Source organism: Vicinamibacterales bacterium (assembly GCA_036496585.1).
Taxonomy (GTDB): Bacteria; Acidobacteriota; Vicinamibacteria; order Vicinamibacterales; family 2-12-FULL-66-21; genus JAICSD01.
This window is the reverse complement of the sequence record DASXLB010000018.1, coordinates 1-57671: the sequence shown is the minus strand read 5'-3', so window position 1 is coordinate 57671 and position 57671 is coordinate 1. Positions and strand designations below refer to the sequence as shown.

Sequence of the window (57671 nt, the reverse complement as noted above, 5' to 3'; positions counted from 1 at the left end):
AGGTCAAGGCCGAGCGCGAACGCGGCCAGACGGCGCTCGAAGCCGAGTCCCGCCGCGGTCAGGAGGCGCTCAGCCAGGCCCAGCACGTGCTCGATGGCGCGCAGCAGACGCTCGCCGAGCGCCAGGCGCGCGCCTCGGCCGAACTCGAAGCCGTCAAGCTGCTCCTCGAAGCCGAGATTGCGTCCGCGCAGGCGCACGCCGCCGCTGCGGTGACCGAAGCGGACGCCGCCAGGACCCAGGCGAGCGCCGCCGCGAACGATCTCGCCGCGGCGCGCGAACAGCACGCCTCGACCCAGGCCGACGCCGACAGCCTCCGTCGCCAGCTCGCCTCGGTGCACGACGACGCCGGTGGCCTGCGCAATCAGCTGGGTGCCGCGCAGGCGGAAACTGCCGACGTGCGCCAGCAGCACGCCTCCGCGCAAGCCGAGACCGCAGCCGCCCGGGAGCAACTCACCGCCGCGCAGTCGGACGCCGCCGGCGCGCGCCAGCAGCTCTCGGCCGCAGAGGCCGCCGCCGCAGCGGCCCGCGAGCAGCTGGCCTCGATGCAGGCCGAGATGACGGCCGCGCGCGAACAGCTGGCTTCGGCGCAGGCCGACGCGGCAGCGGCGCGCGAACAGTTCGGGACGGCGCACGCAGAGATCGTGGCGATCGGCGAGCGACTCGCTTCATCGCAGGCTGACGCCACCGCGATGCGGGATCAGCTCACCTCGGTCCACGCCGATGCCGCCGGGATACGCGATCAGCTCGCGACGGTCCACGCCGACGCCGCCGGCGTCCGCGACGAGCTCGCCGCGGCCCACGCGCACGGCGCCTCCGCCCGCGAGCAGCTCACGGCGGCCCAGGCCGAGGTCGCCGCGGCCCGCGAGCAGCTCGCGTCCGTCCACTCCGACGCCACGTCGGGGCGCGACCAGCTGGCGTCGGCGCAGGCCGAGGCCGTCGCGGTGCGCGACCGAATGACCGCGGCGGAGACCGCCGCCGCCGCCCTCCGCGATCAGCTCGCATCGGCGCAATCGGAGAACGCCGCCGTCCACGCGCAGCTCGCGTCGGCCCAGGCCGACGTCGCGGTCGCGCGCGACGCCGCCGCAAAGGCCGGAGCCGCGGCCGACGCCGCCTCGGCGATGGTGGCGGCAGAAGCCGCCAGGAGTGCGGCGGCGATGGAGGCGATGAAATCGGCTGCGCCCGCCCCGACGTTCGCGGGCGCGGCGCTGTCGCGGCTGCCCGAATCGGTGCGCGCGATCGACGGCAGCGCGTCGCTCAGCCAGGCACTCGAAACGCTCCTGCAATACTCCGCAGCGATCGCTGGCCGTGCAGCCCTGTTCATCGTCAATGGCGATCGCCTGAAGCCCTGGAAAGCCGTCGGCATCGCCGACGCCGAGACGCGCACGGTGGAGTCGTCCATCACCGGATCCGACCTGCTCGCGCACGCCGTTCAGACCGGACGGGCCGCTCCCGCGTCGGCAGAGCGGCCGGCGCCACCGTTCGCACGACTGAACGGCGGGCAGGCGACGGCGGTGCCGCTGATGATCAGCGGCCGCGCGGTGGCGGTGCTCTATGCCGACACCGGCGGCGGCGAGGGCAGCGCCGGGTGGGCTGAAGCGATCGATCTCGCCGTCCGGCATGCCGCGGCGGTGGCGGCACTGCGAGCCGCGATGCGTACGCTCGACGTGGTGCGCGGCGATACGCCCGACGGGACCGGCGCCCACGGCAACGGGGAGGAGGGCGCCCGGCGCTACGCGCGCCTGCTCGTGTCGGAAATCAAGCTGTACAACGAGGGCGCCGTGCGCGCCGGCCGTGAGCAGCGGGATCTTCGCCGCCGACTGCGCGCCGAAATCGACCGCGCGCTGCGGCTGTACCAGGAGCGGGTACCCACGGCCGTCGGGGCGCGCGACCAGTTCTTCCAGCAGGAGCTGGTTCAGACGCTGGCCGATGGCGACCCGGCGCTCCTCGGGACCTGATGCGGACCAGGGGCCCCGCCCGCCTGTTCGTTTGCGCGGCGGTGGCCGCGTCGCTGATCCAGGCGTCCCCGTCGGCGGCCCAGGCTCCATCATCGCCAGCCGCCCAGGCGCCTCCGGCCTCCCCGCAGCCCGCACCGGCGCCGGAGCAACAGGAAGCCGAGCCGCTCCGTCCCACGGTCCACGCGGCGCTCCCGCAGAACATCGACGACTACTGGTTCGCGCCGCGCGCTGTCGAGCGCGCGTCGGTCAAAGGGACGCCGCTCGCCGAGGCTGCCACCGCCTACGCGGCCGGCAACTATGCGCCGGCGGCGAGCTATGCCCGACAGGCTCTCGCGGCCGGCGGCCCGCTGCAGGACTATGCGCGCTTCTACCTTGGCGGCGCGCTCCTCCGTTCCGAACCGGCGGAAGCCGAGAAGCTCTTCACCGCGATCCTCGATCGCAAGCCGGACGGCTATCTCTGGCTCGTCGCGTCACTCGGCCAGGCGGAAGCCGTCGAGGCCCGGGGCGATCATGCCGCGGCCGCGGACCTCTACGAAAAGCTGTCGACCCACAAGGCTGCTGCGGTCGACGACATGCTGGCGCGGATGGCCCGCGCCGCCTCCGCGGCCGGCGACCGCACGCGGGCGGCGGTCGCCTGGCAGCGCGTGTATTACGAATTCCCTCTCAGCGATGCGGCGAGGAGCGCGGGGGACGCGCTCCCCACGTTGCAGGACGTGGCACCCAAGGTCGACGGCAAGCGTGACCTCGGGCGGGCGCTGATCCTGTTCGGCGCGAAACGGTATTCCGAGGCCCGAAGCGCCTTCGTCATCCTCCAACCGCAGGCGAGCGGTGACGAGCGCGAAGTGATCGACCTCCGCATCGCCGAGTGCGACTATTTCCTGAAACGCTATGACGCTGCGCGCGAAGGCGTCCGCCCGTACCTCGAGCAGGCGTCCCGCCGCGCCGAGGCGCAGTACTTCTATCTGAGCGCGCTGCGAGCGCTCGGCAATCATGACGAGGCCGACCGCCTCACGCGGGCCCTGGTCGACGCCTTTCCCGACAGCACCTGGACCGGCGAGGCGCTCAACAGCCTCGGCACGCACCTCATCGTCACCAACGACGACGACGTGGCGGCGCAGACGTTCAAGGAGCTGTACGAGAAGTTCCCGACCGGCCCGTATGCCGAGCGCTCGGCGTGGAAATACGGCTGGCGCGCCTATACGACCGGACACTTCGCCGACACGGTTCGGGTGTTCGAGAGCGCCGCGGCGGCGTTTCCGCGATCCGACTACCGGCCGCCGTTCCTGTACTGGGCCGGCCGGGCGCGCGAGAAGCTTGGCCAGGCGGAATCGGCGCAGGCGCGGCTGCGGCTCGTCTATACCGACTACATGAATTCCTACTATGGACGGCTCGCCGGCCGACATCTGCCGGCAGTGAAGGCGGCGGTCGAACCGACGCAGGCCGTGCGGGTCGGCTACCAGGATGCCGGCGTCGCGCCTCCGGCGCCGGCCAGCCCGCCTCCCAACGCGGCGATCATCCGTCATCTGCTGGCCGCCGGTCTGTACGACACCGGGCTCGCCGAACTGCAGTTCGCGCAGAAGGCGTGGGGGACGTCGCCCGCGATCGACGCGACGATCGCCTGGATCTACCATCAGAAAGGGGATCTCCGCCGCGCCATCACCGTGATGCGCCGCGCCTATCCGCAATTCCTGGCCGAGAGCGGCGTCGGGCTGCCCGCCGAGATCCTGCAGGTGATCTTTCCGCTCACCTACTGGGACGCGATCAAGAAAAACGCGGCGCTCTACGAACTCGATCCATATCTCGTTGCGTCTCTGATCCTGCAGGAGTCGACGTTCGATCCGACCGCGAAATCCGGCGCGAATGCCTACGGGTTGATGCAGATCGTGCCGGCGACCGGCCGCCGTCTGGCGACCGCGGTCGGCATCCGCCGGTTCAATACGGCGATGCTGACCAACGGGGATACGAACATCCGTCTCGGCACGCTCTATTTCAAGCGGCTGGTCTCGCAGTTCGGCGGCACCTACTACGCCCTCGCCAGCTACAACGCCGGCGAGAACCGCGTCGTCCGCTGGAAGTCCGAGCGCCCCTCGATGGACGAGGACGAGTTCATCGACGACATCCCGTTCCCCGAGACGCAGAACTACGTCAAGCGCATCCTCGGCATCGCCGAGGACTACCGCCGCCTCTACGGCGAAGGCGAAGGGCACCCGGCCCCGGTCACGAAAGCACCGGCAAAGAAGAAGTCGTCCGCCGCCAAGAAGCCGACCTCGAAAAAGACGTCGAAGAAAAAGAAGAGCGGTGGCGCGTAGCCGGATCGATCTTGTTCTTTGTCCGCAAGGGCGTTGAGGCGGACCTGAAGGTCCGCGCTACAGCTTCCATCCCGCTCCGCGCGACAGCTTCGATCCTCTATTCACGGGTACGCGATCACTTCGTAGATCGTCATCCGATCGTTCGACGACAGCTCGTTGAGATTGGCGCGGTAGGGCTCGAGGCGGCGGCGGATCTCTTCCTGCCGGTTCACGTACATGTCCCAGTGCACGGTGATATAGCGCACCCGGTGGCGGGCGAGCGCGGCAAACGCATCGGACGAAGGAAACGAATCGAGGATCGGCGCGTCCCTGCGGAAATCGGCCGGGATCACGTCGCTGTAGCCGTTGACGAGCGGCAGCCAGTGCGCGGTCGAAAACAGCATGTACTGCGCGTGCAGCGGGAACGCGACGCGGTCGCCGTAGAACGGAAACTCGGCCACCGGCGCGCGGGCGCGATGCGTCAGCGTGGCATAGCCGTCGGGGATGACGGGCGCGGCGAACCATCGGATCGGGAAGACCGCGACGTCGGCGATCGCGGCGAGGACGGCAAGCGCGCCGAACGCGCCGCGCAGCCGCGGCGGAAGGCGCGCCAGCAGGTCGGAGATCGCCAGACAGGCAAAGAGCGCCAGCACCATGATGACGACGAGCCCGAGGCGCGACGGGGCGCGCAGGAACGAGAACGTCGGCAGATCATAGAGGACCCGATATAGGCCGGCGCGCGGACCGAACGACGCCCACAGCGCCAGCAGGCCGAGCGTTCCATAGACGAGCGCCGTTTCCCGGTGCGCCGATCGCCGCCGCAAGGCGAACACGATGCCGGCCGCGCCGAGGAAGACGGCGATGTAGCCCGGGAACAGCACTTCGAGCCAGGGACCGGCGCGTCGCGCGTAGTCGAGCAGGGGCGCGTGCGCGTGCGCCGCCGACACGAGATAGTCGATCGGGCGCGCCGCCCAGCGTGCGGTGTCGTCGACGGTCCGCGCGAAGCCGGTGTCGCGCTGCACGCGCAGATACGGGATGAACACCGGCACCGTGACGGCCAGCGCGAGTATGCCGGCCGTGGCGATCGCCTGCCACCACGAGCGCGATCGCCAGAGACGGCGCGTCGACGCGAGCACCAGAGTCGCGTAGCCGACGATCAGGCCGGCGAACACGCCATAGTAGGCGCAGGCGAGCGCCTGCGCGGCGAGCGTGAGCCCGAGGGCGATGGGCACCGTCCAGCCGACTCCGGCCGCAGCATCACCCGGCTCGCCGGCCGCCGGCTCGCGCCGGCAGGCGTCCGCCAGGCGGTGCAGCCAGTAGAGCGACAGGGGAATCCCGCCCGTGAAGAGCAGCTGAATGTGGGACAGGTGCGACATCACATACGGGCAGAAGGCGTATAGCACGCCGGCGGCTGCGGCCGCGGGGCGGCTGCCGCTCACATAGAGGAAAAAAAGATACGCGCCAGCGAATGCGGACGCGAAGGCCAGCAGCATCGCGGTATTGAGCGTCAGCCACGGATTGCGCGTCAGCCACCAGGCTGGGATGCCGACCACGCCCGGCAGCAGGTTGGCTTCCGAGTACGCCAGCGTGGTCCTGTGCGGCGCGAAGATGTTCGCATCGAACACGTGCAGCGGGTCGGCGACGAGCGTGCGCGCCACCCACGACACGTTCCAGATGCTGAACTGGCCATCGGCGTCGGTCGGAGCCGTGCGGCCGAGCCGCGACAGACCGGTGGCGAGCGGCCAGGTCATGAGGATCGCGAGAGCGACGGCGGCAAACGCGAGAAGGAGCACCTCGCGCGGACGCGCGATGGTGCCGGGCCTGACCTGCATGTAGAATTGCCCGTCATTGTAGCGCCGGTTTCGACACCACGTGCGGCCGCGATCGCGGCGGCCGCGTTCACCGCGGCGGCGGCGCTGCTGTCGTTCGGCGCGATTGCGTTCGCCGGTCCGTCGCCTTCGATGCTGCCAGCCGGCGCGCGCGTCGGCATCCTGTCGCTGGATGCCTGGCGGCTCGCGCTGTCCGCGCTGGCCGGCGCGATCGTGCTGGCGATCGGCTGGCGCCGCCCGGCCGCCCAGGCCTCGCTCCTCGCCGCGGTATCGCCGCTCCTGCTCGTGTTCCTGCCGTGGCTGCCATTCACCGTTCCCAACGCGTTCCTGATCTGGACCGGCGGCCTGTTGTCGCTCGTGTGGGTCGTGACGGGGACGGCGCTGGTCGGCGTGTGGCAGCCGCGAGTCCCGTCGGTGACCGCGGCCAGCCCGCGTGCGCAGACCGTGCTCGCGGGATTGGTGTCTTTCGTCGTGTTCGCGTCGGCAGCCTGGTTCGCCTCACCGTCCATTCCCGGCGGTGACGAGCCGCACTACCTGATCATCACGCAGAGCCTGCTCTACGACCACGATCTGCAGATCGAGAACAATCACCGGCGCGGCGACTATCGCGCCTACTTCGCCGGCGATCTGAATCCCGATTCGATCCGGCGCGGCCGCAACGGCGCCGTCTACTCGATCCACGCGCCTGGCCTGCCGGCGTTGCTGGTACCGGCGTTCGCACTGGGCGGCTATCACGGCGTGGTCGTCTTCCTGCTGGCGGTGGCGTCGGCCGCCTGTGCGCTGGCGTGGTATCTCGCCTGGCGGGTCACCGGCAGCGCCGCCGCCGCGTGGTTCGGCTGGGCGGCCGTCGCCGGTGCGGCGCCATGGATCCTCGAAACCTTCACCGTCTATCCCGATGGTCCCGGCGCCGCGATCGTCCTGACCGGCTTCTGGGCGCTGTTACGCGCAGAAAGGGAAGGACGCGAAGGAGGCGAAGGAGGCGAAGGACGGTCTTCGGTTCGCTGGTTTATTCATGGCTTGGCGCTGGCGTTGCTGCCGTGGATGCACACGAGGTTTTCGGTGCTGGCGGCCACGCTCGGCGGCCTCATTCTCGTCCGCCTCGCGCACGTGCCGAAATCGCTCCAGAAGGCGATCGCGTTTCTGCTGCCGCCGGCGGTGAGCGCGATCGCGTGGCTGTTCTTCTTCACGGTCCTCTATGGCACGCCGGATCCGTCGGCCCCGTACGGCGGCCGCGTCGACAGCGCGTTCGCGTTCCTGCCCAACGGGCTCGGCGGTCTGCTCTTCGACCAGGGCTTCGGGCTGCTGGCGACCGCGCCCGTGCTGGTGGTGGCGTTCGCCGGCTTCGCGCGCGCGCGGCGACTCGCGCTCGAGTGGTGCGTGGTGGCGCTTCCGTACCTGCTGGCGGTGACGACGTTCGCCATGTGGTGGGCGGGGATGAGCGGACCGGCGCGGTTTCTCGTGCCGCTGATGCTGCCGCTGGCGATTCCGGCGGCCTGCGCGTGGGCCGCCGCGACCACGCGCGGTCCGCGGATGGTGATGCTCGCCGCGCTGCTCGTCTCGATATGGCTGTCGGCGGTGATGGCGGCGGCCGGCGGCGGTCGGCTCGGCTACCACACGCGCAACGAGGGCGGTGCCACCGCCGCTCCCTGGCTGGAATGGGGGACGCGCGTGGTCGATCTCCCCTCGGCGTTGCCGGCCTTCGTACCCCTGCCGATCGGGACCGGCCTGCAGGCGCGCGTCGCGGCGGCCCGAAACGGATTCGGGGGGACACTGCCCTGGATCGTCTGTCTCGGCGCGGCGGCGCTGGCCGCGGCGCGCTGGATCGATCGCCGGCGGCTGGCCGGGACGCGGGCGATCGCGGCGCTGACCGCTGCGGCCGCCGCTGCCGTGATGGTGGCGGCCACCGTCGTATGGAAGGTGGAGGCGGCACCTTACAGTGCCGTCGCGGCACAGATGGACGCGCTGCGACTGCTCGCCGTTTCGCGGACGGCCGCCTTCGATCTGACAGCCCCCCGTCGCATTCCGCAGGCCGCCGCCTGGAACCTGTCGCTCGAGGTGCCGGTCGCGGTCCGCGCCGGCCGCGGTGGGCCGCGGCCGCTGAACCGGCCGCTTGCGGTCTTCCCCGGCGTGCCGGCGGGGTCCTACCTGCTCCAGGTGCGCCGCCACCGCGGGCTACTGAACACCGAGGGGTGGGTGATGGCCGGGGTCGGCAATGATCAATTCGCGATCGTCACGCAGCCGATCGGCGCTTTCGACGCCGGCGTCCGGATCGATCTCCCGGTGGACGTGCGGGCGCTGACGGTGCGGGCCGACGAAGGCGCGCGCGATCAGCTCGACGCGATCGCGCTGCGGCCGGTGTCGATGGCGTCCGGCCAGGCCCCCCACGAGACGGCACGCCGCGCGGTCCGCTACGGCGCGAGCGTGGTCTATTTCCTCGACGATCGCGCGTTCCCCGAGCCGTCGGGCTTCTGGGTCGGAGGAGGCCGGGACACGACCGTCGCCGCCCACGCCGATCGTCCGTCTCCGGCGCTGGCGATCCTGCTGAGGAACGGCGCGGCCGACAACCGCGTGCTGCTGGAAACGGCGGGCTGGCGGGGTGACGTGGCGCTCAAGCCTGGAGAAGAGCGGCGGATCGAGGTCCCTCTCGTTGCGCCCGGCACAGTGTTCCTGCGCATCCGATCCGAAGCCGGTTTCCGGCCGTCCGACGTCGACGGGCGGAACACGGACACGCGGTTCCTCGGCGTGTTCGTGCGGCCGGAGTAGGCGGCGGGAACGTCAGGCGATCAGCCGGCCGATGAATCCCACCACCCTGACCGGCGTCTGAAACTGCGGCGCCCGCCGGCGACCCGTCAGAACCGGGCGACCGCGCCGAAGTAGGGTCCCTTCAGCGTCATCGATCCGGAGTCGTGCTTCACCTTGTAGTACATGTCCCAGGCGCGGTAGCCGAGCTGGGCGCCGAAATGATCGGTGAAGTTCACCGTGCCATAGAGGTTGAAATCGTAGTACTTGCCCGAGTACTGGTCGGTGTTGAGCGCGCGGTCTGGCAGCTTGAACGCGCTGAATTCGCCGGAGATCGAGATGTTGGGCACGATGTAGCCGCGTCCGGCGATCCCGATGGCCGGAATCGGCGCGCGTGCGTGGGTGAACTGCGACGCGCCGACCGTCGACGCGGTCAGCGTCGCCTGGATGTCGGTGTACTTCAGGTCGAGGAGCAGGCCGACGAAGCCGCGGTCGCGGTAGACGAAATCCCATTCGTAACCGAAGCGGTACGCCTTCCACTGCAGCTCGGTGGTGACCGGTACGCCGATGTCGTATCGCTGTCCGTTGAACACGAAGGATGCGGTGACGACCTTCTGCGCCTCGTAGTCGATCGGCGTGTATTCGAAGCGGAACTTGTGCTTGGTGGCGGGACGCAGTACCACGTCGAGCTGCCGGAACTTCGTGCGCGCGATGCCGAGCTGATTGACGAAGTCGATGTTCGACCCGATGATCCCCAACGACTCGCTCGAGATGACAACCGGGTCCGGCACCGGGTCCCAGAACTCGACTCCCAGTTCCACGTGGTAGGTCTCGCCGGTAGCACGATTGGAGCTGGCGTGGCTGGCGCCATACTGCGCCTCGGCTGGGGCGGCCATGGCAAGGCCGGTCAGGCAACAGAGGGTGAATGCAAACACACGCGTGCGCATAGGTCGTTCCCGCCCCGGAAATGTTGATGAAAAACCGCCTGGCACGCGCCCGCTGGGAGCAGGCGCGGTCAGAATAGCACGTATTGCCGCTGGTCGGACCCGCTAGGTATACTCCGCCGCATGGTGAAGGCCAGGCCGGTTCGACGCGTGAAGGCCGATGCGCCGCACGTCGAACGCGCGTACCGCAACCTGAAAGCCGCCATCGTCGAAGGGCAGTATCGTCCCGGCGCCGCGCTGTCGGAAGTCGGGCTGGCGAGCGAACACGGGATGAGCCGCACGCCGATTCGCGAGGGGCTTGCGCGGCTCTGGCAGGAAGGCTACCTCGAACGCGTCGTTGGCCATGGCTACTTCGTGGCTCGCGTCACCGTGCAGCAGATTCACGACACGTTCGACGTGCGGCGCCTGCTCGAAGGGGCGGCGGCCGCGCGCGCGGCGGAGCTCGCGACGGAGGCCGACATCGCCCGTCTGCGCGCGCTGGCCTGTGTGCCGATGGGCGGCGGCCAGGACTACCGCGTATCGGAAACGGCCAACGTCCAGTTTCACCTGGCGATCGCCGCCTGCGCGCGCAACACCCTGGCGCTCGAGCTCATCGAGCGCTGTCTGGCGCAGATCGATCGTTTCATGTCGCTCGGCGTCAACTTCGGGCGGTTCAGCGAGAACGCGGCCGAAGCCCACCAGCAGATCGCCGAGGCGATCTCGTGCCGGGACGCCGCCGGCGCGCGCACCCGCATGGAAGATCACCTCGACTGCGGCAGCCGCCTGATGAAGGATGCGCTGCTGGGTGGCGATCTCACCGGCGTCGGCCTCTAGCGCTGGCGGACCCTGCCGACGGCATCTCGCTTGCTGTATCGACCGCGTATCCGACCGGGATTCCTAAAAATCTGAAGCGCGTCAGCATGTTGGCCTGATACGCCGACTCGCGGATCCAATCAGACGGTACGGCCGGGTCCAAACTTTCGGATTGTCGTTGGGAGGAGCGGGGCGTCCGGCTTCTGCCGGGCGCTCTGTTTTCCATCACACCCGCCCGTCCGCCGGGCGCGCCGACGCGGCCCTTGCCGCGGCGCCGCCTGCTATCCTCTGAGAGAACGATGCCCTCCCCGGCCCGGAAGCTCCTTCCCTACGTCGATCGTCACCGCCGCGCGTTCCTGACCGGCCTCGCGTGCGTCGTGTCGACGACGGCGTTTCAGCTGCTTGCGCCCTGGGTGCTGAAGTACGCCATCGACGATCTGCATCGCGTGGTCACGCGCGAGAAGCTGGCGCTGTATGCCGGGCTGCTGCTCGGTGTCTCGCTGATGCGCGGCCTCTTCCTGTTCCTGATGCGCCGGATCCTCATCGGGGCGTCGCGCGACATCGAGTACGACATCCGCAACGACTTCTTCGCCCGGCTCGAGCAGCAGCCCCTCGGGTACTACCAGGCGCGCCGCACCGGCGATCTGATGTCGCGGGCGACCAACGACCTCAACGCCGTGCGGATGATGATTGGGCCAGCGGTGATGTACACCGCCAATACCGTGCTGGTGTTCGTGATCGCGATCGGCGTGATGCTGACCATCGATCGCCGGCTGACGCTGCTGGCGCTGCTGCCGCTGCCGTTCGTGACGATCGCGGTGCGCTATTTCGGGTCGGCCATTCACCGCCGCTTCGAGCAGATCCAGGCGCAGCTCTCGGACATCAGCGCCGTTGTCCAGGAATCGCTCTCGGGGGTGCGGGTGGTCCGCGCCTACCGGCAGGAGGCGCACGAGATCGAGCGGTTCCGGCGATCGAATGAGGAGTACCTGCGGCGCAATCGGGTGTTAATCCGGCTGCAGGGCGCGTTCTATCCCAGCATGACGCTGTTTCTCGGCCTCGGGTCGCTGATGGTGCTGTGGGTCGGAAGCCGGGACGTCATCCACGGCCACATCACGCTCGGGGAATTCGTCGCGTTCAACGGCTACCTGGTGATGCTCAGCTGGCCGATGATCGCGTTCGGCTGGGTGACGAACATCCTGCAGCGCGGCCTCGCCTCGTGGGGGCGTATGCTCGAGGTGCTCGACCACGAGCCCGCGATCACCGATGCCGCGGTGACCGATCGGGGCCGCACCGCCGCACTCGACGGCGCCATCGACATCCGCAACCTCACGTTCGAGTACCCGCAAAGCGGGCAGCCGGTGCTCCGGGACATCAGCCTGCGCATCGAAGGGGGCCAGACCGCGGCGTTCATCGGCGCGACCGGGGCAGGCAAGTCGACGTTGATCTCGCTGCTGCCGCGTCTGCACGAGCCGCCGCCTGGCACGATCTGCATCGGCGGCGTCGACATCCGCGAAATCCCTCTCGCGCGGCTGCGCGGCGAGATCGGGTTCGTGCCGCAGGAGCCCTTCCTGTTTTCCGCCTCGATCGCTGACAACATCGTGCTCGGGGGCACGAACGACACGAAGGACACGAAGGACACGAAGGAGCGGGAAAGTGCGGCGGTCGCACGGCTGGATAAGGATGTCGCGGGCTTTCCCAAGGGGTATGCGACGACGATCGGGGAGCGCGGCATCACGCTGTCGGGCGGGCAGAAGCAGCGCACGGCGCTGGCGCGGGCGCTGTACGTCGATCCGAAGATCCTGATTCTCGACGACGCGCTTTCAGCGGTCGATACGTATACGGAGGAGGAGATCCTGTCACGGCTGCGCTCGGTGATGCGCCAGCGGACGTCGATCATCGTGGCTCACCGTATCTCGACTGTGCGTGAAGCCGACTGCATCTTCGTGCTCGACGCCGGACGGGTTGCCGAGCGCGGTACGCATGCGGCGCTGGTGGCGGCGAACGGACTCTACGCGGCGATGTACCGCAAGCAGCTCCTGGAAGAGGAGCTGCAGGCGAGTTAGCGAGGGGCGAGGCGGAGGACACGGATCCGGTGACGATTCAAGACGACGAGATACTGGGCAAGGACTACGATGCGAGGCTGATGCGCCGGCTGCTGGCGTATCTGCGCCCCTACCGCGCCCACGCGCTGGCGGCGCTGGCGGCGATCATCGCCAATTCCATCCTTCAGCTCGCCCAGCCCTATCTGATGAAGCTGGCCATCGACCGCTTCATCCCCTCACGCGACCTCGACGGCGTCGACCGCATCGCGTTTGCCTACCTGCTGGTGATCGCCGGCGGCTTCTGCCTCGAGTTCACTCAGACGTGGCTGTTGCAGACGACCGGCCAGCGGATCATGTTCGATATGCGGATGGAGACCTATCGCCATCTGCAGCGGCTCGACCTGCGGTTCTACGACCGCAGCCCGGTGGGACGGCTGATGACTCGCGTCACGACCGACGTCGATGTGATCAACGACCTCTTCACCTCCGGCGTCGTCTCCATCTTCGGCGACGTCTTCACCCTTGCCGGCATCATGATCGTGATGCTGTCGATGAACTGGCGCGTCGCGCTGGTGGCGTTCGCGGTGCTGCCGCTCATCGTCGTGGTCACGCAGTGGTTCCGTCGCAACGTCCGCGAATCGTACCGGACCGTACGGCGGCTGATCGCCCGGATCAACGCGTTCCTGCAGGAACACATCACCGGCATGGCGACGGTCCAGCTCTTCCGCCGCGAGAGCCGCGCCTTCAGCGAATTCGACGCGATCAACCAGAAACACCGGACCGCCAACATCGAATCGATCTTCTACTACGCCGCGTTCTACCCTGCGGTCGAGGTGATCGGCGCGCTGGCGGCGGCGCTGACCATCTGGTTCGGCGGGCGCTGGGTGCTGCAGGGTTCGCTGACACTCGGGTCGCTCGTCGCCTTTCTGCTCTATTCGCAGCGCTTCTTCCGCCCCATCTCCGACATGTCGGAGAAGTTCAACATCCTGCAGGCGGCGATGGCGTCCTCCGAGCGCATCTTCACGCTGCTCGACGAACCGGTGGCCATCCAGTCGCCGCCGGCCGGACCGCTGACGCCGGACATCCAATCCAAGACGTCCGGGCATATCGTCTTCGACCACGTCTGGTTCGCCTATGGCAAGACCGCCGAGGGAGAGCCGGACTACGTGCTGCGCGACGTGTCGTTCGAGGTCCTTCCGGGCGAGCGCGTCGGCATCGTCGGGGCGACCGGCGCCGGGAAGTCGACGATCATCAATCTCCTCCTGCGCTTCTACGACACGACCCGCGGCCGCGTCGTGGTCGACGGGACCGATGTGCGCGAGACGGATCTGGAACGGCTGCGCGCGCTGTTCAGCCTGGTGCTGCAGGACGTGCAACTGTTCTCGGGCACGGTTGCCGACAACATCCGCCTGGGCGCTGACATCTCCGACGCCGCGGTTCGCCACGCCGCCGCCGCGGTGCACGCGGATTCGTTCGTGTCGCGTCTGCCGCACGGCTATGCGTCGGCGGTCGCGGAGCGTGGAGCGACGCTCTCGGTCGGTCAGAAACAGCTGCTCTCGTTCGCGCGCGCGCTCGCTTTCGACCCGCGCGTCCTGGTGCTCGACGAAGCGACGTCGAGCGTCGACACCGAAACCGAGATTCTGATCCGCGACGCGCTGCACGTGCTGATGTCCGGACGGACGACGATCGCGATCGCGCACCGGCTATCGACGATCCAGGACATGGACAAGATCCTGGTGCTGCACAAAGGGCAGCTGCGGGAAGCCGGCACGCACCAGGAACTGCTCGCGATGCGGGGGATCTACTACAAGCTGTATCAACTGCAGTACAGAAATCAGGAGCGCCTGGGCGTCGCTCCCCACGAGCCGGAGACCAGTGCCCATTCTTCATCGATCGAGGCTCCAGCCTCTCAATAGAAGAATCGAAGCTGGTATTCGGCCGCGTGAAAAGTGGTCCCGTCTAGTGGATTTCGATGGGGCGCGAAGGTAACGGAGCCTGGGCCTCCAGACGGGCCGCCTCGCGCTGGCGGAAGAGGCGCTGGATCAGATTGGGCTTGCTCGCAGTCGGGTTCCAGCCGAGTCGCAGGACGTTGATGGCGATGTCGCGGCGTCCGAGCTGCAGCGCTTCGTTGCAGTTCCAGATGTAGATGTCGATGTGGCGCCCCTGAACGGAGGGACCCGTGTCCATGATCGTGTAGATGCCGTTATAGCGCTCGCCCAGGCGATACACCTGGATGACCGACCCGACCGGAAGCAGCCCGGGATCGGCGGCGGCGATGCCGGTCCGCACGTTCACGCCCGAGGCGGTCGTCGAACCCTTGCAGTAAGCGGTGGCGGCGAATTGCAGGTGCTGGATGCCCGACGCCGGGACCGCGTCGGCGAGCGACGCCGCATCAGTCGTTTCGAGCGGGAGCGAGATGTCGCTGAAGTCGATCACCTTCGACTCGTACATCAACGCCAGCCCCACCGCTACCGTGGTCGTTGCCGCAAGCTTGCGGGTGAACGATCGGGAAATCGACATCAGCATGGGGCTGGCGGCTGGCGGGCTTGGCCCGCCACCCAAGACACTATAGGGCGCCGGTGGCGTTCAGTCAAAAGCCCAAACACCGACCGTCGTGAATTGTAACTTCTTACAATTCAGTCGCTTACGATGTGCTCTGTCCGGCGGCGATGAGCCACGATCATCGTCAGGGAGACGCGATACGCGATGAGGCTGAGCAAAATGGCGCCCACGGTGGAGCCTAGAACGTAGGCCCACGCCAGCGGCGTGAGCGCGTGGGCCAGGAGACGAAAATCCGTCCAGGAACCGTCGGCCAGTGCCGCGGTCAGTTCCTTCAGCAGGCGCGGTTTGATGGGGACCCGGAGTACGGCTGCGCCGGCCGCCGTCGCGAGCGTGTAGTACGCCGGGAGGATCCAGGGCAGGTTGGAGTAGATCCCCAGCAGCACTGCGACGCGATTCAGGCTCAGGGCAAACGCGAAGACGAGTCCGAGGACAGTGTGAAACCCAAGCAGAGGCGAGAACCCGAAGAACACCCCCAGCGCGAACGCCGCGGCCGTTCGCTCCGGCGTGTCGTGCGTATGCAGCATCTGGTCGAGCCAATGACGCATCCGTGGGGACAGCAGCTGCATGGTCTAGAAATGCACGAAACCGGCGGGCAGCGGTTCCGATGCCTCGCCGCGAACCAGGAACACGCCGGGTTCGGCCGTGAGTGCGCCGATACGCGTGACAGACACGCCCCGCGCCTGCCTGACGACGGTCGCCAGGCGGCCGCGGCGACGGCGCGGCACCGTGAAGAGCAGTTCGTAGTCGTCGCCGCCCGCCGCTGCGGCGGCCGCGGCATCGAGGCCGCGGCGCGAAAACCACTCGCGGACCGCCGGATCGATCGGCAGCAGCGAGGCGTCGATCCGGGCACCGGTGCCAGACGCCTCGGCGACCTGGCGGACGGCGTCGGCCAGCCCGTCGCTGAGATCCATGCAGGCGCTCGCCGCGCGGTTGCGACCGAGCAGCGCGCCGAGCCTGGTGCGCGGCTGCGGCCGTCGATGTCGCTCGATACACTCCTGGAATCCGGCGAGCTCCTTCGCGTCCCCCGACTCCTTCCACCACGAAAGTCCGGCCGCGGCCGCTCCGATCGTGCCAGAGACGTAGACGTCGTCGCCGGAGCGTCCGCCGCTGCGGGTGAGCACGTTGCGGCGGCGGGCGAAGCCGGTGACGGTGACGTCGACGAAGAGGGGACCGGGCGATCGCGTCACGTTGCCGCCCGCCAGGACGACCCCGTTCTGAGAGGCCAGCTCGAGGAAGCCGTCGACCAGCTCGTTCACCTCTCGGCCGTCCATGTGTTCGGGCACGCCGAGCGAGAGCAGCGCCAGCCGCGGCGTGCCGCCCATCGCCGCCACGTCAGAGAGGTTCACCGCGAGGGCTTTCCAGCCGATGTCGGCAGGCGAGCTGAGGCGCCGATCGAAATGCACGGACTCGACGAGCGCGTCGGTGGTGAGGATCTCGAGCGCGCCGCGCGCCGGCTCTGCGACCGCCGCGTCGTCGCCGATGCCGATCGTGAGCCACGCCGCCGTCGGCGTTCGCGCACGAATCGCGGCGATCAGCTCGCGCTCGCCGAGACTATCGCGCGTATTCGACGGCCCGTGTTTCACGGATGACGGTGACCTTGATCTGGCCTGGATACTCGAGTTCGTTCTCGATCCGCTTGGCGATGTCCCTGGAGAGCCAGACGGTCTCTTCGTCGCTGATCTGATCGCTCTCGACGACGATGCGAATCTCCCGCCCGGCCTGGAGCGCGAAGGCCTTCGAGACGCCGTGGAACGAGTCGGCGATGCTCTCGAGTTTTTCGAGCCGCTTCACATACGACTCGAGGATGTCGCGCCGCGCGCCGGGCCGCGCGGCCGAGATCGCGTCGGCGGCCTGGACGATCATCGCTTCGAGCGAGGGCCAGTCGATGTCCATGTGGTGGGCCGCCACCGCCAGCAGCACCGGCTCGCTCTCGCCGTGCTTGCGAAGGAAGTCGAGGCCGAGCTCGAGATGGGTTCCCTGCAGATCGCGATCGATCGCCTTGCCGATGTCGTGCAGGAAGGCGGCACGCGCCGCGACGTGGCCGTTCAGCCCGAGCTCTTTCGCCATGATGCCGGCCAGGAACGCCACCTCGCGCGAGTGGTTGAGCACGTTCTGGCCGTAACTCGTGCGGAACTTCAGCCGGCCCATCAGCCGGAGCACTTCCGGGTGCAGGTCATAGAGGCCGAGCTCGAAGGCGGCGGCTTCTCCCTCGCGGCGGACGGAGTCCTCCATCTCGGCCTTGACCTTTTCGACGACCTCCTCGATGCGCGCCGGGTGGATCCGGCCATCGGCGATCAGCCGCGCGATGGCCTGGCGCGCGACCTCGCGCCGGAAGGGATCGAACGACGACAGGATGATCGCTCCGGGGGTGTCGTCGACGATGAGCTCGACGCCCGTCGCCTGCTCGAGCGCGCGGATGTTGCGCCCTTCGCGGCCGATGATCCTCCCCTTCATATCGTCGCTCGGCAGGTCGACGACCGAGACGGTGGTCTCGATGGCGTGGTCGGCGGCGCTCCGCTGGATCGCGTCGGCGATGATCTGCTGCGCGCGCTGGCCGGCGGTTTCGCGGGCCTCGGCCTCGAGGCGCTTGACCAGGTTGGCGGCATCGCGGCGGGCGTCGGCTTCGATCTGCTTGAGCAGGAACTCGCGCGCCTCCTCGCCGGTCATCCCCGCCACGCGCTGCAGCTCGCGCTGCCGGTCGGCGACGAGCTGGTCGGCGCGCGCGGCCGCCGTGTCGGCGCGGTGCTGCAGGTCGATGAGCCGGGTGTCGCGGGCGCGCAGCTCACGCTCGGTCCGCTCAGCGTCGGCGAGGCGCTCGGTGAGGGCGCGGGTGCGCTCGGCGAGCGCCTGGTCGAGGCCGGCGATTTCCAGCTGACGAGCGCGCGCCTGCTGTTCGGCGGCGGCGACGACGCCGTGTGATTTCTCGCGCGCTTCGAGCTGCGCTTCTTTTTTGAGGGACTCGGCGTCGCGCTCGGCGGCGCGGCGGATCTGCTGCGCTTCATCCTGCGCGCGGCCGACGGTGTCGCTGGCGATGCGCTTGCGGCTCGCCACCCACCAGATCGCGGCGCCCAGCGCGAGCAAATCGCACGCTGCTCCGAGCGCCAGGAGCACGACGGGGAGGCTCATCGGGCTCATCGGACCTTCTATCTATCTGCTAAACGGCGCGGCACGCCGCCGGGAAAAGGCCCCGCTTTGCCGTGTGGGGAGGTCGTTTGAACCTGGCAAAACCAGGTGGAACCGCCGTTCGTCACCGCGCGTCAGGCTTCCTCTTGCAGAGGCATGCACACGGCGCGGCGCCGCGATTCGCTTAGATGGAGCATTGGCTCAAAGCGAGCCTCCATGAACCATCACGCGCAAAGCAGGGAACTCGAACTCCTCAGGAGGATCTTAGTGTGAACCGGCTGCCCGGGCAAGCGGTTCGCTGCCCGCGAGCGCCAGGTCCAGCATCCGCTCCAGTTCTTGCGCGCGCTCGTTGATGCCCGTCCGCTGGGCGGTGCCCTCCTCACGGGCGCGGAAGCACTCGTCGGCGATATTGAGCGCGGCGAGGACCGCAATCTTCAGCGTGTCGCCGGCCGGCGACTCCTTCGCCGCAAGCACCATCTTCTGCTCGACATACGCGGCGAGATCCGCGATGTAGGCGGCATCGAGATGACTGCGGATCGGATACCGGATGCCGTTGATCTCGATGCTGACGACGCGGGATTCCATGTCGGTGGGTTAGAGGTTGAGGCTCTCGAGCTGCTTGAGCATCTCATCGACCCGGCCGCGAACGTGGTCGCGCTCGGTCCGAAGAGCAGCAAGCTCGGTCCCGGTGCCTTCCGCTTCCGCGAGGCGGCCCCTGGCGGCGTCGAGCTCGGCCCGCAGCCGCGTGTTCTCTTCGGCGGCCCGCACCTGTTCGGCGCGCGTCCGGGTCATCTCTTCGCTCGCGCGCGCCTGTTCCCCCCGCGCCTTGGCCAGCTCGCCGTTGGCGCGAGTGCTCTCTGCGCGCGTCTGGTCGAGCACAGTCACGAGCTGTTTCAGCTTCTGCTCCAGCCGGTCGATGGCCTCGACATCCACGGGGGCTGCCGCAACCGCTGCCTTTACCATTCGCGTCCTTTCCGGGGGCTCGCCCTCGGCGCCACGACCGCGCGTCGGTCAGCGCCTGACTGCCCCGTGCGCGGCCGCAAGCGCGCGCACGATCGAATCCATCGCGGCGTCGGCCTCGGCGTCGGTCAGCGTCCGTTCCGGCGATCGGAACATCAGACGCAGCGACAGGCTGACGCGATCCTCCGGCACCCCCTTGCCCGTATACCGATCGAACTCGATCGCCTGCACGAGCGTCGGAGGAGCCGACGAGCGGATCGTGCCACGAACCGTGCTGGCAGGCAAGGTGCTATCGACGAGGATCGACAGGTCTCGGACGATCGACGGGAACCGTGGCAGCGGCTCGGCGCGCAGCGCTTCGGCCGTGTCAGCCGATCCGAGCGGCCCCGCGTCGAGCTCGAAAGCCCAGACCGGCTCGCCGTTCGGACAGCCTCGGGCCTCGGCGATCGCGGGGGCGATCTGGCCAACGACGCCGATGATGCCGGGTTGGCCGTCAAGACTGATGACCGCGGACCGGCCCGGGACGAGGTAGGGAATATCGGCCGGCGCGCAGGCGACCGGCGCGTGGAAGGCGCGCGCGATCGCCTCGACGACCCCTTTGACGTCGAAGAAGTCCACGCTGCGCGCACCGCCCGACCAGTGTGGCGGCTGTGCCGCGCCTGTCCAGACGCCGGCGACGGTGCGCGCCTCCCCGGACGCCTTGAAGCGCGTGCCGACTTCGAACAACCGCACATCGGCGTGCTGCCGGCGCCGATTGTGCGCGGCCGCGTCGACCAGTCCGGCCAGCAGGGAGGGCCGCAGCACCGCGAACTTTTCGGACAGGGGGTTGGCCACTCTGACGAGTGACGCGGCGTCCTCCGCGAACGGCGCCGCCGCTTCAGCCTCGATGAAGGCGAAGGTCATCGCTTCGGAAAAACCGCACGCGGTGAGCACGTGACGCAGGCGCTGATCCCGCGCCGCGCGCCCATCCGGAGCCGGCTGCAGCGCGTCTGGTGCGGGAAAGGTCGCCGGCAGGCCCCGGTAACCGTCGTCCCGCGCGATCTCCTCGATGAGGTCGACCTCGCGCAGCACGTCCACGCGGAAGGTCGGGACGGTGACGGACCAGACGGTCGGAACAGGCGCGGTGGAGGTGGGGAGCTCCGCCTGGGACACCGAAAAACCCAGCGGCTCGAGACGCCGCGGGACCTCAGCCTCCGCCACCGGAACCCCGAGCAGACGCTCGATGCGCGATGCGCGCAGGGTCAGGACCAGGGGCGTCCGTGGCGCGGGATAGCGATCGACGGTCGGGCCAAGCGGCTGCGCCGCGCCGATCTGCTGCAGCAGCGCCGCGATGCGCCCGATCGCCGCCGCCGCCGCGTTGACGTCGGCGCCGCGCTCGAAACGCGTCGACGCTTCGGTTTTCAGGCCGAGCCGCTTGCTGGTGCGGCGAACCGCGGCTGGCTTGAAACAAGCGCTCTCCAGCACCATGAGCCGCGTGCCGGCGGCGATCTCGGAGTGCGCCCCCCCCATCACTCCCGCCACTGCCTGTGGCCGTTCGCCATCGGCGATGACCAGCATCTCGGTGTCGAGGACCCGCGCGACGCCGTCCAGCGTCGTGATCCGTTCACCCGGCGCGGCGCGCCGGATGCGCAGCGTGCGTCCGGCAAGCCTCGCATAGTCGAACGCATGCGTCGGCTGCCCCGTTTCGAGCATCACGTAGTTGGTGGTGTCGACGATCGGGCTGGTGCTGCGCACCCCGCATGCCTCGAGTCGCTGCCGCATCCAGTCGGGGGTGTGCCCGGTCGATCGGACCTCGAACACCTGCGCGCAGTAGCGGGGACAGAGTTCCGGATCCTCGATGACGACGTCGATCGGCTGCGGCTGGCCGGCCGGCGGCAGTGTCGCGTCCGGCATTTGCAGGGGGACGCCAAACGCCGCCGAGGCTTCCCGCGCCAGCCCGAGGATGCTGAGACAGTCGGGCCGATTCGCCGTGATCTCGAAATCGATCACGCCGGCGTCGACCGCCGCGACCTCGAATCCGCGCGCCGCCAGCGCCGACGCCACCGCGTCGACGTCCGCGCGCACCTTGACCAGCTCGGTGAGCCACGCGTAGGGAAGCTTCACAGGGGGAACTGCTCCAGGAATCGCAGGTCGTTTTCGTAGAACAGGCGGATGTCCTCGATGCCCCACTTGAGGAGCGCCAGCCGCTCGATGCCGACACCGAAGGCAAAGCCCGTGTACCTCTCGGCGTCGTAGCCGACGGCCTCGAAGACCGCCGGGTGCACCATGCCGCTGCCGAGGACTTCGATCCAACCGGTCCCCTTGCACATGCCGCAGCCGCGTTCGCCGGCAGCCTCGCCGCGCCTCGGCCCGACGCGGCCGGTCCCGCCGCACGCGGCGCAGCTGATGTCGAGCTCGCCGCTCGGCTCGGTGTACGGGAAGAAGCTCGGACGGAAGCGGGTGCCGCGATCGGCGCCGAACAGCTCGTGGGCGAAGGTGACGAGCGTCCCCTTGAGATCCGCCAGGGTGACGGCTTCGCCGACCACCAGCCCCTCGACCTGCGTGAACATGGGGGAGTGCGTCAGGTCGAGCCCGTCACGGCGGTAGACGCGCCCAGGCGCGATCAGGCGCACGGGCGGCTGGTGCGTCTCCATATAGCGGATCTGCATGCCGGAGGTATGCGTCCGCAGCAGCGTAGCGGGCGCGCCCGACACGGACGCCACCGGCGCCGCGAGGTAGAGCGTGTCCTGCATGTCGCGCGCCGGGTGTTCGGCCGGCATGTTGAGCGCTTCGAAGTTGTGGTAGTCGTCTTCGAGCTCGGGTCCCTCGACGACGAGAAATCCCATGCGCAGGAAGATGGCCTCGACGCGATCGCGCATGACCGTGAGCGGGTGCCGCCGGCCGACGAGCGGCGCGCGGCCCGGCAGTGTCACGTCGAGCGTGTCGGCGCGCGCGGCGCGGAGACGCGCCGCGTCGCCGGCCGCGGCAAGCTTCTGCTCGATCACGGTCTCGGCGTACTGTTTCAGTTCGTTCGCGGCGCGACCGAGCGCCGGCCGCTTCTCGGCGGGCGCGCCCGCCACGGCCTTCATCAACGCGCCGATGAGCCCGTTCTTGCGAGACAGGTACTTGTCGCGTACGCCGCGCACGTCGACGTCATTCGATGCGGCGGCCGCGTCGCTGTCGAACTGGCTTCGATGCGACTCGAGCAGCCGGCTGTAGTCGTCGGTCATGTGGTGAACACCGTCTCTACGACAAAAGGCCAGACGATCACGGGACCAGGATTTCTCCCGGCCGCCTGATCTCCTGGCCTCCTGCGATCCGTTGACCCGCCGCTACGCGCCGGCTTCGGCCTTCGCCTTGGCCGGTCGCGCCGGCTTGTCGGCGCCGCGCGCCGGGCGCTTCGCGACGATCGGCTTGGCGCTCGCCGCCGTCTTGGCCAGCTTGGCGAACGAGGCCGGCGACGACACGGCAAGCTCGGCGAGGCTCTTGCGATCCAGTACGTTGCCAGCCGCCTTGAGGCCGGCGATGAACTGGCCGTAGGTCAGGCCGTGCTCACGCGCGGCCGCGTTGATCCGCATCACCCACAGGCGGCGGAAATCGCGCTTCTTGTTGCGCCGGCCGACGAACGCGTACTTGAGTGCGGTGTCGACCGATTCCTTCGCCGAGCGATAGAGCTTGCTCTTGGTCTGGTAAAACCCTTTGGCGCGGGCGAGCAGCTTCTTGCGCTTCGCGCGACGGACATTTCCACGTTTGACTCGAGGCATCTTTCCTTCTACCTTCCAGACTCTAGTAGGGCAGCATCCGGCGCAGCTTCGCCGTGTCCTGCGGAGACACCATCGTCGTCCCCTTCAGCTTGCGCTTGCGGCTGCGATCCTTGCTGGTCAGGATGTGCGCCTTGAATGCGTTGCCGCGCTTGAACTTGCCGCTCGCGGTCTTCTTGAAGCGCTTGGCCGCGCCCCGGTGGCTCTTCAGTTTAGGCATGTTCCTTCGTTCCTTCGCGCTCCTTCGTTCCTTCGCCGTCCTTCGTGGTCTTCGGCCTCTTGGCGCCCGCCTTCTGCGACAGGATCGTGTGCATCTGGTTGCCTTCCTGGCGCGGCGTGGTCTCGGCCACCGCCACGTCGGCGAGCTCGCCGATCAGCCGCTCCAGAATGCGGCGTCCGATCTCGGGGTGCGCCATCTCGCGTCCGCGGAAGAAGATCGTCGCCTTCACCTTGTCGCCGTCCTCGAGGAAGCGCTCGATGTGCTTCTTCTTGAACTGGTAGTCGTGCTCGTCGACTTTCGGGCGGAACTTGATTTCCTTGACCTCGATGATCTTCTGGTGCTTCTTCGCCGACCGCGCGCGCTTCTGTTCCTGATACTGATAGCGCCCGAAGTCCATGATGCGGCAGACCGGCGGGACCGCGGTTGCCGCGATCTCCACGAGGTCGAGCCCCTTCTGCCGCGCGATGGCCAGCGCCTGCGGCGGTGGCATGATCCCGAGCTGCGAGCCGTCCTCGTCGATGACGCGGACTTCGCGAACCCGGATGCGTTCGTTGACCCGCGTGCGATCGTCGCGCCGCGGACTGCGATCAAATGCGATAAAGCCTCCTCATGAGCGTGCCGCCGCCAGGACCGCGTCCGGTTCCTGCTTGGCCGCGATTTCGGCCAGGGCCTCGCGGATGAACTCGTCAACCGCGCGCGTGCCCTGATCCCCGCCGCTCCGCCGCCGCACCGCCACCGTGCCGTCCGCCGCTTCTTTGTCCCCGACCACCAGCATATAAGGGATCTTCTGAAGCTGGGCTTCGCGAATCTTATAGTTGATCTTCTCCTGGCGCGCGTCGAGCTCCACCCTCAGCCCGACCGCCGCCAGCGCCGCCTGCACGCCGGCCGCGTACGCCGCGTGACGGTCGGCGATCGGCAGGACCACCGCCTGCACCGGCGCCAGCCACAACGGGAACGCTCCCGCGTAGTGCTCGATCAGGATCGCGATGAACCGTTCGAAGCTGCCGAAGATCGCGCGGTGGATGACGACTGGACGGTGCTCGGTGTTGTCGGCGCCGACGTACTTCAGGTCGAAGCGCTGCGGCATCTGGTAATCGAGCTGGATCGTCGCGCACTGCCACTGACGGCCGATCGCGTCGGTGACGTCGAAATCGAGCTTCGGGCCGTAGAACGCGCCATCGCCGGCGTTGATCGTGTACGGCTGGTTCGCCGCTTCGAGCGCCTGCTTGAGCGACGCTTCGGCGTGATCCCAGGTCTCCACCTCGCCGAGGAACTTCTCGGGGCGCGTCGACAGCTTCACCGAGTAGGGCAGCCCGAAATCCCCGTAGACCCGCTGCACCAGGCGGAGCAGCCGCTCGACTTCCTCGGCGATCTGCGACTCCATCACGAAGCAGTGCGCATCGTCCTGCGAGAACTGCCGGACGCGCGTCAGCCCGGCGAGCACGCCGGACGCTTCGTTGCGGTGCAGCGGCGTCTGCTCGTGGAAGCGGAGCGGCAAATCCTTGTAGCTGCGCTTCTCGCTGGCGAAGATCAGGAAGTGGCCCGGGCAGTTCATCGCCTTGAGGCCCATTTCCTCGTCGTCGGACGACTTCACGAGGAACATGTTCTCGCGGTAGTGCTCCCAGTGACCCGAGGTCTCCCACAGCGCCTTGTTGAAGATGATCGGCGCCTTCACTTCCTGGTAGCCGGCCGGAAAGAGCACACCGCGCATGTAGTTGGCGAGGGTGTTGTAGACCGTCGTCCCCTTGCCGAGCCAGAACGCCGCGCCGGGCGCCCACGGGTGGAACGTGAAGAGACCGAGCTCCTTGCCGACCTTGCGGTGATCGCGCTTCTTCGCTTCCTCGATGCGCTGCAGGTGCGCCTGCAGATCCTTGTCGCTGAAGAACGCCGTACCGTAGACGCGCTGCATCGGCGTGCCCTTCGCGTCCCCCTTCCAGTAGGCGTTCGACGTGCTCAGCAGCTTGAACGCCTTCAGGCGATTCGAGGACGGCACGTGCGGGCCGAGGCAGAAGTCGACGAAGGTGTCCCTGTCCTTGATGGTGTAGACAGAGACCTCGGACTGGCCGGCCGTCTTCTCCTCGATCAGCTGCACCTTGAGCGGCTCGCCGCGCCCGCGGAAGAAGTCGATCGCGTCCTGCTTCGGCCAGAACTGGTGGTCGTAGGGCAGGTCCTGCGCCGCCAGCTCCTTCATTTTCTTCTCGATCGCCTCGAGGTCCTCGGGGACGAACGGACGCGGCACGACGAAGTCGTAGTAGAAGCCGTCCTCGAGCGCCGGGCCGACGCCGCACTGCACGCCGGGGAACAGGTTCGTCACCGCCGCGGCCAGCAAATGCGCCGTGCTGTGCCGGTAGACGTGAAGGGCGTCGGGCCCGCGGTCGGTCAGGATCTCGAGCCGGGCATCGCCCGCCAACGGCCGCGTCAGGTCGACCGGCGTGCCGTCGACGATCGCCGCGATGGCGGCCTTGGCGAGGCGCGGAGAAATCGAGGCCGCGACGTCGGCAGGCGTGCTGCCGGCGCCGACGTGACGGACAGATCCGTCAGGCAACGTGACTGCGATCTCGCTCGAGACCATGGAATGAGGTGCTAAGGGTGCTAAAGGTGCCAAAAGTGCTAACGGTGCTGGTGCTAACGGTGCCAGGGTGCTAATGGTGCTGGTGCGAATGGTGCCAATGGTGCTGACCGGTGTCAGCGGTGCGCTTAGGCAGCTCCGGCGCCGTGGGTAGCGCGAGCACCCGCACCCTGAAGCACCCTTCGCACCAGCACCTTTGGCCTCGTTGGCACCCTTTGCACCTTTCGCACCCTTCTCTGGTAGGCGCGAGTGGAGTCGAACCACCGACCTCCTGCGTGTCAAGCAGGCGCTCTAACCACTGAGCTACGCGCCTATGCCTTGAAAACACAGGCCTTGCCGAAACCTAGAGTTTAACAGGGAATCGGGAGATTTGGAAACGTGGGAATTTGGAAATCTGGAGATGTGTCTCACATCAACACATTCCCACATTCCCAATTTCCAAATCCTCAGGCGGTTTTCTTGATCTTCTCCAGGGCTGCGTCGAGCACCGCGTCGGTCGCGGGCTTGGGCTCGCCGAAGTCAACGTCGGGTTCGTCGACGGCCAGGTCTGGCGTGAGCCCCCGCCCCTGGATCAGATCGCCGCCGGGCGTGACGTAGCGGGCATAGGTCAGCCACAGGCCGCGACCGTCGGGCAGTCGGACGAGTTTCTGCATCCCGGCACGACCGAGCGTGCGCTCGCCGACGAGGTCGGCTCGCTTGTTCCCGGAGAGCGCCGCCGCGAAGAGCTCCGCGGCGCCGGACGTGCCAGTCGTGACGAGCAGCGTCACGGGGAGTTCGATGGCGCCGTCGCCGGGCTTGGCGGAGATGGTCTCCGTGATCGAGCCGGCGGGGACCTTGGCTGCGGGCTTGTCACTCGCCTTCGCCTGCGGATCGCGGCCGGCGACCTGGGCGAGCGTGCCCGTCTTCACGAACAGGCGCGCGGCGTCGAGCCCGGTATCGAACGGTCCCTCGGCGGTCCGGCGGATGTCGACGATGAGCCGGCGGGCGCCGCCCTTGACCAAGGCGTCCACTTCGCCGTGGATCTTCGCCGGCGCGCCCGCGCCGAACGCGGCGATCCGGATGTATCCGAGCTCTGGCGCGAGCAGCTTCGAGGACACGACCGCCCCTGGCGTGCGCTCACGCACGAGCTCGATTTCATGCGGGTCGGCGGCGTTGCCGCGGATGACGGTGAGCGTCACCTTCGAACCCGGTTCGCCGCGCAGCAGGCGCATGCCTTCGAACACCGACAGGTCGCGCGTCGGCTTTCCGTCGATCGCGCGGACGTAGTCACCGGTCTGCAGGCCGGCCTTGTCGGCAGGCGATCCGTCGCGCGCCGCGATCACCCGCAGGTAGTACTGCCGCGTCAGCTCGATACCGACGTCGCCGATCGGCGTCCCAGCGCAGGCGGGAGTCGGCACCGCCGAGGCGCACGCCGGCGTGGCCAGCGAACGGGCTTCCGCGGCGGTCAGGTATGCACTGTCGGGGTCGAGGCTGTCGGTGAGCCCGCGCATCGCGCCTTCCATGACGTTGTCGACCTTGGGCTCTTCGACATAGCTGTTGAGGATCAGCGACACGACGTCGTCGAACACCCGCAGGTGCTGAAACGTGTCGTCGCCGTCGGCCGCGCGCCCCCGCAGGGTGCCGAGCACGATGAAGGTCAGCAGCGGTGTCGAAATCAGCAGTACGGACAGCCGGGTTCGGGTAGTCATGGATTGCGGTATGGCCTCTTCAGCCATTGTAGCGGGTCCACGGGGGTCCCGTCGACGCGCAGCTCGAAGTACAGGGCCGGGTTGCCGGCCTGGTCGCGTCCGGTCATTCCGAGGGTGGTCGCCGTGTCGACCCGGTCTCCCTTCTTGACGCCGACGGTGGCCAGGTGCCCGTAGAGGGAATACGCCTTGTCGCCATGATCGACGATGACGAGATTGCCATAGCCGCTGAACGCATCGGCGAAGGCGACGACCCCGTCGTGGACGGCGCGCACGGGCTCGCCTTCCGGCAGCGACAGCTGGATCCCGTTCTTCGCCGTCACCGGGCTGCCGCGCAGCGCTGTGCCGAATCTGGAGGAGACCACCCCCTCGGCCGGCCAGGGGAGCGCGCCGCGGAAGGGGCGCAGCGGGAGTGCCGCGGGGGGCGCCTCCCGGCCGGCGGCGAGCTGGGCGATTGTCCCCTGCAGCCGCCGCTGCGCGTCCTGCAGTTCGCCGGCGAGCTGGGCGTTGAGATCGCGCCGTTCGTCGATCCGCTTCACCAGCACGGTGCGCGCGTCCACCGCCGCCTGGACGGCGTCGCTGGCCCGGCGCGCCTGGACCTCGAGCCGCTCGAGTTCGGTCGCGCGCGTTTGCAGGGCGGCGCGCTCGCCGTTCAGCGCGGCCAGCGTCCGGCGATGCTCCTCGACGCGGTCGCGATCGATGCGGTCGAGCGCCGCGGCGGTCCGGTAGGCGCGGCCCAGGTCGCGCAGGCTCGTCACGTCGAGCAGCAGGCGCCAGTAGCCGGCGCGACCAAGCTTGTAGAGCCGCACCAGTCGAGCGTCGATGTCGGGACGCTGGCGTTCGGCTTCTCCAGCGAGCGCCTGGGCCCTGGCACTCGCGGCGGCCAGCTTGGCGCGCACGTCCGTCGCACTGCGCTCGATCGTCGCCCGCTTCTCGACCTTGATCTCGCGGTCGACTTCCAGCCGCCGCAGCTCGACGAGCAACGTCCGCTCCTGGCGGGCGAGCGACTCCGCTTCCTGCTGGAGCGCGGTGAGACGATCCGCCGCGCGTCTGGCGAGCGCATCGGCGGCCTGGCGATCCGGCGCCTGGGCGGTGAGCGCGGCGGCCGCGAATGCGAGCAGCGCGATGCAGGCCGGGCCTGCGCGGCCCCGCCGGCGCGGCGCCCGTAAACGGTCCGCGCCGCCTCGGCTAGAAAAGCGGCTTGCCATCGATGTCGCTCGGAATGCCGACGCCGAAGAACTTCAACACGGTTGGCGCGATGTCGATGATGCGCGGATCGGCGGTCGCGATCGGCCGGCTGCTGACGAAGACGCCCGAGGTGATCAGGTAGTCGTAGCCGCCGTGGTCGGCGCTCCACTTGCGATCGTTCTTGTAGACGATGCCCTGCGGCGATCCGCCTAGAGTCGTCTGCCACGAGACGCGGTAGCCTTCGTCCATGCCGACCTGCAGTTCGGCGGCGTTCGACAGGTAGGGGCCCGAATAGATGTCGTCGCGCTTGTAGACGGCGCGGACGATGTGCGTGCCGTCTTCCGGGTCGGCCAGCGTCAGCAGTTTGGCCGAGATCTCGTCGGCAAGCGCTGTGGCCTCCGCCCCGGGACTGACGATGCCCTGCGACTCGCGGCCGCGCAGGTTGAAGTAGATCTGGCCGATGCCCATCGCGTAGGCACGCGTGCGCGACCAGTCGACGTTCTCCCAGAAGGTGCCGCCGCCGAAGAGGTCCGACAGCTTCTTGTCGGCGCTTTGTCCCTTCATCACCATGTAGCCGTTCTGCACGAGCCAGGTGTCGAGATTCACCGCCTTGCGCCACGAGTGGAAGCCGTGGTCCGAGACGATCATCACGGGGACGTCTGGGCCAACGCGCGTGACCACTTCGCCGACGAAGTCGTCGGCGCGGCGGTAGACGCGCTCGATCGAGTCGCCGTACCGCGCCGCGAGCGTCGCGTCGTAAAGCGGATGCTTCGGATCGATCAGCCGCCACATCATGTGCTGCACGCGATCGGTCGATTCGATGACGCCGACCAGCAGATCCCAGTCCTTCTGATCGACGCGGTTGAGGATGACGCGGGCGCGATCGTCGAAGGCGACCATCAGGTCGTCCATGAACGTCTTCTCGTCCATGCGCCCTTCGTTCAGCGCCCACGTCTCTTCCGCCCAGCCGAGCGTGCGGTAATTGCCAACCGCCTTGTAGAGATCGCCCGCGAATGACGCCGGGTACGACATCGGCACCGGTGGATCGTCGGGCTTGAAGTTGACGGGCGAGACGAGGAGCTGCAGCTCGTTGCCGGCGTTCTCGAGCAGCATCTGCGTCATGCCGTGCACGCGGACGAGCAGGTTCACCTTGAAGGTCAGGTCGATCCAGGGCGTCCATTTCCCCGGTTCGAGCGTGAGGTGCTGGCCGTCGATGTCGATCGCGGCGCGTTTGCCGGCCCGATCCCACTTCACCGTGAAGGGGATCCGCACGTCCTGCACCGCCTGCAGCTCGGCGAGCTGCGTCTTGTCCGCGTCGCCGAGGGGCGCCGTCTTGCGGCGGATCGCCTCGATCTGCTGCCGCACGATCGGGCTCGGCGGCCCTTCGAGTTCGCTCGATGCGGTATCCCCCTCGAAGACGAGCCGCTTGAGGATGCCGCCCATCTCGGTGTTGCCTTCCTCATAGCGGCTCAGATCCGTCGCGTAGTAGGAGAATGTCCCCATCGTGCCGCGGATGTCGGGCAGCGGCAGCCCCGAGAGCAGCTCGCCGTTGTCGACGTCCTCGGGGGGAAACGTCACCGGCACCGTCAGCATGTCGGAGCGGACGCCGGCCTTGCCGGCGGTGACCCAGAACGACGTGCCGCCGCGCGTCGACGTCACTCTCGGCTTCGAGATCGGCAGGTAGTTGAAGAGGAACCTCGGCGGTGTGCGCGTCACCATGCCGAGATCGGGAAGATAGGTGTTCGTGTCGCGGACGAGAAAATCGTAGATGTTGTGTTTGCCGGCATTGACGCCGGTGGCGAACGATGCCCACGCCGTCGGCGACTCCGGCGAGTGCGTCGTCTGCAGCGGATAGAAGCCGCCCTGTTTCGCGAGCGCCGAGATGTGGGGCAGTTTCCCTTCGGCCATCCACTTCTGGAGCAGGTGCGGGTCCATGCCGTCGAACCCGAGGATGACGAGCTTCTGGCGGTGCGTGCCGGGGCCGCGTGACGAAGACGACGAGCAGGCGAGAGAGAGCGCGGCGACCGCGAGCACACCAGCCGTGAGCCACCACACCGTTGTGCGCATCGAGTTGACCGATTATACGGCTCGCACGAGCCGACCGCCGGCCATCCTGCGCTCCGACGTCCGGATCGGCGCGCCGGCGTCGATCCCGACCTCGCCGGTCCGGATCGACCGGTCGCTGGCAGCCCGCAGCCGCGTGGTACCCTGAGCCGTGCGGGCGCTCGGCATCGACTATGGCGAACGGCGGATCGGGCTGGCGCTGTCGGATGCGACCGGCCTGCTCGCATCGCCCTGGAAAACGATCGCCAACAACGGGCAGGTTGGGGCCGCCACTGCGCGGCTCGCGATCGAGATCGACGCGCTGGCGGCCGAGTCCGACGGCCTTGGCGCCATCGTCATCGGCCTGCCGCGGCGCCTCAACGGCGACGACAACCAGCAGACGCCGATCGTGCGGGGTCTGGTGCGACAGCTCGCCGACAGGATCGCGATTCCCATTACAGTTCAGGACGAGCGGCTCACCAGCCACGAAGCCGACCAGCGCCTCGCCGGGCGCGAGCGCGACTGGCGGAAACGCAAGCCGCAGCTCGACGCGATGGCGGCGGCCCTGATCCTGCAGGACTACCTCGATCATCAGCCGCGGCAGACGGGGCCTGCCGCCACCTCCGAGGCTGACGAATCGACCGGGCCCCGTCAGTCACGATGAAAAGAGTCCTCGCGGTTCTGCTGCTGCTCGTCGTCATCGCCGCCGGCGGCGCGGCGTGGTGGTATACGGGCGTCGATCGTCCGTTCAAGGGTTACGGGGGGCCCGAGGTGTTCGTGGACATCCCGCAGGGCGCGGGCTCGGCCGCGATCGCCAGGCGCCTGGCCGACGCCGGCGTCGTCCACGACGCGATCAGTTTCCGCCTGGCGTTGTGGCTGACGCACGAAGGGCGCCGCCTGCAAGCCGGCGAGTACCACTTCGACCAGCCGATGTCGCCGCGCCAGGTGGCCGACAAGCTCGCGCGCGGCGAGATTTACTTCCGGCCGATTACGTTCCCCGAGGGGCTGACCATCAAGCAGATGGCGGCGATCTATGAAGCGAAGGGCTTCGGTCCGGTCAGGGAGTTCGCCGACGCGGCCAAGAACGCGGCGCTGGTCTCGGCGATCGATGCCGATGCCCGGGATCTGGAAGGGTACCTGTTTCCCGACACCTACAAGCTGCCGCGGAAAGCGACGGCCGCGCAGTTGGTCGCGCGGATGGTGCAGGGCTTCCTGAAAGCGCTGACGCCGGATCTCATCGACGCGGCCGGCACGCGGCACCTGACGGTGCGCCAGTTCGTCACGCTGGCATCCATCGTCGAGAAGGAAACCGGCAACAAGGACGAGCGGCCGCTCGTCGCCGCCGTCTACGCCAATCGCCTGCGGCTCGGGATGGGCCTGCAATGCGATCCGACGGTCATCTACGCGCTCGATCGCGCCAACCTCTATACCGGCAACCTGACGCGCGCGAACCTGCAGTTCGATTCGCCGTACAACACCTACCGCTACGCTGGCCTGCCGCCGGGGCCGATCGCTGCGCCCGGACGCGCGTCGCTGGAGGCCGCCGCGCACCCGGCCGACGTCGCCTATCTCTACTTCGTCAGCCGGAACGACGGCTCACACGCGTTCGCCGCGACGCTCGATGAACACAACCGCAACGTGCAGAAGTACCAGATTCAGTACTTTAGGGAACACCGGCGCTGAGAGAGCAGGGCGCGGCGCCGCTGCTATCGGTTGTCGCCGCCCCACTTCAACTTCTCGCGGAGCACGTCGAAGTACGAGCGCGACGCTGAGCGGACGAGCCTGACGGGTGTCGGCGCCCGCCGGATGCTGACCTGGTCGTTGCGCCGAAGCGCAAATCCCGATTGCCCGTCGAAGGTGACGAAGACCTCGTCCTGGCCGTCCATGATCGGGCGCACGTGCACCTCGAGGGATCCGGCGATCACCACGGGACGGTTCGTCAACGTGTGCGGCGCGATCGGCGTCAGCACCATGGCGTCCACCGCGGGATGGACGATCGGGCCGCCGGCGGCGAGGTTGTAGGCGGTCGATCCCGTCGGGCTCGCGATGATCAGGCCGTCGGCGCGGACGCGGGTGACCGCCGCTTCGCCGATGGCGACCGACATCTCGATGATCCGCGACAACGCGCCTTTCGTGATCACGATGTCGTTGAGCACCACGTGCTCGGCGAACGGGCGATCGTCGCGCAGCGTCCGCGCGGTGAGCATGGCGCGTGATTCGAGGCTCGCCTGCCCGGCCAGCGCGGCCTCGAGCGACTCGTAGAGCTCGGGGAGCGTGATCTCGGTGAGGAACCCGAGGCTCCCGAAGTTGACGCCGAGGATGGGGACGTCCATCCCCGACAGCGCGATCCGCCCCGCCATGCCGATGAGCGTGCCGTCGCCGCCCAGCGCGACGACCAGGTCGCATTCACGCGGCAGATCGTCGCGCGATGCGGTCGGACGTCCCGGTGGGAGACCGACCAGCTGCGCCGTGTCGCTTTCGAACACCGCCTGGATGGCGCGCGCCTCGAGCCAGCCCGCCAGTTCGGCGAGCACCCCAGACGCCTCGGTGAGGCCCCGCTTGGCGATCAGTCCGACGCGCGTCATGGCCGCCGGAGGTGCAGGAAGAACTCGCGGTTGCCTTCGCTGCCGGTGATGGGGGAGTCGGTCGTCGCCACGCGCGACAATCCTAGCGCAGTTGCCGCGGCGGCCACCTCTTCGACCACGCGCGCGTGCACCGCCGGCTCGTGGACCAAGCCCCCCTTGTGCACCTCGCGCCGCCCCGCTTCGAACTGCGGCTTGACGAGGACGACCAGATCCGCGCCGGCGAGAAGCAGCGGCGCGATCGCCGGCAGCACCTGCCGGACCGAGATGAACGACACGTCCATCACGGCGAGATCGAAGGCGCGGGTCTGGGGCGGCAGCTGATCGGGGGTGAGCGTCCGCGCGTTGACGCGCTCGATGACCTCGACGCGCGGATCGGTGCGGAGGCGCCAGTCGAGCTGGCCGTGGCCGACGTCGATCGCGACCACGCGGGAGGCGCCCCGCTGCAGGAGCACGTCGGTGAACCCGCCCGTCGAGGCGCCGACGTCGATCGCCAGCCGTCCGGTGGGATCGACGCCGAAGACGTCGAGCGCGTGCGCCAGTTTGACGCCGCCGCGGCTGACGTACGGATGATCGGGTTTGACGAGCGTGATCTCGACGTCGGCCGGCGTCGGATGACCCGCCTTGGAGACGACGACGCCGCCGACCTGCACCTGGCCCGCCAGAACGAGCGCGCGCGCCCGCTCGCGCGTGGCGACGAGGCCGCGCTCCACGAGGGCGACATCCAGGCGCGCGGTCGGCTTCTTCACGGTGCGCCGGCGCGGACGGTCAGGTCCGTCTCAACTGGCGTCAATTGGTGCGGTTGGTGACCCATCGCGCGATGGCCGGCAATTGGCCGGCGAGTCCCGCGTCGTGCAAGGCGGCCAGCGCGCGGGCGACGCAGGCGGCGGCCATCTGACGCGAGGCGTCGAGACCGTAGAGCGCCGGATACGTCGGCTTGCCGGCGGCCGCGTCCTTCCCGGCGGTCTTGCCGAGGTCCGCCGACGCCCCTTCGACGTCGAGGATGTCGTCCACGATCTGGAACGCGAGGCCCAGCTCCACGGCGAACCGCTGGACCGCGCCGACCTGCGCGTCGGACGCGCCGGCCATCACCGCTCCTGCGACTGCCGAGCCGCGGATGATCTCTCCGGTCTTGAGCGCGTGCATGGCCTTGAGGCCGGCGGCGTCGAACTGCGCGCCCGATCCTGCCGCATCGAGGTCGATTGCCTGTCCTCCGACCATGCCGCCCGCGCCAGCCGCGTCCGCCACGATCGCGATCGCGCGCAGCTTCCGGGCGTCGAGTGTCGCGTCGCCGCCAGGCGCCGGTTCACGCGCCATCAACGCGAACGCCTCGGTGAGCAGGCCGTCGCCGGCGAGAATCGCGAGCCCCTCGCCGAAGACGACGTGGTTGGTCGGACGGCCGCGGCGCAGCGTGTCGTCGTCCATCGCCGGCAGATCGTCGTGCACCAGCGAGTATGTGTGAATGAACTCGAGCGCGCACGCCGCGGGCATCGCCGCCGCCCGGGCGGTGATCGGATCGCCGCCGTTGGCCACTGCGACGGCCTCGGCCGACGCGAGCGTCAGCATCGGCCGCAGCCGCTTGCCGCCGGCGAGCAGGCTGTACCGCATCGCCTCGCCGAGACGGTCGGGACAGGCCGGCGCTGCAGGCAGGTAGCGCTCGAGCGCCATCCCCACCTCGGCGCGGCGCGCCTCGAGCCAGCGCCGGAAGTCGTCGGCCGCCTGGGGCGTCTCGTCCGGCAGGAGAGTCACCGGCTGCGCTCGGCCGGCGTCGGGTCGCCCGCCAGCCCCGACGGGGCCGTCTTGATTTCGCCGCGCTCGTTGAGAATCTCCACCCGCCGCTCCGCTTGCTCGAGGCTGGCGTGGCAGAAGCGCGACAGCTGCACGGCGCGCTCGAAGAGCGCCAGCGACTTCTCGAGCGCGAGATCGCCTTCTTCGAGCGTCTTGACGATCGTCTCGAGCTCGGCGATCGCCGATTCGAAGTCCTTGATAGTTGGATCCATGCGTTGTCTCTAGCCGCGATGGCAGGGCTGAAGCCCTGCACTACTCCGTTCCACGATGGCAGGGCTGAAGCCCTGCGCTACTCCGTCCCCGCGACGGCAGGGCTGAAGCCCTGCGCTACTCCGTTCCGCGACGGCAGGACTGAAGCCCTGCGCTACTCCGTTCCGCGACGGCAGGACTGAAGCCCTGCGCTACATCAGGCACACGTAGCGCAGGGCTTTAGCCCTGCTCCCCATTAAACGCAGCGTACGGGTTAGCCCTGCCGCCCCTCAAACGTAGCGCAGGGCTTCAGCCCTGCCGACCGTCGACGGTACAATCGATCCCGCCGTCGGCCAGCGTTACATGCACGCGATCGCCGGGCGTCACGGACGCGGCGCTCCGGACGATGGCGCTGCGGTCCTCGTTCCAGCAGACAGCATAGCCGCGGGCGAGCACGGCGAGCGGGCTCAGATTCTCCAGACGGCCGGCGAGGCCGCGAAAGCGCGCGTCGGCGCGCGTGCGGGTCCGTTCCGCCGCTGCCGTCAGACGTGCCTCGGCGCCGCCGAGCCGTCCTCGCATCGCAGCGAGGCGCCGCGGTAGGTCGCGCTGCTCGAGCCGCTGCGTGAGCGCGCGGCAGTGTCGCGCGCGCGTCTCGAGCAGGCTCCGCATCGCGCCGTGGAGCTGGTGCGTCAATTCGCCGGCGTGACGCTCGCGCAGCGCGACTCGGACGTGGAAGCCGGCCAGTCCGCGCCGGCTCGCCAGCCGATGCACCGTATTCCGCCGCTGCTGCAGACCGGTCAGCGCGGCGGCCCGCAACCGGCCCGTCAGCCGGTCGATGCGGGCGCAGAACTCGTCGTGCGCCGCCACCACCATCTCGGCCGCTGCCGACGGCGTCGGGGCGCGCAGGTCGGCGACGAAGTCGGCGATCGTCACGTCGGTTTCGTGGCCGACGCCCGAGACCACCGGCACCGGGCACGAGGCGATGGCGCGCGCCACCTTCTCCTCGTTGAATGCCCACAGATCCTCGAGCGAGCCGCCGCCGCGCGCGAGGATCACCACGTCCACTTCGGGAGCCTTGCCGATCTGGCGGAGCGCCGTCACGATGTCGGCGACCGCGTCTTCTCCCTGCACGCGCGCCGGGCGGATCAGCACGCTCGCGTTGGGCGCGCGGCGTTTCAGCACCTTGAGGATGTCGCGCAGCGCGGCGCCGTCGCCAGAGGTGACCACGCCGATCCGCCTCGGCAGCGCCGGTAGCGCCCGCTTGCGCGCGCGATCGAACAGCCCTTCGGCGTGCAGCTTTTCCTTGAGCTGCTCGAAGGCGAGCTGCAGCGCGCCCAGCCCCTTGGGCTCCATGTGCTCGCAGGCGAGCTGGTATTCTCCCTTCGGCTCGTAGACGCTGAGGCGCCCGCGCGCCACCACACGCAGCCCGTCGGTCGGCTTGAACCGCAGATACCGCAGCGCGGTGCGGAACATGACGCCCTTGATCTGGGCAAGGCCCTGGGAGCCGCCGTCCTTCAGCGTGAAGTACATATGACCGGAGTTCCACACCTTGCAGTTGGAAATCTCCCCCTCGACCCAGACGTCGCCGAACGCATTCTCCACGAGCGCGCGGAGCCCGGACGTCAGCTCACTGACGGAGTAGATCTTCCGTTCGATCGGCCGGGGCGCCGATTCGGTGGCGGGATCGCCCTCTTCCTCGAATGGCTGATCGAACAGGCTCCCCACGCGGTCAGCGTCCCACCGCGCTCTCGGGCGCGAGGTTGTCGACATCGGCCGTCGAGAGGTTCAGCCGATGCACCGCCGTGGCGCGGCCGGTCGCCTGATCGGCCGTCACGATGACCGCGTTCAGCCGGCCGGGCCCGCTCGCCGATTCGAACTTCGCGGGCATGCCGGTGGTGAAGCGAGTCAGCGCGATCTCCGTCGTCACGCCGATGATCGAATCGTGGGGGCCGGTCATGCCGGCGTCGGTGAGATAGGCCGTGCCCTTGGGCAGGACGCGCTCGTCGGCAGTCTGCACGTGGGTGTGCGTGCCGAACACGCCGGTGACGCGGCCGTCGAGATGCCAGCCCATCGCTACCTTCTCGGAGGTCGCCTCGGCGTGGAAGTCGACGATGATCACGCGCGCCTTGCCGCGCATCGCCTCGATCTCCCGCCCGACCGTCGCGAACGGATCGTCCAGCGGCTGCATGAAGACGCGCCCCATGACGTTGATGACGCCGATCGGCTCCCCCGTGCGGGTCCGGCCGACGTAGCTGCCGCGGCCCGGCGTGCCAGCGGGGAAGTTCGCCGGGCGGAGCAGCTTGGGCTGGCGCGGGATGTAGTCGAGGACTTCCTTCTTGTCCCACACGTGGTTTCCCGTCGTCATGACGTCGACGCCGTAGGAGAGGATCGTCTCGGCGATGTCGCCGGTCACGCCGAAGCCGGCGGCCGAGTTCTCGACGTTGGCGACGACGAAATCGAGCGACTCGCGCTCGACGAGCGCCGGAATCGCGCGGCGGGCGATCTCGCGGCCCGGCTTGCCGAAGATGTCGCCGACGAAGAGGATGCGCATCAGAGCACGGGAATCTTGATCCGGGTGCCGCGGCGCTCCTCCACCCGCGGCAGGATCACGCGCAGTTCGCCGTGCGTCAGCGTCGCGACCGCCTTGCCCGCGTCGAACGCCCCCTCGAGTGCGATCGCGCGCGCGAAACGCCCGAACGCCCGCTCGGCGATATGGAACGCCGCGTCGGCGTGATCGGCGGAGACCGGCGTTTTCTCTCCCGTGATCAGCAGCACGTTCCTGGAAAACACGACGTCGATCTGGCCAGCTTCCACGCCAGGCACGTCGAGCAGGATCTGGATCGAGGCGTCGGTTTCAACCACGTCGATGGGAGGGGTGTATTCGGCACCGGCGCCATCTGCCGTCAGAAGGTGGCGGAGATCGTCGGGAAGCTCCCGGCGCTCGACATAGACGCGAGCCATGCCGTCATCTTAGCACCGGGCCTTGAAATGAGGCCGGAAACACTGAATCAAAATATGAGTGTTAAATGCTAATATAAGCTGCTTGACAGCAGCTAATATTAATTTTAGGCTTTGGAGAATGATGAATTCTCTGAGGAGGGCACCGATGACACTGGTTCGCTGGAGTCCTGGTCGCGAGCTGGCTTCGATGGAAATCGACCGGCTGGCGAGGATGTTCGAGGACGTATACAAGGGCGTTCGGGCGTGGATCCCCGCGGTCGACGTCTACGAAACGGCTGCGCACGAGTACGTGATCAAGGTGGAGCTGCCCGAGCTGACGCGCGAAGCGATCGCCGTCACGTTCGAGCAGAACGTGCTGACCATTTCTGGGGAGCGGAAGGTGAGCACCGACGACGACGCGGGCACGTATCATCGCAGCGAGCGGCCGCATGGCACGTTCAGCCGCTCGTTCACGCTCCCGGCCACGGCCGATGGCGGGCGTATCAGCGCCAGCTACAAGGACGGCGTGCTGACGGTGCGGGTGCCGCAGCGCGAGGATGCGAAGCCGAAGCAGATCAACGTAGCGGTCGAGTAACAGTCAAGGGCCGGGGGTTGGGCTTGGGCTGCTCAGCCCGCGTCTCCAACCTCCGGCGCCCGCCTCCCACCCTCCAGCCTCCGCCTTCGTCAGGAACTTTCGCGTCCGGCTGTCGTAATCCGGCAGAGAGAGGGGTGACTGATGGCGTTCGTGGCTGGGTTCTTTGCCATTGCGTTTGCCGCGATGGTGGTCGGGGCGATGACAGTCGCGCTGCTGTTCAAGGTCGTCATCCGGCTGATCCTGTTGCCGCTGCTGCTGCTCAAGTGGATCGTCGCAGGCCTGGTGATGGCGGTGGTCGCGCCGGTGCTCCTGGTTGTCGGCGTCGCGCTGGCGCTGGCGTTTGGGCTGGTGATCGCGGTGCCGCTGCTGCCGCTGGCGGTCGTCGGGCTGCTGATCGCGCTGCTGGTCAAATCGACGCGGCGGCCGGTCGCGCTATAGGACTCCGCCGTTCGAGGGCCGCGGCCGCGCGCAGCAGCGTAGCCTCGTCGAACCGCCGGCCCGTCAGCTGCAGCCCAACCGGCAGCTGTTCTTCGGTCACCCCGCAGGGAATGCTGATCGCCGGCAGTCCCGCCAGATTGGCTGCCACGGTGAAGACGTCCGCCAGATACATCTGCAGCGGATCGTCCGTCCGCGCGCCCAGCGGGAACGCGGCGGTCGGGCTCGTCGGCATGGCCACGGTATCGACCTCCGCAAACGCCTGATCGTAGTCGTGCCTGATGAGGGCCCGGACCTGTTGCGCCTTGACGTAGTACGCGTCGTAGTAGCCGGCGCTCAGCACGAACGTGCCGATCATGATGCGGCGCTTGGCCTCGGCGCCAAACAGCGCGCGCGTGCGGTAGTAGGTGTCGTGCAGCGTGGCCGCGTCGGCGCGCGCGCCGTAGCGCACGCCGTCGTAGCGCGCCAGATTCGAGCTGGCCTCGGCGTTGGCGACGAGATAGTAGACCGGGATCGCCAGCGACGCGTGGGGGAGCGAGACGTCGGTGAGTACCGCCCCAGCCTCGCGCAGGCTGTCGAGCGCCGCGTCGAACGCACGCTGCACACCCGGCTCGACGCCGACGCGCAGCAGCTCGCGCGGGACGCCGACGCGCACACCGCGGAGATCGCCGTCGAGCCCCGCCGCGGGATCGGGCGCCGGCGCGTCGACGCTGGTCGCATCGCGGGCGTCAGCGCCGGCGATCGCCGCGAATGCCAGCGCCAGATCCTCGGCCGACGCCGCCATCGGCCCGATCTGATCGAGCGACGAAGCAAACGCGATCAGGCCGTAGCGCGACACGCGGCCGTAGGTCGGCTTCAGTCCGAAGACGCCGCACAGCGCCGCCGGCTGGCGGATCGAGCCGCCGGTATCGGATCCGAGCGCCAGCGGCGCCATCCCGGCGGCCACCGCGACCGCCGAGCCCCCGCTCGATCCGCCCGGCGTACGATCGACGCCCCAGGGGTTACGCGTCGGCCCGAACGCCGAGTGTTCGGTCGACGAACCCATCGCGAACTCGTCGCAGTTGGTCTTGCCGATAATCACCGCGCCGGCGCGCTCGAGCCGCTCCACCACGGTCGCGGAATACGGCGGGACGTAGTCTTCGAGCAGCCGCGAGGCGGCGGTTGTCGGCACGCCGGCGGTGCAGATGTTGTCCTTGATCGCGACAGGGACGCCCAGGAGCGGCGCGGTCACGTCGGGGTGCCGATCGAGCTCGGCGGCGCGCGCCAGCGCGCGGTCGGCGCAGACGTGCAGGAAGGCGTGCAGCGGAGGATCGGTGCGGGTGATCTGGTCCAGCGTGGCGCGGCAGACCTCGACCGCGCTGACCTGGCGCGCCGCCACGGCGGCGCGGATCGCGGCGGCCCGCTTGGGCAGACTCATGAGCCGAGCACCCGTGGTACCGTAAACAGACCGGCGCTTCGATCCGCGGCCGGCGCTTCGGCCAGTGCCGCGTCGCGATCGAGCGACGGCCGCGGCTCGTCGTCGCGCAAGCGGGCCGGCGCCGGCGCTGCCGGCTGCACCGCGGCGGCGGTGTCGGCCTGCTGCACCTGATCGGCGTAGGCGAGAATCGCCGTCAACTGCGCCGCGAACCGCGATCGCTCGTCGTCGGTCAGCTCGAGCCGCGCCAGCGCCGCGATGCGCTCGACGTCGGCGGGAGAAAGCACGGTTGCCATGGCCACTGATTCTATCCGTCCTGCCGCGGTCGCCGGTTCCTGGTATCCGGCGTCGGCGGGCGCGCTGGCCCGCGAGGTCGACACGTATCTGGCCGACGCCGCGTCGGTGGCCCTGCCGGTCGGGCGCGTCGACGCGGTGATCGCGCCTCACGCCGGCCTGCTGTTCTCAGGTCCCGTCGGCGCCTGCGCCTACCGCGCGGCCGCCGCCGGCGCGCCGTACGACGCCGCCGTGCTCGTCGGCCCGTCGCACTTCGTCGGATTCGAGGGCGTTGCCGTGTATCCGTCCGGGGCGTTCGCGACGCCGCTCGGCGCTGTCGAGATCGACCGCGTCCTGGCCACCGAGCTGATGGACGCGTCGCCGATGGTCCACGTCCGTCCCGAAGCGCACCGCCGCGAGCACTCGCTCGAAATGCAGCTGCCGTTCATGCGCCGTCTGCTGCCCGACGTGCCGATCGTGCCGCTGCTCATGGGCGATCAGACCACCGCGACGATTCGCGCGCTGGCTCAGGCGCTCGCCACGGCCGGAGCAGGGCGCCGCCTGCTGTTCGTCGCCAGCACCGATCTGTCCCATTATTTCGAGGCCGTCACGGCCGAACGGCTCGACGCGCAGGTGCGTGAGCGCGTCGCCGCCTTCGACGCCGAGGGGCTGCTGGCGCTGTTCGAGCGCGCGCCAGCGGCGGAGCGAGGCCGGTATGTGGCCTGCGGCGGCGGTCCGACGATTGCGGTGATGCTGGGGGCGCAGGCGCGCGGCGCCCACCATGGCCGCGTGCTGCGCTACATGCATTCCGGCGAAATCTCCGGCGACACCAGCGGGGTGGTCGGCTATCTCGCGGCCGCGCTGGGGACATTCACCAATGCTGACTGACGCGCAGAAGCGCACGCTGGTCACCATCGCGCGCGGGGCCGTCAGGGGAGCGGCCGGCGCGGCGCCGGCCACGATCGACGTCGACGGCGGCTTGCCCGCCGCCAGCGGCGGATTTCCCGCCGCCAGCGGCGCGTTCGTCACGATCACGCGCGGCGGGCAACTGCGCGGCTGCATCGGCACGCTGCAGTGCCTCCGGGCGCTGCCCGAGGAGGTGCGCCGCGTCGCCGTCGGCGCCGCACGGGAGGATCCGCGCTTTCCGCCGCTGACCGCGGCGGAGCTCGACGATCTCGAGATCGAAGTCTCGATCCTCGGCCCGCTCGAATCGATCGACCCGATCGATCCGGCGGCGTTCGAGATCGGCCGCCACGGGCTGGTGGCCGAGCAGGGTTCGCGGCGCGGTCTGCTGCTGCCGCAGGTGGCGACCGAGCAGCGCTGGGACCGCGAGACGTTCCTGTCGCAGACGTGCGTGAAAGCCGGCCTGCCTCACGACGCGTGGCGAGGCGGCGCTCGCGTCTTTCGGTTCGACGCCGAAGTCTTCCGCGACTGACCCCTGTTCACCAACCAGGTTCCAGCAGGAGCGTCCAGCTCTTCGAGCGTGTGCGCCCGGGTGCAGGCTGGAAGCGCGGCCGACCGACGAGGTCAGCGGCGAGGTGTCGAACGTGGACGTGACGTGCACCGTGGTGACGTGATCAACCCGCGCAGCACGTCGAGGTTGACCCGGTCGAGCGGGTCGACGTCGCTTGCCCGCCGGCTCTCCGGCGTCTCGAGCTTCGGCGTTTCGAGCAGCATCGGCAGCCGCGTGAAGCGGGGGTCGTTGACCAGGCGGCGGAACGGCTCGAGTCCGAGGCAGCCCTTGCCGATGTGATCGTGGCGATCGACGCGGCTGGCGCACGGCTTCTTCGAGTCGTTCAGGTGGAACGCCTTGAGCCGTGTGAACCCGACGATCTGCCCGAACTGTCGAAACGTCTCGGCATAGCCCTCAGCCGTGCCGATGTCGTAGCCGGCCGCGAGCAGGTGACAGGTGTCGAGGCAGACGCCGACGCGCGGCGTCGCGCCGAGGCGAGCGAGGATCTCGGCCAGGTGCTCGAACCGGTGGCCGAGATTCGTCCCCTGGCCGGCGGTCTGTTCGAGGAGGATGCGGGTCCGTCCCTCGGGCCGCTGCTCGAGCAGCGCCGCCAGCCCGCTGGCGATCAGGCGCAATCCACCGCGCTCGGTGCCCGTCGTGTACGAGCCCGGGTGCATCACGAGTCCGTCGAGCCCGAGCGTTTCGGCGCGGTCGAGCTCCTCGACCAGCGCCGCGAGCGATCGCGCGCGCAGCCGGCGGTCGGCGGCCGCGAGATTGATCAGATAGCTGTTGTGGGCCAGGACCGGACGGATGCCGGTCTCGCGCACGCGCCGGCGGAACCGCGCGATCTCCGCGGCGGGCAGGGTGCGCGCGCGCCACTGGCCGGCCGATTTCGTGAAGATCTGGAGCGCCTCACAGCCGCTCGCCTCGGCGCGGTCGACCGCGCGCCAGAGTCCGCCGGCGATCGACAAGTGGGCACCGAGACGAGGCACGGCCCATAGGATATCCTTCCGTGATGCGCACGCTGGTCGTCGCCGCGTTGACGGCGCTCGCTCTGTCGCTGCCGGCGGCCCCGCGTCTGCAGGCGTGGGGCTTCACCGGGCACAAGTTCATCGCCGACCGCGCGGTCGATCTGCTGCCGGCCGAGCTGCGGCCGTTCTTCGAGAAATACCGCGTCTCGTTCGTCGAACACGCCATCGATCCCGACACCTACCGGACGCTCGGCTGGACGGAGGAGGACTCGCGGCACTTCGTCGACATGGACAGCTACGGCCCGTTTCCCTTCCGCGACCTGCCGCACGACTACAACGCCGCGGTGGCGGCGCGCGGGGCCGAGTTCGTGAAGAAGAACGGCGTGCTGCCATGGCGCACACAGGACATCTTCGACAAGCTGCGCGACAGCTTCCGCCAGCTGCCGACCTCACCCTATGCGCGGGACAACATCAAGCTGTTCTCGTCGGTCATCGCGCACTACGCGGCCGACGCCTGCCAGCCGTTCCACGCCGCTGCCAACTACGACGGACAGCTGACGGGCCAGACCGGGATTCACTCCCGCTTCGAGAGCGAGCTGTTCGATCGTTATCAGTCGAAGCTGAAGCTGGCGCCTGGATCGATCGTGGCCGTGCCGAACGTCCGTGACTTCATCTTCGCGACGCTGGCCGACAGCTTCAGCGACGTGCAGCCGGTCCTCGATGCCGATCGCGCCGCCGCGCAAGGACGGGTGAGCTACGACGAGGGCTACTTCGACGCGCTGGTTGCGCGCATCCAGCCGATCCTGGAAGCGCGCGTGTCGACCGCGATCACCGACGTGGCGTCGCTCATCACCCAGGCGTGGATCGACGCCGGGCGTCCGCCGGTTCCCGTCGACGCCCCACCGCGCCAGCCGCGGCCGATCAGGCGGTAGGTCCGGCTCCGTTCTTCGGTTCGAGCGCCCGCTCCAGCGGCCCGAGGATCAGCAGGATGGCGAGCGTCACCCCCGTGCCCAGGACCGCCAGGCGAATCTGCCCCGCGCCGCAGGCGCAGCCGAGCGCCGCGTTCACCCAGATCATCGCCGCCGTCGTCATGCCCTGCACGCGCTCGCTGTTGTGCAGGATGGCGCCGGCGCCGAGGAATCCGATGCCGGTGACGACCTGTCCGGGGATCCGCGTCGGATCGCCGCCGCCGGCCAGCAGACCGACCAGCGTGAAGACACAGGAGCCGAGCGCGATCAGGCTGTTGGTGCGGAAGCCGGCGCTCTTGTGGTGCCGCTCGCGCTCGAGGCCGAGGAGCGCGCCGACCCCGGTGGCCAGCACCAGGCGGATGACGATCTGCGCGTCAGTCAGCGCCACGGCGGCGAGTGTAACCTATTGGCCGATGAACATGACGGCAGCGGACGTCCGGCGGCGATCCGGATCTGGCCCGGCGCCCTCACCGGTTCGGTAGCGGATGGACGTGTTCCTCGTACCGGTAGGACCCGATCGGTACGAACTGTACTGCGAGGAGCCCGACGCTGCCGCCGCCGCCCCACGATCGGGGATGCTCGGCCGCGTCAACGTCCGCTTTCGCCAGACACTGGCGGAGGCCGAGCGCGAGCGGCACAGGATCGTCGACCCGTCAGATGCGCGTCCGCCGCTCGGGACACGCGTCAAGCGGCGTTTGCTGCGCTGGATCGCGGAATCGATTGCCGAGCAGCGCCTGCTCTGGCAGTTGCGCGGACGTGCTGAGGCGACGCTCGTTCACCCCCACGATCTGACCGCCGCGCAGGCGCTGCAGCTGCTGCGGCGATCACTGCACCGCGACTGGGACCGCCATCGCTTCTGGATGTTCGTGGACCTGCTCGGCGGCGTCGGCTCGGTGTTCCTGATTCTGCTGCCGGGACCGAACGTCATCGGCTACTACTTCCTTTTCCGGATCATCGGCCACTTCCTGTCGCTGCGCGGCGCGCGCCAGGGCCTGGTCAAGGTGACGTGGGCGGCCACAGCGAGCGAGGCGCTGACGACGCTGCGCGGCGTCGTGGGCGAGGCCCCCGGGAGCCGCGAGGCGGTGGTGCGGGAGGTGGCGGCGGCGCTGGGCCTGGAACATCTCGTCAGCTTCTTTCAGCGCGCGGCGATTCACTAGCGGGCCGTTGCCGGTTAGTGGTTGCCGGCTTCCAGCTGTCGCTCCGGCTACCCGCGCCCGGCACTCCGCGACCCGCTATACTCGCTGCTGTTGAAGCTCGAGGAGATTGCCCGGCGGCTCGAGTGCCGTCTCGAAGGCGACGGCGCGATCGAGATCGCCCGGGTGGCCGGCATCGGAGACGCCGGCCCCGGCGATCTGACGTTCTTCGCCAATCCGAAGTACGCCGCCGAGCTTCGCGCGACCAAGGCGTCGGCCGTGATCCTCGGTGACCGCGCCGCCGCGGCCCCCTGCGCGATGCTGCGCGCCGTCGATCCGTATCTGGCGTTCGCCCGCGCGATGGAGCTGTTCGCCCCCCGCCTCGAGACTGCGGCCGGCGTGCACCGGATGGCCGACGTGGCGACGGACGCGTCGATCGACCCGACCGCGTCGATCGCGGCGTTCGCCAGCATCGGCGTGGGCGCCAGCGTCGGAGCGCGCACGGTGATCTACCCGCACGTGACGATCGGCGCCGGCGCCGTGGTGGGCGATGACTGCGTCGTCCACTCGCGCGTGTCAATCCGTGAGCGGGTCGTCGTCGGCAGCCGGGTGGTCGTCCAGGATGGCGCGGTGATCGGCAGCGACGGCTTCGGGTTCGCGCGGCGGCCCGACGGCACGCACCACAAGATTCCTCAGGTTGGCGGCGTCGTGATCGAGGACGATGTCGAGATCGGCGCCAACACGGCGATCGATCGCCCGGCGGTCGGCGAGACGCGGATCGGCGCCGGGACCAAGATCGACAACCTCGTGCAGGTGGCGCATGGCGTGACGATCGGACGCGACGTGCTGCTGGCCGCGCAGGTCGGCATTGCCGGGAGCACCACGATCGAGGACCGCGTGACGCTGGCCGGGCAGGTTGGCGTCGCGGGACACTTGACGATCGGAGCCGGCGTCATTGCGACCGCCCAGACCGGTATTCCCAACTCGATCGACGCGGGCGCGTTCGTCTCCGGCTACCCGGCGATCGACAACCGCGACTGGCTGAAGGCGTCGGCCGTCTTCCGGACGCTCCCCGCGCTGCGCAAGGCGGTGGCGGCGCTGCGGGCGCGCCTGGACGACCTCGAAAACCGGCGATAATCGGGTGTCATGCGCGCCTTGACGCGTTCGGCGCTCGTGGCGGCGCTGCTGCTGGCCACTCCCCTCACCTACGCCGCGGTCCGGCCGGTCAGGCTCGACTACACCGCCGCGACGCTGCCCAACGGCATGCAGCTGGTGTTCCTCGAGGACCACTCGACACCGATCGTGCACCTGCAGATGTGGTATCACGTCGGCTCGAAGAACGAACGTCCGGGCCGCACCGGCTTCGCGCACTTCTTCGAGCACATGATGTTCAAGGGTTCCCGGAACGTCGAGCCGGAAGGGCATCCCTCGTACGTGTCGAGCGTCGGCGGCCAGAGCAACGCGTATACGAACGAAGACGCGACGGTGTTCTGGGAGACCGTTCCCTCGCAGTACCTGCCGCTGGTGCTCTGGCTCGAAGCCGATCGGCTCGGCTCGCTGCGCATCGACGAGAAGGCCTTCAGGAACGAACGCGAGGTGGTCAAGGAAGAGCGGCGGATGCGGATCGAGAACCAGCCGTACGGGCGGCTGCAGGAGATCATCGCCGACCAGACCTTCCAGGTGCATCCCTACAAGCACCCGGTCATCGGCAGCATGAAGGACCTCGACGCGGCGTCGGTCGAGGACGTGCGGCAGTTCTTCGCGACCTACTACGTGCCGGGCAATTGCACGGCGGTGCTGGTCGGCGACTTCGATTCGAAACAGGCGCTCGCACTGGCAACGCAGTTTCTCGGGCGGGTGCCGAAGTCCGAGGCGCCGGTACCGCGCGACATTCCCAGGGAGCCGCCGCAGACGCGGGAGAAGCGAGTCACCCTGCAGGCTGACTGGCCGCTTCCGGCCGTGGTCGTCGCCTACCACATCACCTCTGACGGCCATCCCGACTCCTACCCGCTGCACCTGGCCTCGAAGGTGCTCTCCGACGGCGAGAGCTCGCGCATCTACCGCTCGCTGGTCTACGAGAAGGAGATTGCGCTCGCGGCCTTCGGCGGCGGCAACATCATCGAGGATCCGAATCTGTTCTATGCGGTGGCGATCGTCCAGCCCGGGCACACGACCGACGAGGCGGCCGCTGCCTTGATCGCCGAGCTGGATCGGCTCCGCGGCGAGCCGATCACCGCCGCCGAATTGCAGCAGGCGAAGAACCAGTTCACGCGCGACTATATCGTCGGGCGCGAGACCGATCAGAACAAGGCGGAGGTGCTCGGGCACGCCGCCGTCATCCACGGGGATCTCAAGACGGCCGACGCCGAGTTCGACATCTTTCAGAGCCTCACGGTCGCCGACGTCCAACGCGTCGCGAAGACCTACTTCACCCCGGAGAATCGCACCGTGCTGACGATCCTTCCCCGAGGAGGCCAATGATGATCGCCTCTCTTTCCTGGCGCGCCGCCCCGGCCCTGCTGCGGGCGCTGGCGCTCGGGACCGCGCTCGTCGCGTCGACCGCAGGGGTCTGCGCACAAGGGCGGAACTGGCCGGTTGACAAGCCGCCTAGTCCCCTCGAGGAGCACGAGGTCAAGTTCCCCTCCTACGCACTGCAGAGCCTCGCCAATGGCCTGCAGGTGGTGGCGGTCTCGCATCACGAGCAGCCGGCCGTCACCCTCCGGCTGATCGTCCGCGCCGGCGCGGCGCAGGATCCCGACGGCAAGCCTGGCGTCGCGGACCTGGCCGCCGCGCTCCTCGATCAGGGGACCGCCACCAGGTCGGCCGAGCAGATCGCCGATGGCATCGACTCGATCGGCGGCGCGCTCAGCACCGGCGCCGGACTCGATCTGAGCTACATCAACGTCGTCGTGCTGAAGGACAGCTTCGACGTGGCGCTGAACCTCGTCGCCGACCTCGCCCAGCATCCCGCGTTTGCGCCCGAGGAGATCGAGCGGCAGCGGCAGCAGGCGCTCTCGGGGATGCGGGTCAGTTACGACGACCCGGAGTTTCTGGCCAACGCCGTGTTCGATCGGCTCGTCTTCGGCGCGCATCCCTACGGCCGCCCGCAAGGGGGCACACCCGAGACGCTCGTGGCGGTGACCCGCGCCGATCTGATCGCGTTCCATCGCCGCTGGTTCGGCGCCAACAACGCGATCCTGGCGATCGTCGGCGACGTCACACCCGACGAGGCGTTCGCCGGTGCCGGGCGGGCGTTCGGCTCGTGGGTCCGCGCGGCCGCGGACGCGCCGAGGCCGGCCGATCCGCCGACGCCGGCGCGACGGCTCGTCATCGTCGACAAGCCTGGCGCCGTGCAGACCGAGATCCGGGTCGGCAACCTCGCCATTCCGCGCCGGAACGACGACTACATGGCGCTCGACCTGGCTGCGAAAGTGCTCGGCGGCGAGGGGGCGAACCGGCTGCACCGCGTGCTGCGCTCGGAGCGCGGCCTGACCTACGGCGCGTCGGCCGACTTCAACGCGCTCAAGCAATCCGGCGACATCGTCGCCCGCACCAACACGCGCTCGGAGACGACCGGCGAAACGCTGCGGCTGATGGTCGACGAAGTCTGGAAGCTGATTCTCCACCGGGTTGGCACGCGCGAGCTGCAGGGCGCCCAGCAATACCTGACCGGCTCGTTTCCGCTGACCATCGAGACACCCAGCCAGATCGCGCTGCAGATCCTGAACGGGCTCTTCTACGGACTGAACATGAACGAGCTGCAGACCTACCGCGAGCGGGTCAGCGCGGTATCGGTCGAAGACGTGTTGCGCGTGGCCAGGAACTACCTCCATCCCGATCAGTTGACGATCGTCCTGGTCGGTGACGCGTCCGCGTTCGTGCGGCAGCTGCCGGGAGCAGGGTTCGACCGCTACGAGATCATCCCGGCGGCGCAGCTCGATCTCGCCGCGCCGGACCTGCGTCGCCCTCGCAGCGCGAGCCGTGGCTATCAGCCCGCCGTGTACTTTCAGGAGAGCAAGGCCGGTAAACAGGAAGCGCGCCCGCCAAACTCGGCAAAGGCGCTCCTCGACAAGGCCATCGCCGCGAAGGGGGGCCTCGCCAAGCTGCAAAGCATCAAGACGGTACGATCGGAGGGAACGATGATCGTCACCGACCTGAACGGCCCGGTGCCGTTCAAGGTCGTCGCCAACATCGAGTACCCGGAGCGGTTCCGGGTCGACGCCGACATGCCCGGCGGCAAGATCGCCCAGGTCTACTCGGCCGGACGCTACTGGATCATCGAGCCCGACGGCAAAGCGAGCGAAATGCCGGAAGAGGGACGGCCGGCGATCAAGGCGAGCGTGCAGCGCGACACGATCGCGGTGCTGGTGAAGGCGGCCGCGGGGAAGCTGGTGGTGCGCGAGGTCGACTCCGACGAGCCCGTGCTCGCAGCCATCGAGGTGTCGGGACCCGATCTGGCTCCCGTGACGTTCTTCGTCAACCGCGTCAACGGCTTGATCGACCGCAGCCGCTACGGCGGGCCCGATGGGACGATCGAAGAGCGGTATGCCGACTATCGCGACGTCGACGGCATTCAGATTCCCTTCCATACCGTGGTCCGGCGCGCCGGTCTGACGAGCATCGAGCGCGACGTGCGGACCATCAAGTTCAACGTCCCGCTCGCGCCGGGCATTTTCGAGAAACCGGGCTAGACCCGCCCTTTGCAGCCCCTTCGCGTGATGCTCTCGTGCGGCGAGCCATCCGGCGATCTGTACGCCGGCGCGCTCGCCTCCGAGATCCTGAAGCTGGAGCCCGGCGCGGTGGTGAGCGGGTTCGGCGGCGCGCGCATGGAGGCGGGCGGCGCCACCCTGGTTCGCGATTTCCGCGGGTTGTCGGTGACCGGCCTCACCGAGGCGCTGCGTGTCATCCCGAGGTCTCTGGAGACGTATCGCAGCCTCGTCCGCGCCGCCGAGCGTGATCGGCCCGACGTTTTCGTGCCGATCGACTACGTCGACTTCAACGCCTTCCTCGCCCGCGCGATGCACCGGCGCGGGATTCCGGTCGTCTACTACATCAGCCCGCAGATCTGGGCGTGGCGTCCCGGACGCATCAGGATGGTGAAGCGCGTCGCCGAGCAGATGCTCGTCATCTTCCCGTTCGAAGCCGAGTTCTATGAGAAGGCAGGCGTGCCGGTGCGCTTCGTCGGCCACCCGCTGCTCGAGCTGACGCCGCCGGCCGCGCCGCGCGAGCGCTTCCTGCGCGCGCACGGATTCGATCCTGCCAGGCCGGTCGTCGCGCTGCTCCCGGGCAGCCGCGCCAACGAGCTGCGCGGAATCCTGCCCGATCTGGTCCGCGCCGCCGGGTTGATCGCGGCGCGCCTGCCGGACGCGCAGTTTCTTGTCGCGCGCGCTCCGCACCTGCACGACACGCTCCTGGCACCGCTGGCGCACTGGCCTGAGGCGGCGAAGCCGCCGGTCGTACTCGAGGGTGCCACCGACGACATCCTCGCGTCGGCGGACGTGGCGCTGCTCGCGTCGGGGACCGTCACCGTGCAGGCGGCGCTTCACACGTGCCCGATGGTGGTGGTCTACCGGGTTAGCGCGCTGACGTATCGCCTCGGCAAGCCGCTCGTCCAGGTCGACACCTACGCGATGGCGAACCTCGTGGCCGGCCGCCGCGTCGTTCCGGAGCTGATCCAGGACGACTTCACGCCGGAGGCGACGGCCGCGCACGCGCTCGCCGTGCTCACCGATCCCGACGCGGCCGCGCGCGTGCGGGCCGACCTGACAGAGGTTCGCGACCGGCTGGGCACCGCCGGGGCCAGCCGGCGCGCGGCGGAAGCCATCCTCGAAGTGGCGCGGCGCGGGACGCGATAGACTGCCGCCGATGGTGCGTCGTCTGTGTCTTGCCGCGCTGCTGCTCGCGTTGCCGATCACGGGCGGCGCGACCGTGCTGCTGCCGATCGAACTCCGTGAACTGGTCAGCGTGTCGACCGCGATCGTCCACGGTCGCGTCGTGGACGTGCACGCCGACTGGGCCGACGGCCGCCGCGCGGTCGAAACACGCGTGACGGTCGATGCGGTCGAATACATGAAAGGCAGCCTGGGCGGCACCATCACCGTCCAGGTGCCGGGCGGACAGATCGGCCGCTACCGGACGATCTTCGTCGGCGCGCCGGAGTTCCATCAGGGCGACGAGGTGGTGCTGTTCCTGCGCCGCTACAATGGCGCGCTGTCGGTCGTCGGCGTCAGCCAGGGCGCGTTTCGCGTCTCCGCCGACGCCAGACGGATCGTCAGTTCGGCTGTCGTGGTGGCCGTGCCGGGCGCCGCGCCAGAGCCGGTGATCCGCGGCGACGTTGCCCGCCGGCCGCTGGCGATCGACGCGTTCCGCGATCTGGTCGGGCGGATCGTCGCCGAGGGCACCGGCCGGTGAGCCGCGTCTGGAAGGCGGCCGTCCTCGCCGCGATCCTGGCAATGCCGGCGGCGCTCGAGGCCTACCTCAAGCTCGGAATCATGGCCGGGTCGACGCTGATTTCGCTGCACTGGTCCGGTTTTCCGGTCCGCTATTTCGTCACCAACCGCGACATCGACGGCGTGTCGGCGCCGCAGCTGCAACAGGCGGTCTCGCACGCGCTCGCCTCGTGGGCGGCGGTGAGCGACGTGAACGTCTCGTCACAATTCGTCGGCTTCACGCAGACGGCGCCGCTGTCGGGCGACGGCATGACGGTGATCGGCTTTCAGGACCGTCCGGATCAGGATCGCGTTCTCGGATCGACCTCGTTCACCGTCGACGCGGTCAGCGGCGAGCTGATCGAGGCCGACATCTTCCTGAACTCGATCTTTCCGTGGTCGGCCTCCGACAGTGGCGAGGCCGGCCGGCAGGACGTCGAGTCGATCGCGCTGCACGAGCTCGGACACCTGCTCGGCCTCGGCCACTCGGCGCTGGGCGAGACGGAACTCGCCGCCGGCGGCCGCCGCGTCATCGCGACCGGGGCGGTGATGTTTCCGATCGCGTTTTCGGCCGGCGGTCTCAATCGCACGCTGCACGCCGACGACGTGGCCGGCCTGTCCGACATCTACGGCAACGATCACCATCGCGCCTCGACGGGCAGCATCACGGGGCGCGTGACCAAGAATGGCGCCGGCGTGCTCGGCGCGCACGTCGTCGCCTTCAACCCGTCGACCGGAAAGTTGATCGGGGGGTTCACGCTCGCCGCCGACGGCTCCTTCACCATCGCCGGCCTCGATCCGGGCCTGCACATCGTCCGGGCGGAACCGCTCGATGACGCCGACGTGTCGAGCTTCATGGATCCAGGGGGTGTGGACATTGATTTCATTCCGGCGATCTACGGCCGGCTGGTCGCCGTGCCGCGCGGCGGCACCGCGCCATCCATCGAGGTGAAGGTGACGTCCAAGTGATCGTCAGGTCGGGGATCGCGGCGCTGTTGTGTTTGTGCGTCGCGGCCCCGGTGCTGGCGCAGTCGCGGATCGAGTTCGGGTTCGGCGTGTCGTGGAGCGGCGGGTTCGACGCCGGAGGGGCCGACGCGCAGCTGACCCGCAACCCCGCGACCGGATCCAGCCCGCTCACGCTGTTTTCGACAACTTCGCGCGTCGAGGCGGCGCTGGCGATGACCGCGAGCGCCGGCCTGTATCTGACCAGACATTTCGAGATCGAAGCGACGGCCGACTATTCGCGGCCGGTGCTGACGACGGCGATTTCGGGGGACTTCGAGCAGGCGACGGGCGACACGGCCGAGTCCCGATCGAAGTTGCTCGTCGCCGGCGGATCGGTGCTGTATCACTTCGGCGCCGCACGGCTCACACCGTTCGTGTTCGGCGGCGCCGGATGGTTGCGGCAGCTCGACGAGGACAACGCGATACTGGTAACCGGCGGAGAGCTGCACGGCGGTGCCGGCGTGAAGTATCGGCTGAATCGACATTTTGCGCTGCGCGGCGATGGCGGCGTCTCGGCGCGCGAGAAGAGCCTGTCGTTCGACGAGAGCCGTCGTATTCAGCCGCGTGCGTCGGGCGGCATTCTGTATCGCTGGTAGCGCCGCGCCGGACCTGACGGTCGGGAACGATGCCGCGTTTACGCGGTGCGCTCGAGACGCATGCGGACGTCGGCTCCCCGTACCTCGTACCAGCCGATCGAATTGCCCGCCCATCCGGCTCCGCTCTGACCCTGGAGGCCGACCGCGATCCCCTCGTGCCAGTCGAGGCGGGCGCGGTGCACGTGGCCGCAGAGCACGAGGCGAACGCCGGCAGCGCGCGCCGCAGCCCACAGCTTCCGCCGATCACGTTCGGGAATCTCCATCACGACCTCGACGCGGCGTCCCCAACGGAATGACGGCACCGCGAGCGGATAGTGGTGCAGGACGAGCACCGAGGGCTTGTCGGGCGGCAGCCCGTGTCTCAGCCACGCCAGCTGACTGTCGCGTACGCAGCCGGCGCTGAGCCGGGTCTGCACGCGGCCGTCCCTGATCCGGATCGGCGTCCACGGCAGGGGGATCGTGTCGATGGCGGCCAGGCTGAACGCGCCGAGATCCTTTGCGAACGGCGCCTGGTGCGCCACGCCGGACGCACGGCGTGCGATGGCCTCGTAGAACCGGCGGCGGCGCGCCGCGACGACCGGCGGCAGGTCCCAGGCGCGCAGCACCAGGCGCGGCAGGTCGCGGCGGCTGCGGGGATGGCCGCCGCTCGACTGCAGGTCGTGATTGCCGTGGATGATCGTCACGCGCGACGGGTCGAGCAGCGAACGGGCCGCAAGCGCATCGAGCGCGCTCGCCAGCAGCCGTGGATTCCATCGGTCGAGGAGGTCGCCAGACAGCACGAGGTGATCGGGAGCGGCGGCGACGACGCGGTCGAGCTGCCGCCCGAAGGCGCGGAGGTCGGCGGCGTCCCGGAGATGCGAGTCGGAGAGATGCGCGATGAGCACCTGAGTAGGTTCGACGCCGAGTCCGGCCGGAACGTTCCCGCACGGCTGCCGCGGCATCGGCGGTCCTCCGCTCCCGGGCGGTATCAATGTTCGTGTCCCTGCGATACAGTCGCGTCCGTGAGCCCGGCCATTGCGCTCCGCGACGTTCATGTGACGCGCGCCGGGGCGGGAGCAGTGTTGCGCGGCGCCTCGCTCGAGGTGGCGGCGGGCGAGACCGTCGCCCTCGTCGGCCGCAGCGGCTCCGGCAAGAGCACGCTGCTCAAGACGATCAACGGTCTGATTCGACCCGATCGCGGCGAAGTGCTCGTCGAGGGGCGGCCGACCCGCGACTGGAACGCGTTCGAGCTGCGTCGCCGCGTCGGCTACGTGCTGCAGGAGGTCGGCCTGTTTCCACACATGAGCGTGGGCGAGAACGTCGCAATCGTGCCCTCGCTGCTCGGGTGGGATGCGCCGCGCATGGCAGCCCGAGTTGCCGAGATGCTGGAGCTCGTCGGACTGGCAGGGTATGCGGCGCGCCCGTCGCGCGAACTCTCGGGTGGGCAGCGGCAGCGGGTCGGCGTTGCGCGGGCCCTGGCTGGCAAGCCGGCGATTCTGTTGATGGACGAGCCGTTCGGCGCGCTCGACCCCGTGACCCGCAGCGAGCTGCACCGCGAGTTCCGCCGCATCCAATCGCAGCTGGGCACCACGGTCGTCCTCGTGACACACGACATGGCCGAGGCGTTTGCGCTGGCGGCGCGGGTCGGCGTCCTCGCCGACGGCGTGATCGCCCAGCTCGACACGCCGAAGGCGCTGCTGGGCAGCACCGACGCGCGGGTTCGCCCGCTGCTCGAGCCGCTGCTCGAAACCCGGTCGCTGCTGTCGTGAGCGTCGTCCGCTTCCTGGTCGCGCACCGCGCCGAGTTCGCGCACCTTTTCCTGCAGCACGTGATGCTGGTCGGCGCTTCCACCCTGGCGGCGGTCGTGCTCGGCGTGCCGCTGGGCGTGCTCGCGGCGAGGCGGCCGCGCCTCGGCGCCCCGATCGTCTGGATGGCTAACATCGTCCAGACGATCCCGAGCCTGGCGATGTTCGGCTTCCTGCTGCCGCTGCCGTTCATCGGCGGGCTGGGGGCGCGGGTGGCCATCGTCGTGCTGATCCTGTATGCGCTCCTCCCGGTCGTGCGTACGACCTTGTCGGGAATCCGCGGCGTCGATCCGGCGCTCGTCGAGGCCGGAACGGCCCTGGGGATGACGCCGCGACAGCTCCTGTGGCGGGTGCAGCTGCCGCTGGCGACGTCGTCGATCGTCGCCGGCGTCCGCGTCGCCGCGGTGATTGGCGTCGGCACGGCGACGATCGCCGCAGCGGTCGGGGCGGGCGGCCTGGGCGAATACATCTTCCGCGGCCTGTCGATGGTCGATCCCACGGTGATCCTGGCGGGAGCGATTCCCGCCGCCGCGCTGGCATTGTCCGTCGACGGGGGCCTGCTGCTCGTCGAGCGTGCGCTCGGCGGCCGGCGCCGGATTGGCAGGCGCGCGGCGGCGGCGCTCGCTCTCGTCGTTCTCGTCGCGCTCGGCGCGGCCGCCGCCGTGGCGGCGCGGCCCGCAGCGGAACGGCGGATCCGCGTCGGCTCGAAGAATTTCACCGAGCAGATCGTGCTCGGCGAGGTTCTGGCGCAGCAGCTCGAAGCCGCGGGCTTCGCGGTGGACCGGCGCCTCAATCTCGGCGGCACGTTCATCTGCGATCGCGCGGTCCGCGCCGGCGATATCGATGTCTACGTCGAGTACACGGGCACCGCCGACGCCGCGGTCTTCAAGCAGCAGACCGACACCGATCCGGCGCGGGTGCTCGAACGGGTGCGCCGTCTGTACGCCGGGGCCGGGCTGACCGTGCTGCCGCCGCTCGGCTTCGGCAACACGTTCGCGATTCTCGTCCGCGGAGAAGACGCGCGCCGACAGCAGCTGCGGACCATCGGCGATGCCGCCAGGATGGCGCCGCGCTGGCACGCCGGGTTTGGATACGAGTTCCTGCAGCGGGCCGACGGGTATCCGGGACTGTCGCGAGCCTACGGTCTGGCATTTGCGGCGCCGCCGCGTGCGATGGACCTGTCGCTCATCTACCGCGCGCTCGCATCAGGGCAGATCGACCTGACAGCCGGCGATGCGACGAGCGGACTCATCGCCGGCTACGATCTCGTCATGCTCGACGACGACCGGCGCTATTTCCCGCCGTACGACGCAGTGCCGGTCGCGCGCGCCGCGACCCTCCTCGCGTATCCGGGGGCGCGCGCCGCGCTCGAGGCGCTCGCCGGCCGCATCTCCGTCGACGACGTCCGCCGCATGAATCAGGCTGTCGACACCGGCCACGAAGAACCCGCTGAGGTGGCGCGCGCGCTGCTCGCGAGACTTCGCCGAAAAGGGGTCGCTTGAATACCACCGTCCGAGTGGGGGATGATCGGAGGATGTCGACCGGGCGCGCGGACCGCATGATCCGGCCGGCGCGCGCAGCGAGGCGGCGGCCCGCCGAGCGGAGATGATGAGATGATGGCTTCGCAGAATTCCTTCCAGACCCGGGGCAGCCTGACCGCCGCCGGCCGCCGATTCGGTTACTACAGCCTGCCCGCGCTCGAAAAAGCCGGTTTCCCTGGGCTGGCGCGGCTGCCCTACTCGCTGAAGATCCTGCTCGAGAACCTGCTGCGCCGCGAAGACAACCGCTTCGTCGACGCCGACGATATCCAGACCCTCGCCCGCTGGGACGTGACGTCGAGAATCGCGAGGGAAATCGCCTTCATGCCGGCGCGGGTGCTGCTGCAGGACTTTACCGGCGTGCCGGCCGTCGTCGACCTGGCCGCGATGCGCGACGGCGTCGTGCGCCTGGGCGGCGATCCGAAGAAGGTGAACCCGCTCCAGCCCGTCGAGCTCGTCATCGATCACTCGGTGCAGGTCGACCATTTCGCAGAGCGGAACGCCTTCGAGCTGAACGCCGAGCTGGAGTTCTCGCGCAACCGCGAGCGTTACGTGTTCCTGCGTTGGGGACAGACGGCATTCGACAATTTCAAGGTCGTGCCGCCCGACACCGGCATCGTCCACCAGGTCAACCTCGAGTACCTGGCGCGCGTGGTCGTGTCCAATGAAACCGCCGCCGGCACCGAGGCCTATCCCGACACGCTCGTCGGCACCGACTCGCATACGACGATGGTCAACGGGCTTGGCGTGCTCGGCTGGGGCGTCGGCGGGATCGAGGCCGAAGCGGCGATGCTCGGCCAGCCGATGTCGATGCTGATTCCGCAGGTCATCGGCTTCAAGCTGACCGGCGAGCTTCACGAAGGAGCGACCGCGACGGACCTCGTGCTGACCGTAACCGAG

At 69.1% G+C, this 57671-nt stretch carries 53 protein-coding genes, 1 tRNA gene and 1 other RNA gene (1 of these 55 running past the window's edge); 24 read left to right on the top strand and 31 right to left on the bottom strand.

Features of this window, described 5'->3' with window-relative positions:
- Both VGI12_05875 and VGI12_05870 read left to right on the top strand, forming a co-directional pair.
- A protein-coding gene (locus tag VGI12_05875) for a hypothetical protein (GenBank protein ID HEY2432184.1) crosses the window boundary here: on the top strand, window positions 1–1955 show its 3' portion. 364 nt of this gene lie to the left of the window's left edge; only the last 1955 of its 2319 coding nucleotides appear in the window; its start codon lies beyond the left edge, outside the window; its stop codon occupies window positions 1953–1955.
- On the top strand, window positions 1955–4264 hold the full coding sequence (locus VGI12_05870) for a transglycosylase SLT domain-containing protein (GenBank protein ID HEY2432183.1): 2310 nt from the start codon (window positions 1955–1957) through the stop codon (window positions 4262–4264). Before VGI12_05875 ends, VGI12_05870 begins: the two co-directional genes overlap by 1 nt.
- A 101-nt stretch (window positions 4265–4365) precedes the next feature.
- On the opposite strand, the gene VGI12_05865 is transcribed toward VGI12_05870, so the two are convergent.
- Complete coding sequence (locus VGI12_05865; GenBank protein ID HEY2432182.1) at window positions 4366–6075, bottom strand: hypothetical protein; 1710 nt, start codon at window positions 6073–6075, stop codon at window positions 4366–4368.
- A gap of 6 nt (window positions 6076–6081) precedes the next feature.
- On the opposite strand from VGI12_05865, the gene VGI12_05860 reads away from it, so the two are divergent.
- Window positions 6082–8835, top strand: coding sequence for a hypothetical protein (locus VGI12_05860; protein ID HEY2432181.1), 2754 nt, complete (start codon window positions 6082–6084; stop codon window positions 8833–8835).
- A gap of 86 nt (window positions 8836–8921) precedes the next feature.
- On the opposite strand, the gene VGI12_05855 is transcribed toward VGI12_05860, so the two are convergent.
- Window positions 8922–9746: a hypothetical protein gene (locus VGI12_05855; GenBank protein ID HEY2432180.1), complete on the bottom strand. Its 825-nt coding sequence runs from the start codon at window positions 9744–9746 to the stop codon at window positions 8922–8924.
- Between the two features lie 132 nt (window positions 9747–9878).
- On the opposite strand from VGI12_05855, the gene VGI12_05850 reads away from it, so the two are divergent.
- The 3 genes from VGI12_05850 (at window position 9879) to VGI12_05840 (ending at window position 14505) form a co-directional block, all read left to right on the top strand.
- Window positions 9879–10568, top strand: coding sequence for a GntR family transcriptional regulator (locus tag VGI12_05850; protein HEY2432179.1), 690 nt, complete (start codon window positions 9879–9881; stop codon window positions 10566–10568).
- 278 nt (window positions 10569–10846) lie between these two features.
- The gene (locus VGI12_05845; GenBank protein HEY2432178.1) at window positions 10847–12610 is read left to right on the top strand and encodes an ABC transporter ATP-binding protein; all 1764 of its coding nucleotides are present in this window, start codon (window positions 10847–10849) and stop codon (window positions 12608–12610) included.
- A gap of 29 nt (window positions 12611–12639) precedes the next feature.
- Window positions 12640–14505: an ABC transporter ATP-binding protein gene (locus VGI12_05840; protein ID HEY2432177.1), complete on the top strand. Its 1866-nt coding sequence runs from the start codon at window positions 12640–12642 to the stop codon at window positions 14503–14505.
- Between the two features lie 43 nt (window positions 14506–14548).
- On the opposite strand, the gene VGI12_05835 is transcribed toward VGI12_05840, so the two are convergent.
- The 17 genes from VGI12_05835 to VGI12_05755 form a co-directional block, all read right to left on the bottom strand.
- Window positions 14549–15115, bottom strand: a complete 567-nt coding sequence (locus VGI12_05835) for a 3D domain-containing protein (GenBank protein HEY2432176.1) — start codon at window positions 15113–15115, stop codon at window positions 14549–14551.
- A 110-nt stretch (window positions 15116–15225) separates the two neighbouring features.
- Entirely contained in the window at window positions 15226–15717 is a 492-nt protein-coding gene (locus tag VGI12_05830; GenBank protein HEY2432175.1) for a DUF2062 domain-containing protein, read from the bottom strand.
- Between the two features lie 3 nt (window positions 15718–15720).
- Window positions 15721–16734 carry a thiamine-phosphate kinase gene (gene thiL, locus VGI12_05825; GenBank protein ID HEY2432174.1) on the bottom strand — a complete coding sequence of 338 codons (1014 nt, stop codon included), beginning with the start codon at window positions 16732–16734 and terminating at the stop codon, window positions 15721–15723.
- Window positions 16703–18277, bottom strand: coding sequence for a ribonuclease Y (rny, locus tag VGI12_05820; GenBank protein ID HEY2432173.1), 1575 nt, complete (start codon window positions 18275–18277; stop codon window positions 16703–16705). Before rny ends, thiL begins: the two co-directional genes overlap by 32 nt.
- A 54-nt stretch (window positions 18278–18331) precedes the next feature.
- Window positions 18332–18519, bottom strand: a non-coding RNA gene (gene ssrS, locus VGI12_05815) — 6S RNA.
- A 19-nt stretch (window positions 18520–18538) separates the two neighbouring features.
- A complete protein-coding gene (locus VGI12_05810; GenBank protein HEY2432172.1) occupies window positions 18539–18859 on the bottom strand; it encodes a cell division protein ZapA in 321 nt (106 codons plus the stop codon).
- A gap of 9 nt (window positions 18860–18868) precedes the next feature.
- A complete protein-coding gene (locus tag VGI12_05805) occupies window positions 18869–19237 on the bottom strand; it encodes a hypothetical protein (GenBank protein ID HEY2432171.1) in 369 nt (122 codons plus the stop codon).
- 48 nt (window positions 19238–19285) lie between these two features.
- Window positions 19286–21337: a phenylalanine--tRNA ligase subunit beta gene (gene pheT / locus VGI12_05800; protein HEY2432170.1), complete on the bottom strand. Its 2052-nt coding sequence runs from the start codon at window positions 21335–21337 to the stop codon at window positions 19286–19288.
- Window positions 21334–22443, bottom strand: a complete 1110-nt coding sequence (pheS, locus tag VGI12_05795; GenBank protein HEY2432169.1) for a phenylalanine--tRNA ligase subunit alpha — start codon at window positions 22441–22443, stop codon at window positions 21334–21336. Before pheS ends, pheT begins: the two co-directional genes overlap by 4 nt.
- 102 nt (window positions 22444–22545) lie before the next feature.
- Window positions 22546–22977 (bottom strand): 50S ribosomal protein L20, encoded by a 432-nt coding sequence (gene rplT, locus VGI12_05790; GenBank protein HEY2432168.1) that lies wholly within the window; start codon window positions 22975–22977, stop codon window positions 22546–22548.
- 22 nt (window positions 22978–22999) lie between these two features.
- Window positions 23000–23194: a 50S ribosomal protein L35 gene (gene rpmI / locus VGI12_05785; GenBank protein HEY2432167.1), complete on the bottom strand. Its 195-nt coding sequence runs from the start codon at window positions 23192–23194 to the stop codon at window positions 23000–23002.
- Window positions 23187–23792 carry a translation initiation factor IF-3 gene (gene infC, locus VGI12_05780; protein ID HEY2432166.1) on the bottom strand — a complete coding sequence of 202 codons (606 nt, stop codon included), beginning with the start codon at window positions 23790–23792 and terminating at the stop codon, window positions 23187–23189. Before infC ends, rpmI begins: the two co-directional genes overlap by 8 nt.
- A 9-nt stretch (window positions 23793–23801) precedes the next feature.
- Complete coding sequence (gene thrS, locus VGI12_05775; GenBank protein HEY2432165.1) at window positions 23802–25739, bottom strand: threonine--tRNA ligase; 1938 nt, start codon at window positions 25737–25739, stop codon at window positions 23802–23804.
- Between the two features lie 261 nt (window positions 25740–26000).
- A tRNA-Val gene (locus VGI12_05770) sits at window positions 26001–26076 on the bottom strand.
- 133 nt (window positions 26077–26209) lie between these two features.
- Window positions 26210–27451 (bottom strand): S41 family peptidase, encoded by a 1242-nt coding sequence (locus tag VGI12_05765; protein ID HEY2432164.1) that lies wholly within the window; start codon window positions 27449–27451, stop codon window positions 26210–26212.
- Window positions 27448–28656 carry a peptidoglycan DD-metalloendopeptidase family protein gene (locus VGI12_05760; protein HEY2432163.1) on the bottom strand — a complete coding sequence of 403 codons (1209 nt, stop codon included), beginning with the start codon at window positions 28654–28656 and terminating at the stop codon, window positions 27448–27450. The genes VGI12_05765 and VGI12_05760 overlap by 4 nt, the downstream gene beginning before the upstream one ends.
- Window positions 28637–30703 (bottom strand): alkaline phosphatase family protein, encoded by a 2067-nt coding sequence (locus tag VGI12_05755; GenBank protein HEY2432162.1) that lies wholly within the window; start codon window positions 30701–30703, stop codon window positions 28637–28639. The genes VGI12_05760 and VGI12_05755 overlap by 20 nt, the downstream gene beginning before the upstream one ends.
- A gap of 148 nt (window positions 30704–30851) precedes the next feature.
- Here VGI12_05755 and ruvX point away from each other — a divergent pair, with 148 nt between their 5' ends.
- On the top strand, window positions 30852–31343 hold the full coding sequence (gene ruvX / locus VGI12_05750; protein HEY2432161.1) for a Holliday junction resolvase RuvX: 492 nt from the start codon (window positions 30852–30854) through the stop codon (window positions 31341–31343).
- Window positions 31340–32362 carry an endolytic transglycosylase MltG gene (gene mltG, locus VGI12_05745; GenBank protein HEY2432160.1) on the top strand — a complete coding sequence of 341 codons (1023 nt, stop codon included), beginning with the start codon at window positions 31340–31342 and terminating at the stop codon, window positions 32360–32362. Before ruvX ends, mltG begins: the two co-directional genes overlap by 4 nt.
- A 23-nt stretch (window positions 32363–32385) precedes the next feature.
- On the opposite strand, the gene VGI12_05740 is transcribed toward mltG, so the two are convergent.
- The 7 genes from VGI12_05740 to VGI12_05710 form a co-directional block, all read right to left on the bottom strand.
- Complete coding sequence (locus VGI12_05740; protein HEY2432159.1) at window positions 32386–33264, bottom strand: NAD(+)/NADH kinase; 879 nt, start codon at window positions 33262–33264, stop codon at window positions 32386–32388.
- Window positions 33261–34010 carry a TlyA family RNA methyltransferase gene (locus VGI12_05735; GenBank protein HEY2432158.1) on the bottom strand — a complete coding sequence of 250 codons (750 nt, stop codon included), beginning with the start codon at window positions 34008–34010 and terminating at the stop codon, window positions 33261–33263. The genes VGI12_05740 and VGI12_05735 overlap by 4 nt, the downstream gene beginning before the upstream one ends.
- A gap of 40 nt (window positions 34011–34050) precedes the next feature.
- A complete protein-coding gene (locus VGI12_05730; protein HEY2432157.1) occupies window positions 34051–35010 on the bottom strand; it encodes a farnesyl diphosphate synthase in 960 nt (319 codons plus the stop codon).
- Window positions 35007–35261: an exodeoxyribonuclease VII small subunit gene (locus tag VGI12_05725; GenBank protein ID HEY2432156.1), complete on the bottom strand. Its 255-nt coding sequence runs from the start codon at window positions 35259–35261 to the stop codon at window positions 35007–35009. Before VGI12_05725 ends, VGI12_05730 begins: the two co-directional genes overlap by 4 nt.
- Window positions 35262–35547: 286 nt before the next feature.
- The gene (xseA, locus tag VGI12_05720) at window positions 35548–36963 is read right to left on the bottom strand and encodes an exodeoxyribonuclease VII large subunit (GenBank protein ID HEY2432155.1); all 1416 of its coding nucleotides are present in this window, start codon (window positions 36961–36963) and stop codon (window positions 35548–35550) included.
- A gap of 4 nt (window positions 36964–36967) precedes the next feature.
- On the bottom strand, window positions 36968–37789 hold the full coding sequence (locus tag VGI12_05715) for a TIGR00282 family metallophosphoesterase (protein ID HEY2432154.1): 822 nt from the start codon (window positions 37787–37789) through the stop codon (window positions 36968–36970).
- On the bottom strand, window positions 37789–38199 hold the full coding sequence (locus VGI12_05710) for an Hsp20/alpha crystallin family protein (GenBank protein HEY2432153.1): 411 nt from the start codon (window positions 38197–38199) through the stop codon (window positions 37789–37791). Before VGI12_05710 ends, VGI12_05715 begins: the two co-directional genes overlap by 1 nt.
- A 145-nt stretch (window positions 38200–38344) precedes the next feature.
- Here VGI12_05710 and VGI12_05705 point away from each other — a divergent pair, with 145 nt between their 5' ends.
- On the top strand, window positions 38345–38773 hold the full coding sequence (locus VGI12_05705; GenBank protein ID HEY2432152.1) for an Hsp20/alpha crystallin family protein: 429 nt from the start codon (window positions 38345–38347) through the stop codon (window positions 38771–38773).
- 141 nt (window positions 38774–38914) lie between these two features.
- On the top strand, window positions 38915–39211 hold the full coding sequence (locus tag VGI12_05700) for a hypothetical protein (GenBank protein HEY2432151.1): 297 nt from the start codon (window positions 38915–38917) through the stop codon (window positions 39209–39211).
- Here the strand turns inward: VGI12_05700 and gatA are convergent.
- Both gatA and gatC read right to left on the bottom strand, forming a co-directional pair.
- Window positions 39180–40625, bottom strand: a complete 1446-nt coding sequence (gene gatA, locus VGI12_05695) for an Asp-tRNA(Asn)/Glu-tRNA(Gln) amidotransferase subunit GatA (protein HEY2432150.1) — start codon at window positions 40623–40625, stop codon at window positions 39180–39182. The genes VGI12_05700 and gatA overlap by 32 nt on opposite strands.
- Window positions 40622–40918: an Asp-tRNA(Asn)/Glu-tRNA(Gln) amidotransferase subunit GatC gene (gatC, locus tag VGI12_05690; GenBank protein ID HEY2432149.1), complete on the bottom strand. Its 297-nt coding sequence runs from the start codon at window positions 40916–40918 to the stop codon at window positions 40622–40624. Before gatC ends, gatA begins: the two co-directional genes overlap by 4 nt.
- Between gatC and amrB the strand changes: the two genes are divergently transcribed.
- Both amrB and amrA read left to right on the top strand, forming a co-directional pair.
- Window positions 40917–41783 carry an AmmeMemoRadiSam system protein B gene (amrB, locus tag VGI12_05685; GenBank protein HEY2432148.1) on the top strand — a complete coding sequence of 289 codons (867 nt, stop codon included), beginning with the start codon at window positions 40917–40919 and terminating at the stop codon, window positions 41781–41783. The genes gatC and amrB overlap by 2 nt on opposite strands.
- Window positions 41773–42330 (top strand): AmmeMemoRadiSam system protein A, encoded by a 558-nt coding sequence (gene amrA, locus VGI12_05680; protein HEY2432147.1) that lies wholly within the window; start codon window positions 41773–41775, stop codon window positions 42328–42330. Before amrB ends, amrA begins: the two co-directional genes overlap by 11 nt.
- 92 nt (window positions 42331–42422) lie before the next feature.
- On the opposite strand, the gene VGI12_05675 is transcribed toward amrA, so the two are convergent.
- A complete protein-coding gene (locus VGI12_05675; protein HEY2432146.1) occupies window positions 42423–43340 on the bottom strand; it encodes a deoxyribonuclease IV in 918 nt (305 codons plus the stop codon).
- A 23-nt stretch (window positions 43341–43363) separates the two neighbouring features.
- On the opposite strand from VGI12_05675, the gene VGI12_05670 reads away from it, so the two are divergent.
- Window positions 43364–44251, top strand: a complete 888-nt coding sequence (locus VGI12_05670) for a zinc dependent phospholipase C family protein (GenBank protein HEY2432145.1) — start codon at window positions 43364–43366, stop codon at window positions 44249–44251.
- On the opposite strand, the gene VGI12_05665 is transcribed toward VGI12_05670, so the two are convergent.
- A complete protein-coding gene (locus VGI12_05665; protein ID HEY2432144.1) occupies window positions 44241–44675 on the bottom strand; it encodes an MgtC/SapB family protein in 435 nt (144 codons plus the stop codon). The two genes, VGI12_05670 and VGI12_05665, sit on opposite strands and share 11 nt — an antisense overlap.
- Window positions 44676–44778: 103 nt before the next feature.
- Between VGI12_05665 and VGI12_05660 the strand changes: the two genes are divergently transcribed.
- The 8 genes from VGI12_05660 (at window position 44779) to VGI12_05625 (ending at window position 53449) form a co-directional block, all read left to right on the top strand.
- Entirely contained in the window at window positions 44779–45444 is a 666-nt protein-coding gene (locus VGI12_05660; protein ID HEY2432143.1) for a hypothetical protein, read from the top strand.
- Window positions 45445–45534: 90 nt separating this feature from the next.
- Entirely contained in the window at window positions 45535–46557 is a 1023-nt protein-coding gene (lpxD, locus tag VGI12_05655) for a UDP-3-O-(3-hydroxymyristoyl)glucosamine N-acyltransferase (GenBank protein ID HEY2432142.1), read from the top strand.
- 9 nt (window positions 46558–46566) lie between these two features.
- The gene (locus VGI12_05650; GenBank protein HEY2432141.1) at window positions 46567–47901 is read left to right on the top strand and encodes a pitrilysin family protein; all 1335 of its coding nucleotides are present in this window, start codon (window positions 46567–46569) and stop codon (window positions 47899–47901) included.
- Window positions 47901–50111 (top strand): pitrilysin family protein, encoded by a 2211-nt coding sequence (locus VGI12_05645; GenBank protein ID HEY2432140.1) that lies wholly within the window; start codon window positions 47901–47903, stop codon window positions 50109–50111. The genes VGI12_05650 and VGI12_05645 overlap by 1 nt, the downstream gene beginning before the upstream one ends.
- Before the next feature lie 9 nt (window positions 50112–50120).
- Window positions 50121–51275, top strand: coding sequence for a lipid-A-disaccharide synthase (gene lpxB, locus VGI12_05640; GenBank protein ID HEY2432139.1), 1155 nt, complete (start codon window positions 50121–50123; stop codon window positions 51273–51275).
- A gap of 10 nt (window positions 51276–51285) precedes the next feature.
- On the top strand, window positions 51286–51831 hold the full coding sequence (locus VGI12_05635) for a hypothetical protein (GenBank protein HEY2432138.1): 546 nt from the start codon (window positions 51286–51288) through the stop codon (window positions 51829–51831).
- Complete coding sequence (locus VGI12_05630) at window positions 51828–52817, top strand: carboxypeptidase-like regulatory domain-containing protein (GenBank protein HEY2432137.1); 990 nt, start codon at window positions 51828–51830, stop codon at window positions 52815–52817. The genes VGI12_05635 and VGI12_05630 overlap by 4 nt, the downstream gene beginning before the upstream one ends.
- Window positions 52814–53449, top strand: coding sequence for an outer membrane beta-barrel protein (locus VGI12_05625; GenBank protein ID HEY2432136.1), 636 nt, complete (start codon window positions 52814–52816; stop codon window positions 53447–53449). Before VGI12_05630 ends, VGI12_05625 begins: the two co-directional genes overlap by 4 nt.
- A 38-nt stretch (window positions 53450–53487) precedes the next feature.
- Here the strand turns inward: VGI12_05625 and VGI12_05620 are convergent, their stop codons facing one another.
- Window positions 53488–54390 carry a metallophosphoesterase gene (locus VGI12_05620; protein HEY2432135.1) on the bottom strand — a complete coding sequence of 301 codons (903 nt, stop codon included), beginning with the start codon at window positions 54388–54390 and terminating at the stop codon, window positions 53488–53490.
- A 60-nt stretch (window positions 54391–54450) separates the two neighbouring features.
- Here VGI12_05620 and VGI12_05615 point away from each other — a divergent pair, with 60 nt between their 5' ends.
- From VGI12_05615 to VGI12_05605, 3 genes are all read left to right on the top strand, one after another.
- The gene (locus tag VGI12_05615; protein HEY2432134.1) at window positions 54451–55197 is read left to right on the top strand and encodes an ATP-binding cassette domain-containing protein; all 747 of its coding nucleotides are present in this window, start codon (window positions 54451–54453) and stop codon (window positions 55195–55197) included.
- Window positions 55194–56735 carry an ABC transporter permease/substrate-binding protein gene (locus VGI12_05610; GenBank protein ID HEY2432133.1) on the top strand — a complete coding sequence of 514 codons (1542 nt, stop codon included), beginning with the start codon at window positions 55194–55196 and terminating at the stop codon, window positions 56733–56735. Before VGI12_05615 ends, VGI12_05610 begins: the two co-directional genes overlap by 4 nt.
- Window positions 56736–56849: 114 nt before the next feature.
- On the top strand, window positions 56850–57671 hold an 822-nt coding region (locus tag VGI12_05605; GenBank protein HEY2432132.1), incomplete at its 3' end, for an aconitase family protein.

Coding starts and splice junctions, on each gene's coding strand:
- gatA (HEY2432150.1), bottom strand. CDS start 40,625: ATGAGTCTGCCCAAGCGGGCCGCCGCGATCCGCGCCGCCGTGGCGGCG.
- VGI12_05810 (HEY2432172.1), bottom strand. CDS start 18,859: ATGGAATCCCGCGTCGTCAGCATCGAGATCAACGGCATCCGGTATCCG.
- pheS (HEY2432169.1), bottom strand. CDS start 22,443: ATGACCGACGACTACAGCCGGCTGCTCGAGTCGCATCGAAGCCAGTTC.
- amrB (HEY2432148.1), top strand. CDS start 40,917: ATGGCCACTGATTCTATCCGTCCTGCCGCGGTCGCCGGTTCCTGGTAT.
- VGI12_05700 (HEY2432151.1), top strand. CDS start 38,915: ATGGCGTTCGTGGCTGGGTTCTTTGCCATTGCGTTTGCCGCGATGGTG.
- VGI12_05830 (HEY2432175.1), bottom strand. CDS start 15,717: ATGCAGCTGCTGTCCCCACGGATGCGTCATTGGCTCGACCAGATGCTG.
- VGI12_05850 (HEY2432179.1), top strand. CDS start 9,879: ATGGTGAAGGCCAGGCCGGTTCGACGCGTGAAGGCCGATGCGCCGCAC.
- VGI12_05635 (HEY2432138.1), top strand. CDS start 51,286: ATGGTGCGTCGTCTGTGTCTTGCCGCGCTGCTGCTCGCGTTGCCGATC.
- VGI12_05650 (HEY2432141.1), top strand. CDS start 46,567: ATGCGCGCCTTGACGCGTTCGGCGCTCGTGGCGGCGCTGCTGCTGGCC.
- VGI12_05705 (HEY2432152.1), top strand. CDS start 38,345: ATGACACTGGTTCGCTGGAGTCCTGGTCGCGAGCTGGCTTCGATGGAA.
- VGI12_05760 (HEY2432163.1), bottom strand. CDS start 28,656: ATGGCAAGCCGCTTTTCTAGCCGAGGCGGCGCGGACCGTTTACGGGCG.
- VGI12_05765 (HEY2432164.1), bottom strand. CDS start 27,451: ATGACTACCCGAACCCGGCTGTCCGTACTGCTGATTTCGACACCGCTG.
- gatC (HEY2432149.1), bottom strand. CDS start 40,918: ATGGCAACCGTGCTTTCTCCCGCCGACGTCGAGCGCATCGCGGCGCTG.
- VGI12_05715 (HEY2432154.1), bottom strand. CDS start 37,789: ATGCGCATCCTCTTCGTCGGCGACATCTTCGGCAAGCCGGGCCGCGAG.
- rpmI (HEY2432167.1), bottom strand. CDS start 23,194: ATGCCTAAACTGAAGAGCCACCGGGGCGCGGCCAAGCGCTTCAAGAAG.
- rny (HEY2432173.1), bottom strand. CDS start 18,277: ATGAGCCTCCCCGTCGTGCTCCTGGCGCTCGGAGCAGCGTGCGATTTG.
- VGI12_05710 (HEY2432153.1), bottom strand. CDS start 38,199: ATGGCTCGCGTCTATGTCGAGCGCCGGGAGCTTCCCGACGATCTCCGC.
- VGI12_05670 (HEY2432145.1), top strand. CDS start 43,364: ATGCGCACGCTGGTCGTCGCCGCGTTGACGGCGCTCGCTCTGTCGCTG.
- amrA (HEY2432147.1), top strand. CDS start 41,773: ATGCTGACTGACGCGCAGAAGCGCACGCTGGTCACCATCGCGCGCGGG.
- VGI12_05865 (HEY2432182.1), bottom strand. CDS start 6,075: ATGCAGGTCAGGCCCGGCACCATCGCGCGTCCGCGCGAGGTGCTCCTT.
- rplT (HEY2432168.1), bottom strand. CDS start 22,977: ATGCCTCGAGTCAAACGTGGAAATGTCCGTCGCGCGAAGCGCAAGAAG.
- mltG (HEY2432160.1), top strand. CDS start 31,340: ATGAAAAGAGTCCTCGCGGTTCTGCTGCTGCTCGTCGTCATCGCCGCC.
- VGI12_05620 (HEY2432135.1), bottom strand. CDS start 54,390: ATGCCGCGGCAGCCGTGCGGGAACGTTCCGGCCGGACTCGGCGTCGAA.
- VGI12_05870 (HEY2432183.1), top strand. CDS start 1,955: ATGCGGACCAGGGGCCCCGCCCGCCTGTTCGTTTGCGCGGCGGTGGCC.
- VGI12_05845 (HEY2432178.1), top strand. CDS start 10,847: ATGCCCTCCCCGGCCCGGAAGCTCCTTCCCTACGTCGATCGTCACCGC.
- VGI12_05725 (HEY2432156.1), bottom strand. CDS start 35,261: ATGGATCCAACTATCAAGGACTTCGAATCGGCGATCGCCGAGCTCGAG.
- VGI12_05805 (HEY2432171.1), bottom strand. CDS start 19,237: ATGGTAAAGGCAGCGGTTGCGGCAGCCCCCGTGGATGTCGAGGCCATC.
- VGI12_05645 (HEY2432140.1), top strand. CDS start 47,901: ATGATCGCCTCTCTTTCCTGGCGCGCCGCCCCGGCCCTGCTGCGGGCG.
- VGI12_05740 (HEY2432159.1), bottom strand. CDS start 33,264: ATGACGCGCGTCGGACTGATCGCCAAGCGGGGCCTCACCGAGGCGTCT.
- VGI12_05835 (HEY2432176.1), bottom strand. CDS start 15,115: ATGCTGATGTCGATTTCCCGATCGTTCACCCGCAAGCTTGCGGCAACG.
- VGI12_05755 (HEY2432162.1), bottom strand. CDS start 30,703: ATGCGCACAACGGTGTGGTGGCTCACGGCTGGTGTGCTCGCGGTCGCC.